This is a genomic window from Rhodoferax sp. GW822-FHT04A08, from assembly GCF_058801025.1.
The window spans coordinates 55,914-100,289 of sequence record NZ_JBXAMW010000016.1; the positions used below are offsets into that span (position 1 = coordinate 55,914).

Annotated in this window: 41 protein-coding genes, 1 tRNA gene and 2 riboswitches (1 of these 44 cut by a window edge); of the genes, 27 read left to right on the forward strand and 15 right to left on the reverse strand. The window is 61.1% G+C overall.

Translation table 11 applies throughout. The annotated features are described in order from the left end of the window. The 3 genes from ctaD to AC1RMF_RS22300 all read right to left on the reverse strand — a co-directional run. On the reverse strand, nucleotides 1-130 hold the 5' portion of the coding sequence (ctaD, locus tag AC1RMF_RS22290; RefSeq protein WP_342620868.1) for a cytochrome c oxidase subunit I. The gene continues 1,493 nt to the left of window position 1, outside the view; only the first 130 of its 1,623 coding nucleotides appear in the window; its start codon is at nucleotides 128-130; the stop codon falls past the left edge of the window. A gap of 54 nt (nucleotides 131-184) precedes the next feature. Next, nucleotides 185-1,375 carry a cytochrome c oxidase subunit II gene (gene coxB, locus AC1RMF_RS22295; protein ID WP_493144428.1) on the reverse strand — a complete coding sequence of 397 codons (1,191 nt, stop codon included), beginning with the start codon at nucleotides 1,373-1,375 and terminating at the stop codon, nucleotides 185-187. A gap of 177 nt (nucleotides 1,376-1,552) precedes the next feature. After that, entirely contained in the window at nucleotides 1,553-2,440 is an 888-nt protein-coding gene (locus AC1RMF_RS22300) for a methyltransferase domain-containing protein (protein ID WP_493144429.1), read from the reverse strand. Nucleotides 2,441-2,625: 185 nt separating this feature from the next. Between AC1RMF_RS22300 and AC1RMF_RS22305 the strand changes: the two genes are divergently transcribed. Both AC1RMF_RS22305 and trmL read left to right on the forward strand, forming a co-directional pair. Then, the gene (locus AC1RMF_RS22305; protein WP_493144431.1) at nucleotides 2,626-3,174 is read left to right on the forward strand and encodes a ComF family protein; all 549 of its coding nucleotides are present in this window, start codon (nucleotides 2,626-2,628) and stop codon (nucleotides 3,172-3,174) included. Between the two features lie 6 nt (nucleotides 3,175-3,180). After that, the gene (gene trmL, locus AC1RMF_RS22310; RefSeq protein ID WP_493144432.1) at nucleotides 3,181-3,642 is read left to right on the forward strand and encodes a tRNA (uridine(34)/cytosine(34)/5-carboxymethylaminomethyluridine(34)-2'-O)-methyltransferase TrmL; all 462 of its coding nucleotides are present in this window, start codon (nucleotides 3,181-3,183) and stop codon (nucleotides 3,640-3,642) included. Between the two features lie 15 nt (nucleotides 3,643-3,657). On the opposite strand, the gene AC1RMF_RS22315 is transcribed toward trmL, so the two are convergent. Further along, nucleotides 3,658-4,278, reverse strand: a complete 621-nt coding sequence (locus AC1RMF_RS22315; protein ID WP_342620863.1) for a ParA family protein — start codon at nucleotides 4,276-4,278, stop codon at nucleotides 3,658-3,660. Between the two features lie 105 nt (nucleotides 4,279-4,383). On the opposite strand from AC1RMF_RS22315, the gene AC1RMF_RS22320 reads away from it, so the two are divergent. Both AC1RMF_RS22320 and AC1RMF_RS22325 read left to right on the forward strand, forming a co-directional pair. Beyond that, nucleotides 4,384-4,818, forward strand: a complete 435-nt coding sequence (locus AC1RMF_RS22320; protein WP_493144434.1) for a DUF1841 family protein — start codon at nucleotides 4,384-4,386, stop codon at nucleotides 4,816-4,818. A 9-nt stretch (nucleotides 4,819-4,827) separates the two neighbouring features. Beyond that, a complete protein-coding gene (locus AC1RMF_RS22325) occupies nucleotides 4,828-5,955 on the forward strand; it encodes a GGDEF domain-containing protein (protein ID WP_493144436.1) in 1,128 nt (375 codons plus the stop codon). Nucleotides 5,956-5,987: 32 nt separating this feature from the next. On the opposite strand, the gene AC1RMF_RS22330 is transcribed toward AC1RMF_RS22325, so the two are convergent. After that, nucleotides 5,988-6,653, reverse strand: coding sequence for a c-type cytochrome (locus AC1RMF_RS22330; protein ID WP_342620860.1), 666 nt, complete (start codon nucleotides 6,651-6,653; stop codon nucleotides 5,988-5,990). A 117-nt stretch (nucleotides 6,654-6,770) separates the two neighbouring features. Here AC1RMF_RS22330 and AC1RMF_RS22335 point away from each other — a divergent pair, with 117 nt between their 5' ends. The 4 genes from AC1RMF_RS22335 to AC1RMF_RS22350 all read left to right on the forward strand — a co-directional run bounded on the left by AC1RMF_RS22335 (nucleotide 6,771) and on the right by AC1RMF_RS22350 (nucleotide 10,063). Then, a complete protein-coding gene (locus AC1RMF_RS22335) occupies nucleotides 6,771-7,625 on the forward strand; it encodes an AAA family ATPase (RefSeq protein WP_342620859.1) in 855 nt (284 codons plus the stop codon). Between the two features lie 31 nt (nucleotides 7,626-7,656). Further along, on the forward strand, nucleotides 7,657-8,253 hold the full coding sequence (locus AC1RMF_RS22340) for a GNAT family N-acetyltransferase (protein ID WP_342620858.1): 597 nt from the start codon (nucleotides 7,657-7,659) through the stop codon (nucleotides 8,251-8,253). Nucleotides 8,254-8,271: 18 nt separating this feature from the next. Further along, complete coding sequence (locus tag AC1RMF_RS22345) at nucleotides 8,272-9,486, forward strand: vWA domain-containing protein (protein ID WP_493144438.1); 1,215 nt, start codon at nucleotides 8,272-8,274, stop codon at nucleotides 9,484-9,486. 319 nt (nucleotides 9,487-9,805) lie between these two features. Then, nucleotides 9,806-10,063: a hypothetical protein gene (locus AC1RMF_RS22350; protein WP_342620856.1), complete on the forward strand. Its 258-nt coding sequence runs from the start codon at nucleotides 9,806-9,808 to the stop codon at nucleotides 10,061-10,063. Nucleotides 10,064-10,149: 86 nt separating this feature from the next. On the opposite strand, the gene AC1RMF_RS22355 is transcribed toward AC1RMF_RS22350, so the two are convergent. Both AC1RMF_RS22355 and AC1RMF_RS22360 read right to left on the reverse strand, forming a co-directional pair. Further along, nucleotides 10,150-10,224: transfer RNA gene (locus tag AC1RMF_RS22355), tRNA-Arg, on the reverse strand. 46 nt (nucleotides 10,225-10,270) lie between these two features. After that, nucleotides 10,271-12,382 carry a methyl-accepting chemotaxis protein gene (locus tag AC1RMF_RS22360; RefSeq protein WP_342620819.1) on the reverse strand — a complete coding sequence of 704 codons (2,112 nt, stop codon included), beginning with the start codon at nucleotides 12,380-12,382 and terminating at the stop codon, nucleotides 10,271-10,273. A gap of 163 nt (nucleotides 12,383-12,545) precedes the next feature. On the opposite strand from AC1RMF_RS22360, the gene AC1RMF_RS22365 reads away from it, so the two are divergent. Continuing rightward, complete coding sequence (locus AC1RMF_RS22365) at nucleotides 12,546-13,508, forward strand: chemotaxis protein (RefSeq protein ID WP_342620818.1); 963 nt, start codon at nucleotides 12,546-12,548, stop codon at nucleotides 13,506-13,508. A 30-nt stretch (nucleotides 13,509-13,538) separates the two neighbouring features. On the opposite strand, the gene AC1RMF_RS22370 is transcribed toward AC1RMF_RS22365, so the two are convergent. The 4 genes from AC1RMF_RS22370 to AC1RMF_RS22385 all read right to left on the reverse strand — a co-directional run bounded on the left by AC1RMF_RS22370 (nucleotide 13,539) and on the right by AC1RMF_RS22385 (nucleotide 21,360). Continuing rightward, the gene (locus tag AC1RMF_RS22370; protein WP_493144440.1) at nucleotides 13,539-15,749 is read right to left on the reverse strand and encodes a GGDEF/EAL domain-containing response regulator; all 2,211 of its coding nucleotides are present in this window, start codon (nucleotides 15,747-15,749) and stop codon (nucleotides 13,539-13,541) included. Next, nucleotides 15,742-18,786, reverse strand: coding sequence for a hybrid sensor histidine kinase/response regulator (locus tag AC1RMF_RS22375; protein ID WP_493144442.1), 3,045 nt, complete (start codon nucleotides 18,784-18,786; stop codon nucleotides 15,742-15,744). Before AC1RMF_RS22375 ends, AC1RMF_RS22370 begins: the two co-directional genes overlap by 8 nt. A gap of 29 nt (nucleotides 18,787-18,815) precedes the next feature. Further along, a complete protein-coding gene (locus tag AC1RMF_RS22380; protein ID WP_493144444.1) occupies nucleotides 18,816-19,619 on the reverse strand; it encodes a substrate-binding periplasmic protein in 804 nt (267 codons plus the stop codon). A 220-nt stretch (nucleotides 19,620-19,839) separates the two neighbouring features. Beyond that, on the reverse strand, nucleotides 19,840-21,360 hold the full coding sequence (locus AC1RMF_RS22385) for an aminotransferase-like domain-containing protein (protein ID WP_493144446.1): 1,521 nt from the start codon (nucleotides 21,358-21,360) through the stop codon (nucleotides 19,840-19,842). Nucleotides 21,361-21,545: 185 nt separating this feature from the next. Between AC1RMF_RS22385 and AC1RMF_RS22390 the strand changes: the two genes are divergently transcribed. Continuing rightward, nucleotides 21,546-21,881: a DUF2917 domain-containing protein gene (locus AC1RMF_RS22390; protein ID WP_342620813.1), complete on the forward strand. Its 336-nt coding sequence runs from the start codon at nucleotides 21,546-21,548 to the stop codon at nucleotides 21,879-21,881. On the opposite strand, the gene AC1RMF_RS22395 is transcribed toward AC1RMF_RS22390, so the two are convergent. After that, on the reverse strand, nucleotides 21,838-21,981 hold the full coding sequence (locus AC1RMF_RS22395; RefSeq protein WP_342620812.1) for a DUF3149 domain-containing protein: 144 nt from the start codon (nucleotides 21,979-21,981) through the stop codon (nucleotides 21,838-21,840). The genes AC1RMF_RS22390 and AC1RMF_RS22395 overlap by 44 nt on opposite strands. A gap of 168 nt (nucleotides 21,982-22,149) precedes the next feature. Beyond that, nucleotides 22,150-22,252: riboswitch (guanidine-I (ykkC/yxkD leader) on the forward strand. 53 nt (nucleotides 22,253-22,305) lie between these two features. On the opposite strand from AC1RMF_RS22395, the gene AC1RMF_RS22400 reads away from it, so the two are divergent. From AC1RMF_RS22400 to AC1RMF_RS22480, 17 genes are all read left to right on the forward strand, one after another. Further along, nucleotides 22,306-23,151 carry an ABC transporter permease gene (locus tag AC1RMF_RS22400; protein ID WP_493144447.1) on the forward strand — a complete coding sequence of 282 codons (846 nt, stop codon included), beginning with the start codon at nucleotides 22,306-22,308 and terminating at the stop codon, nucleotides 23,149-23,151. Between the two features lie 5 nt (nucleotides 23,152-23,156). After that, complete coding sequence (locus tag AC1RMF_RS22405) at nucleotides 23,157-23,996, forward strand: ABC transporter ATP-binding protein (RefSeq protein ID WP_493144448.1); 840 nt, start codon at nucleotides 23,157-23,159, stop codon at nucleotides 23,994-23,996. 28 nt (nucleotides 23,997-24,024) lie between these two features. Beyond that, nucleotides 24,025-24,807, forward strand: coding sequence for an urea amidolyase associated protein UAAP1 (locus tag AC1RMF_RS22410; protein WP_493144449.1), 783 nt, complete (start codon nucleotides 24,025-24,027; stop codon nucleotides 24,805-24,807). Nucleotides 24,808-24,848: 41 nt separating this feature from the next. Then, nucleotides 24,849-25,502, forward strand: coding sequence for an urea amidolyase associated protein UAAP2 (locus tag AC1RMF_RS22415; RefSeq protein WP_493144450.1), 654 nt, complete (start codon nucleotides 24,849-24,851; stop codon nucleotides 25,500-25,502). Then, on the forward strand, nucleotides 25,503-29,144 hold the full coding sequence (uca, locus tag AC1RMF_RS22420; protein ID WP_493144451.1) for an urea carboxylase: 3,642 nt from the start codon (nucleotides 25,503-25,505) through the stop codon (nucleotides 29,142-29,144). It begins immediately after the preceding gene. Between the two features lie 34 nt (nucleotides 29,145-29,178). After that, nucleotides 29,179-30,993: an allophanate hydrolase gene (atzF, locus tag AC1RMF_RS22425; RefSeq protein WP_493144452.1), complete on the forward strand. Its 1,815-nt coding sequence runs from the start codon at nucleotides 29,179-29,181 to the stop codon at nucleotides 30,991-30,993. Between the two features lie 148 nt (nucleotides 30,994-31,141). Beyond that, nucleotides 31,142-31,264: riboswitch (guanidine-I (ykkC/yxkD leader) on the forward strand. 54 nt (nucleotides 31,265-31,318) lie between these two features. Beyond that, entirely contained in the window at nucleotides 31,319-32,380 is a 1,062-nt protein-coding gene (locus tag AC1RMF_RS22430) for an ABC transporter substrate-binding protein (protein ID WP_493144453.1), read from the forward strand. Nucleotides 32,381-32,504: 124 nt separating this feature from the next. Further along, nucleotides 32,505-33,539, forward strand: a complete 1,035-nt coding sequence (locus tag AC1RMF_RS22435) for a fatty acid desaturase family protein (protein ID WP_493144455.1) — start codon at nucleotides 32,505-32,507, stop codon at nucleotides 33,537-33,539. 13 nt (nucleotides 33,540-33,552) lie between these two features. Continuing rightward, complete coding sequence (locus AC1RMF_RS22440) at nucleotides 33,553-34,341, forward strand: SDR family NAD(P)-dependent oxidoreductase (protein WP_493144456.1); 789 nt, start codon at nucleotides 33,553-33,555, stop codon at nucleotides 34,339-34,341. After that, the gene (locus AC1RMF_RS22445; RefSeq protein ID WP_493144458.1) at nucleotides 34,338-35,099 is read left to right on the forward strand and encodes an SDR family NAD(P)-dependent oxidoreductase; all 762 of its coding nucleotides are present in this window, start codon (nucleotides 34,338-34,340) and stop codon (nucleotides 35,097-35,099) included. Before AC1RMF_RS22440 ends, AC1RMF_RS22445 begins: the two co-directional genes overlap by 4 nt. Next, nucleotides 35,096-36,016: a DMT family transporter gene (locus tag AC1RMF_RS22450; protein ID WP_493144460.1), complete on the forward strand. Its 921-nt coding sequence runs from the start codon at nucleotides 35,096-35,098 to the stop codon at nucleotides 36,014-36,016. The genes AC1RMF_RS22445 and AC1RMF_RS22450 overlap by 4 nt, the downstream gene beginning before the upstream one ends. Next, on the forward strand, nucleotides 36,013-36,777 hold the full coding sequence (locus tag AC1RMF_RS22455; protein ID WP_493144461.1) for a creatininase: 765 nt from the start codon (nucleotides 36,013-36,015) through the stop codon (nucleotides 36,775-36,777). The genes AC1RMF_RS22450 and AC1RMF_RS22455 overlap by 4 nt, the downstream gene beginning before the upstream one ends. A 16-nt stretch (nucleotides 36,778-36,793) precedes the next feature. After that, on the forward strand, nucleotides 36,794-37,447 hold the full coding sequence (locus tag AC1RMF_RS22460) for a cysteine hydrolase family protein (protein WP_493144462.1): 654 nt from the start codon (nucleotides 36,794-36,796) through the stop codon (nucleotides 37,445-37,447). After that, entirely contained in the window at nucleotides 37,444-38,250 is an 807-nt protein-coding gene (locus tag AC1RMF_RS22465; RefSeq protein ID WP_493144463.1) for an N-acyl homoserine lactonase family protein, read from the forward strand. The genes AC1RMF_RS22460 and AC1RMF_RS22465 overlap by 4 nt, the downstream gene beginning before the upstream one ends. Continuing rightward, the gene (locus AC1RMF_RS22470) at nucleotides 38,243-38,956 is read left to right on the forward strand and encodes a hypothetical protein (protein WP_493144465.1); all 714 of its coding nucleotides are present in this window, start codon (nucleotides 38,243-38,245) and stop codon (nucleotides 38,954-38,956) included. The genes AC1RMF_RS22465 and AC1RMF_RS22470 overlap by 8 nt, the downstream gene beginning before the upstream one ends. A 525-nt stretch (nucleotides 38,957-39,481) precedes the next feature. Beyond that, on the forward strand, nucleotides 39,482-39,631 hold the full coding sequence (locus AC1RMF_RS22475; RefSeq protein WP_342620797.1) for a hypothetical protein: 150 nt from the start codon (nucleotides 39,482-39,484) through the stop codon (nucleotides 39,629-39,631). 29 nt (nucleotides 39,632-39,660) lie between these two features. Then, a complete protein-coding gene (locus tag AC1RMF_RS22480) occupies nucleotides 39,661-41,322 on the forward strand; it encodes an NRAMP family divalent metal transporter (RefSeq protein WP_342620796.1) in 1,662 nt (553 codons plus the stop codon). 53 nt (nucleotides 41,323-41,375) lie between these two features. On the opposite strand, the gene AC1RMF_RS22485 is transcribed toward AC1RMF_RS22480, so the two are convergent. The 3 genes from AC1RMF_RS22485 to AC1RMF_RS22495 all read right to left on the reverse strand — a co-directional run bounded on the left by AC1RMF_RS22485 (nucleotide 41,376) and on the right by AC1RMF_RS22495 (nucleotide 44,210). Continuing rightward, entirely contained in the window at nucleotides 41,376-42,029 is a 654-nt protein-coding gene (locus AC1RMF_RS22485; RefSeq protein ID WP_342620795.1) for a c-type cytochrome, read from the reverse strand. Between the two features lie 14 nt (nucleotides 42,030-42,043). Next, complete coding sequence (locus AC1RMF_RS22490; protein WP_342620794.1) at nucleotides 42,044-43,423, reverse strand: cytochrome C; 1,380 nt, start codon at nucleotides 43,421-43,423, stop codon at nucleotides 42,044-42,046. A 325-nt stretch (nucleotides 43,424-43,748) separates the two neighbouring features. Further along, on the reverse strand, nucleotides 43,749-44,210 hold the full coding sequence (locus AC1RMF_RS22495; protein ID WP_342620793.1) for a hypothetical protein: 462 nt from the start codon (nucleotides 44,208-44,210) through the stop codon (nucleotides 43,749-43,751). Between the last annotated feature and the right edge of the window lie 166 nt (nucleotides 44,211-44,376).

Here is a 44,376-nt window from a genome sequence, read left to right on the forward strand (position 1 = left end):
TGAAGATCATGTACAGCGTGCCGATGTCCTTGTGGTTGGTTGCAAACACCCAGCGACGCCAGCCCGTAGGGGCGTGGTGATCGTCATGGTGCTCATGGGCGTGATCGTGGTGGCCTAGAACTGCGCTCATTGTTTCTTCCTTCTCAATTCACTTCATGGGGCTTGCGTTGGTTGCCGAAGGCAACTACTTGCGCAAGGCCATCACGTCGGCAGGCTGCACCAGCTGACCGGTTTTGTTGGACCAATGGTTCTTGGTATAGGTGATCACGGCTGCGATCTCGGTGTCGTTCAGAGTCTTCCAAGACGGCATGGCACCATTGTTCTGGCCATTGAGCAGCACCTGGATCTGCTTGGACTTGTCTGCGTCCAGCACCACGGCCGCGCCATCCAGAGGCTTCACCGTGCCGCCGCCCTTGCCGCTGGCCTGGTGGCAGGACACGCAAGCACCCGGCGTGTAGTAAACCTTTTCACCACGTGCCATCAGATCTTCCAAGGTCCAGACCTTGGTCGGATCATCTGCCTTGGCTGCCATCTTCTTCTGTTCGGCCCCAACCCAGGCAGTGTAGTCTTGGGCGGACAGCACCTTCACGTGAATCGGCATGTAGGCGTGCTCCTTGCCGCACAACTCGGCGCATTGGCCATAGAAATCACCCGTCTTCTCGGCACGGAACCAGGTGTCACGTACAAATCCGGGGATGGCATCCTGCTTGATGCCAAAAGCTGGCACCATGAAGGCATGGATCACGTCGTTGGCGGTGGTGATGATGCGGATCTTCTTGCCCACGGGAACCACCAAGGGGTTGTCCACCTTGAGCAGGTAATCGTTGACGACCTCGCCCTTCTTGGGGCCGCCGTTGTTGGACATTTCGCGCTGCTCCACGTCCAGCGTGGAAATGAAACCGATGCCCTCGCCTTCGCCCTTAAGGTAGTCGTAACCCCACTTCCACTGCATGCCAGTGGCCTTGATGGTGAGGTCGGCATTGGTGGTGTCCTTCATGGCGACCACCGTCTTGGTAGCCATCAGACCCATGACCACCACAATGATGAAAGGTGCAGCCGTCCAGGCAATTTCAACCGCCACGCTTTCGTGGAACAGCGCAGCCTTGTGGCCCACAGACTTGCGGTGCTTCCAGATGGAATAGAACATCACGGCAAATACCGCAACGAAGATCACGACGCAAACGATCAACATGAACCAGTGCAACCACGCCTGATCTTCAGAAATTTTGGTCACACCCTGGGTCAGGTTCAACTGGTTAACCGACGGGCCTCCCGGCAAATCTTCGACCGCGCGTGCCAGCGTGAATGCTGCCGACCCGGCCCAAGCGGTGGCTGATATCAAAGCCGTCGCCAACCAATTGAAAACGCTCTTCATCGTTCGTACCTCTGTGTGCTGCTGCGTGCCGTCTCACTCACTGGCGTCCCTTAGCAGTTGTCGGGACTCAATCACTTGATTGCCAGAAATTCTTTCGGGCGATTGTAGCCCAGCAGACCGCCCCCTAAGGTCAACGTAAGGCGCTTATGTCAAGCACGAAAGTCAATGGGAGTGGAACTAAGGTTTGATCTTGCGCAATGATTGGCGCAATTCATCCAAAGAGACCCGTGTTTCAGGGCGAACCGGCATGCGCGCTGCGGGTTTGAAGGCATGTCCATAGATCACTTCGAAGGTCAGCGTGAGGCGACCATCCGGCCCCCTCAATTGCCGCTCCAGTGCCTCGCTTAAGGAGCGGCGCCAATTGCGCCCGCGCAAGGCCGCAAACCGGTCTATGTGCAAATTACGCCCCAATCCACGTAGCTCCGCAAGCAGGGTTTCCCCAGTGGAGTAACTGAGTGTGATGTGCTCCATATCCATGATCGGTTCGGCAAATCCGGCGTGCACCAGCATGTCGCCCCAGTCGTGCATATCGGTAAACGCATGACTGGGCGGCGCCCACCCCAGTGCCTCATAGACCGTGCGCAGCTCACGCAGCGTATCGGGCCCCAGGCAGGAGAACATCAGAAAGCCGTCCACCTCCAGTGCGCCATGCCAGCGCTGGATCAGGGCCTGCGGATCGGCATCCATGTGCAGCGCCATGTTGGCCCACAGCATTTGCACCGGCTGCACAGGCGCATCAAATTGGACCCCGGCCTGCAACCAGCGGGCTGGGCGCCACCAGGCCTGCTGCAAGTGCTGCTGCGCCAGCTTCACTTGCGCAGGCGTTTCCTCCCGCACGTAGCTGTGGGCCTTGGGGTAACGGCGAACCAGCTGCTCATGTACCTGCCGCCCACCTTGCAGCGGCCCCCAGTGCATCCAGCTTGCGGGGGTACGGACTATCCATTGCAGACGATCCTCCATGCGCCGCGCCACTTCCTCGTGCAGCCAGGGCGATTCGGTGGGCAGATGGCGCGCCCAGCGGCTGGCGGCCGTCGGGTCTATGGAAGGAGGGCGTTTGGTGTTCATCGTTCTCGCAAATGGCTGAGGATCAGTATATTGGCGCCATGTTTCGCCAGTTGCTTGCCGGGATATCCCGCCACATCCCCAGCCAGTGTGCGGTCTGTCACGCCTGGCCGACGCGGGCAATTTGCGAACCCTGCGTACAACGCTTCGGGCAACCGGTGCATCGCTGCCCCACCTGCGCATGCTCCTTGCCCGATACCCTGATGCAATGTGGCACTTGCGTGGCAGAGCCGCCGCCATTGGATGCCGTTCTGGCCGCCGTGACCTATGACTTCCCATGGGCGGGGTTGATCGTCCAATTCAAGTTTCACCAGGGCACAGGATGGGCTCCCGGTTTTGCCGCACTGATGCGCAGCATGCCCTGGGTCGAGCCCGCTCTGGATTGCGCAGACTGGGTGCTCCCCATGCCACTGTCACCGGCGCGACTGCAGCAGCGCGGCTTCAATCAGGCCCTGGAGCTGGCACGCGGTCTGGGCACCTCCAAACTGCAACACGACGTACTGCTTCGGATCAAGGAAGCCCCGCCACAAAGTACTTTGCCTCGCAAGGAGCGGTTGACCAACGTACGAGGCGCCTACGCCTTGGCGCCCGAATTCGCGCCTGCCGCCAAAGGCAAACGCATTGTCCTGGTGGATGACGTCATGACCACTGGCGCTTCCCTGCACGCTGCAGCACGGGCGTTACGCCGCGCGGGTGCGACACACATCACTGCCATCGTACTGGCCCGTGCGGAATAATCGGGCATGTTCAATATCGTTCTCGTAGAGCCGGAAATCCCCCCAAATACCGGCAACATCATCCGCCTGGCGGCCAACACCGGATGCCATCTGCACCTGGTGGAGCCGCTGGGCTTCTCCATGGATGACAAACACATGCGACGTGCAGGCCTGGACTACCACGAGTACGCCGACCTCAGCCGCCACGCCGACTGGTCAACCTTTCTGCAGTCGGCTCAACCCGATCCTGCACGGACATTCACCTTGACGACACGCGGAACGCGTAGCCCGTTTGACCTGGCCTTCCAGGCAGGTGACTGGCTGGTGTTCGGCTCCGAGACCAAAGGCTTGCCCGACAGCGTGCGTGCGTTCTTTGAACCGCAACAGTGCCTGCGCCTGCCCATGCGTGAGGGTCAGCGCAGCCTGAATTTATCCAACGCAGTTGCCGTCACCGTCTTTGAAGCCTGGCGCCAGAACGGTTTTGCCTGAAGTCGGCATAAGTCCTCAACGCTGGTCCAGCCACTGGCCGATCGGCTCCCATAGCTCCAGGTCACGTTCGACCTTGTGGGGAGCCACATCAAACAGCGTGAGCCCCTGGGCCGTCAGATGGATGAAGTTCTGGGTATCGCGAACGTAGCCCACCATGGGCAGCCCAATGGACTGCACAAACTCTGCGAGCTTGTCTGCGGCAATAGTCCGAGCATCTACCCGCATGCCGATGATGCCGACCCGGGCCTTGGCCGCGTGCGAATTGGCGGCCAGCTCGTCCAGAAAAGCACGGGTGGCATACATGTCAAAAATGCTGGGTTGCAGCGGCACCAGCACTTTGTCCGCCAGCTTCATGATGTCCTTGAACCGGCGGCCGTGTAGCCCGGCGGGAGTATCCAGCACCACGTGGGTAGTTCCTTTAGGGGGCTTGGCGACGTTCTCGCTGTCAAACTCCCACGTGCTGATGGTGCGGGCTGAAGGCGGGCGCAAACTCAGCCAAAGCCTGCTGGACTGCTGCCGGTCGGCATCCCCCAGCATGACCGCATGCCCCTTAGACGCGAAATAACCAGCGACCTGGGTCGAGAGGGTGGATTTCCCCACACCTCCCTTGGGATTGGCAACGACAACCACCGGCATAACCACCTCCGTAGCAATGAATGTAATGCCCTAATGGTACGAGTTTGATATAGGACAGTGGTTTGCCCACGCCCTTTAACCGAGGTCATGCTACGCTTGCCCCCCATGTTCAGCCCCTCCCAAGAAGACGTCCGTCGCTTTTTCTGCGAAACCTTCGCCAAGGCTCGCGAGGGCAAGCCGCTGGAGGCGATCGAAATCATCGCCGCCCGCTGGATGGACGAACACCCTGAATACCACGCCGACTTTGCGGATGTTGACGCTGCGCTGGCCTCCATGTCCACCGTGAATGCCGGACGCACCAACCCGTTCTTGCATCTGTCCATGCACCTGTCCATCAGCGAGCAGTGCAGCATTGATCAGCCGCGTGGAATCCGGCAGGCCGTGGAGCTATTGACGCACAAGCGCAACTCCTTGCACCTGGCCCACCACGAAGCCATGGAATGCCTGGGCAAAATGCTGTGGGAAAGTCAGCAGGCCGGTCGACCGCCTGACGGCGACAGCTATATCGCCTGCATACAACGCCACGCCACAAAAGACTGACAGAGGCCTATGGAATCCTTTCAATGGGATCAGTGCTTTGTCACCGGCCAGGCCATGGTGGACGAGCAGCACCACTACTTGGTTGACCTGATCAACCAGTTTGGCGACCTGCTGATGCAGCCGGAAGGCGCAAGCGCACAGGAAATCGAAGCCCTGTTCGGAGAGCTCACGCGCTACACCCAATACCACTTCAAGGAAGAAGAGGCATTGATGACCGGCGCGGGCCTCGATCCGATCCAGCTGAGTCACCATCTGAGAGAGCACACTCAATTCCTGAGCGATCTCGACCACATGCATGCGGAAGTCGCGGGCAACCAGTCCGAGGCTGCACACGCGTTGCTGCAATACCTGGCCAACTGGCTGGCGTATCACATTCTGGGCTCAGACCAGATGATGGCCGGAGCCATTCGCGCCATTGCCGAAGGTGTGCCGCCGCACGAAGCCTACCTCGCCTTTCATAAGAACAGGGACCCAGCCACTGCTTTGCTGCTGCAGGCCATGAACCGGTTGATCGAGCAGGTATCCGAGCGCAGCCGTGCCCTGTTCGAGCTCAATCAGACGCTGGAAGCCCGCGTCAGGGAGCGGACCCAGGCGCTCTCTGACATGAATGAGCAGTTGGAAAGCATGGCCATGACCGACGTGCTCACGGGTCTGCCCAACCGCAGGCACGCCATGCGCATTCTGGACACCGAGTGGAAGAAAGCACAGGCAACGGGGTCCGCCCTTTCCTGCATGATGATTGACGCGGATGGCTTCAAGAGAATCAACGACACCTGCGGTCACGATGCTGGCGATACGGTGCTTCGCACCCTGGCGCGCTGCATGACGGAGGCTGTGCGCAATGACGACGTGGTATGCCGCCTGGGTGGAGATGAGTTCCTGATTGTGTGCATGAACACCAACCTGCAAGGCGCCCTGACCTCGGCCGAGAAGGTGCGCGAAGAAGTCTCTGCTCTACGAGTGCACGCGGGTGGGGGTGAATGGCTTGGTAGCGTCAGCATTGGCGTGGCCCACGTCAACCCGGAACTGCAATCACAAGGCGTTGATGCGTGGCTGAAAGCTGCCGATGCAAGCGTTTACCTGGCTAAGCGTCGTGGCCGCAACTGTGTGGCCACGGTACAGGATCACTTCGCCTGAATGAACAGGGGCAGAAGCCCCCCAATGCATCCTTAGCGGAAGCGGCTTTCGGGAACCGTCTTGAGCTCGCTTGGCAGGCTACCAACGTAGGCTGCTAGTTCCTTGAGCTCCGCGTTGGAGAACTGCTTGGCTACGCCGCCCATGATGGCGTTGCCGCGACCCACTTGTGCATTGCCTTCGGCCTTGTAGGACTTGAGCGCGACAAACAGATAGTCGTCATGCTGACCGGCAATGCGCGGGTAGCTGGGATCGATCGGGGCGCTGAAGCTGGCGCCGTGGCAGGAGGTGCAATTGCCCTTGGCAACCAGCTCGGCCGCCTTGCCAGTTGCTGCGGGCGCTGCTGCCAGTGCGGCGGCGCCTTCCACCACACCATTGGTGGAATAGAAAGCCGCCAGATCAGCGATGTCCTGGTCCGTCAGGGAAGCCGCAATGCCGCGCATGGTCGGGTGCTTGCGATCACCTTTCTTGTAGGCATTGAGCGCGCTGGCAATGTACTTGGCACTTTGACCGGAGATCTTCGGCACCTTGTGCACTTCGGGGAAACTGGCCTGGTAGCCGATGATGCCGTGGCATCCAATGCACATGGCGTTTTTCTTGGCGCCCGCCTTGGCATCACCTTGGACTTCCTGCGCTTGCGCAGTCACGAGGGTCACACAGGAGACAAGCGTGGCAGCTACGATCAAGAGAAGTTTGTTCATTTTGCAGAGACAATCCAAGAGTGATTGGTATAAATTGACTGGGCGGATTATATCGACCCACCCCCGCCATTTGCACAACGTTTGATCCCGATCAACCCTAATGTTTCTAACTTTGCTATGAAATTTACCGGCTCCCCCAATTACGTCGCCACGCAGGATCTGATGCTGTCGGTGAATGCCGCCATCACCCTGCAGCGCCCGTTGCTGGTCAAGGGCGAGCCCGGCACCGGCAAAACCATGTTGGCCGAAGAGGTGGCGATGGCATTGAAGATGCCGCTGCTGCAGTGGCACATCAAGTCCACCACCAAAGCCCAGCAAGGCCTGTACGAGTATGACGCAGTCAGTCGCCTGCGCGATTCGCAGCTGTCGGACATCGATGGCGGAGAGCGTGTCAAAAACATCCACAATTACATTGTCAAGGGCGTGCTGTGGCAGGCCTTCACTTCCGAGCAACCGGTCGCCCTGCTGATCGACGAGATCGACAAGGCCGATATTGAATTCCCCAACGACCTGTTGCGCGAAATCGACCGCATGGAGTTCTACTGCTACGAGACGCGCGAGCTGATCAAGGCCAAGCACCGCCCCCTGGTGTTCATCACCTCCAACAACGAGAAGGAACTGCCCGACGCCTTCTTGCGCCGCTGTTTCTTCCACTACATCAAGTTCCCGGATGCCACCACCATGCAAAGCATCGTGGACGTGCACTTTCCTGGCCTCAAGCGCGAACTGCTGAATGCCGCCATGAAGACCTTCTTCGAGATCCGCGGCCTGCCAGGACTCAAGAAAAAGCCTTCCACCAGCGAACTGCTGGACTGGCTCAAGCTTCTCATGGCCGAAGACATCCCGCTCGAAGCCCTGCATGGCAAGGATGACAAGACGAGCATGCCGCCCCTGGTAGGCGCACTGCTCAAGAACGAACAGGACGCCACCCTGTTTGAGAAGCTGATGTTCATGCAACGCAACAACCGATAAGACACCCACCATCCCAACACAAGGAATCGCCATGGCATTTGTAGAGCCCGTCAACCTGTCCGCCCGCGGCGTGGAACTAGTCCCCCTGTCCCTGGAGCACGAAGCCGGTCTGCGCGCCGCCGCCGCAGACGGAGAGCTCTGGAACATCCGCGTCACTTCCGTGCCCGAACCCGAGCAGACCCGCAAATACATTGAAGACGCCTTGGCCATGCGTGAAGCAGGCAACCGTTTTCCCTTTGTTGTGATTGAGTCTTCCACCGGCAAGGTGCTGGGTAGCAGCAGCTACCACGACATCGTGCCCGCCGTAAAACGCGTGGAAATCGGCTGGACCTGGTACGCCAAGAGCGTGCAGCGCAGCCATGTGAACAGCACCTGCAAACTGCTGCTCATGACCCACGCCTTTGAAACCCTGGGCTGCCACGTGGTCGGATGGCGCACGGACAACTTCAACTTCGCCTCGCAGGCCGCCATTGAGCGCCTGGGCGCCAAGAAGGATGGCGTCTTGCGCGGCCACGCATTGCGCCGTGACGGCACCATCCGCGACACCGTGATGTACAGCCTGCGCAGCGGCGAGTGGCCCGAAGTCAAGGCGCAGCTGCTGCATTCGCTCAACAAGCCACGCGGCTGAGGACAGCCCTCACGCACCATGCTGCTCGACTTCTTCTACACCCTGCGTGCGGCCAAGCTGCCAGTCTCCGTCAAGGAGTACCTCACGCTGCTGGAGGCGTTGCAAAAAGGCGTGGTCGGCCCCCGGTCGGCAGCGCCTGGCAGCGACGAGGACGGCAACGGTTATCAGGTGGACGACTTCTACTACCTGAGCCGCACGGCGCTGGTGAAGGACGAGAAGCACTACGATAAGTTCGACCGTGCCTTTGCGGCCTACTTCAAGGGTGTGGAGCTGGTGACCGATTTCACCCAGGACATTCCACTGGAATGGCTTCGCAAGAACCTGGAACTCAACCTCAGCCCCGAGGAACTCGCCAAGATCGAGAAGATGGGCTGGGACGAGCTGATGGAAACGCTCAAGAAGCGGCTGGAAGAACAGAAGGAACGCCACGAAGGCGGCAACAAGTGGATAGGTACCGGCGGCACCTCGCCCTTTGGCGCCTACGGCCAGAACCCCCAGGGCATACGCATAGGCCAGGACAAGAACCGCAACAAGAGCGCGGTCAAGGTCTGGGACCAGCGCGCCTACAAGGACTATGACGACACCCAGGAGCTGGGCACGCGCAACATCAAAGTGGCGTTGCGTCGCTTGCGCAAATTCGCCCGCGAAGGCCATGAGGAAGAGTTGGACCTGGACGAAACCATCAGCAAGACAGCGGCCAACGCCGGCTATCTGGACATCAAGATGCGGCCCGAACGCCACAACAACGTCAAGGTGCTGCTGCTCATGGATGTGGGCGGCACCATGGACGAGCACATTGCGCGCGTGGAAGAGCTATTCAGTGCGACAAAGACCGAGTTCAAGCACCTGGAGTTCTACTACTTCCACAACTGCGTGTACGACTTCATGTGGAAGAACAACCGGCGCCGCTATGCCGAGAAGTTCGAGACCTGGGACATCATCCGCAAGTACAACAAGGACTACAAGCTCATCTTCGTGGGCGACGCCACCATGAGTCCCTATGAGATCCTGCAGCCCGGCGGCAGCGTGGAATACAACAACGAAGAGGCCGGAGCCGAGTGGCTACAGCGCCTGACCCACGCCTTCCCCAAGTTCGCCTGGATCAACCCCGAACCCCAGGGCGTATGGCAATACCGCCAGAGCATTGCGCTCATCCAGCAACTGGTCAGCCAGCACATGTTCCCGCTCACCCTCAAGGGCCTCGAAGATGCCATGCGGCACCTGAGCAAATAACGCGACGGCTTTACTTGCCCGGCATCACCCCGTCGAGGGCCCCGCCTGGGCACAACCGCGGGGAAAGCTGTGTACAAACCGCACAGACCTGTGGATAACAGCGCATTTCTCCACCTTCTTCTGGAATTTGTTCTAAATTGTTGTCGATCTCCGGATACGCATTGACAAGACAACCCGCTGGTGAAATATTCCCCCTTACGAAAGAGAATTGCCGAGGTCCTTCCGAGTGCCAGTGGGCGTCAAGGTTTGCAACTGAGTGCAAGCACCCGGCTCCCAGCTGTTTGAGGTCAACCAACCCACTTCTGAGAGGTGATGCGCCATGCTTGACAACAATTTCGCTTTTGCGGTGGTTCGCTCAAAGTACCCCCATGTCGGGAATTTGATCGAAGAGCACTGGGAAGAGCCGGACTTCGGCGCCGTGATGGATGAATTGTTAAATCCGGACCCCAGACGCCAGGGGTTCCCCAGTGCCGTGTTCAACGCCCTTCGCTCTTTGGCGCTCATGCACGAAATGGAAGTCATCCACGCCGCACGCCAAGGTGAACATCCGCAGCTGATCCTGAATCTGGAACATTGACCGGGTTGGGCAGGCGCTTTGCCCACCAGTCGTGAACGTACTTGGTTGGAGCTTGCGATGGGGTGCGACTGCGTGAGACGGTCCGGTGGTCCCAACAACAGGAATCGAACCTGTATCTGAGTCTTAGGAGGACCCCGTTCTATCCATTGAACTATGTCGGGAGACAGAGCTGGATTGTAGCCAGACTGCTCGTCGAAGCCTCACGCACTAGAAGGTTTCCCACTCACCATCCGCCGCTGCGGAAGCAACTCTGTCCATGACCTTGGGCGGTGGCGCCTTCAACGCCGGGCTGGCGGGCTTGGCAATTTCGCGTTTGAGCTGCACAACCAGTCGGGTGACCTCGTTGGACGCGTTGGAAAACGCTGTACCACTCTCCAGCATGGCGTCCACGTCGCCGCTACCTTGATTGACCGCGCGAGCGACCTTGCCAGCCTCCTGGTGGAAGGCCTTGTGCCCTGCCACCAGGCTCACAAAAGTGGGCTGGCTGGCAAATTTTGCACTTCCTTTGCCCATCAACCACTTGCCCATTTCGCAGCAATCGTCCCGGGCAATGGTTTCTGCATCCAGCTTCTCGTGCTTGGAGGCCGCAGCCCTTAGCTTGGTGCGCCAATCAGCATGGGCCTTGATGGCGTTGTCCAGATTGATGCCTAGACCATCTGAATCACCCCGGGAGCCGCCTGCGGGCAGGGGTTTGGGGGCAGACGGCGCAATCGCGCGCGGTGCGCTGGCAATGGCTGCGGCTGGTGCCATATCGGGTGCCGGCACAGGACGATAGACGCTCTCGTTCCCCGCCAGCTTGAAGACCGCCACGGTCTGCACCAGCTCCTGTGCCTGTGCTTTGAGACTGCCGGCGGCAGCCGCCATCTGCTCGACCAGTGCGGCGTTCTGCTGGGTGGTCTTGTCCATTTGGCCCACGGCCTCACCCACCTGAGCGACACCTTGATTCTGCTCGTTGCTGGCGGCACTGATCTCGCCCATGATGTCTGTCACCCGACGGATGGAGCTGACCACTTCGGTCATGGTTTCGCCCGCCTTATCCACCAGCACCGTGCCCTGCTCGACGCGCTCGACGCTGGCGTTGATGAGATTCTTGATTTCCTTGGCAGCCTCTGCGCTGCGCCCGGCCAGAGCGCGAACCTCGGATGCCACTACGGCAAAGCCGCGGCCCTGTTCACCCGCACGCGCCGCTTCCACGGCCGCATTGAGCGCCAGGATGTTGGTCTGGAATGCAATGCCGTCGATAACGCCGATGATGTCGGAGATTCGGCGCGAAGACTCATTGATGCCGCGCATGGTGTCCACCACCTGACCCACAACTTCGCCGCCCTGGATCGCAACTGTCGACGCGCTGCTGGCCAACTGGTTGGCCTGACGCGCCGATTCCGCATTCTGTTTAACGGTGGCGCCCAGCTCCTGCATGCTGGCCGCGGTCTGCTCCAGTGCACTGGCCTGTTGCTCGGTACGTGCAGACAAGTCGTTATTGCCTTGCGCAATCTCGGCACTGGCTGTTGCCACGGCCTGTGAACCCTGGCGCACACTGCCTACGATGCGCGCCAGACTGCCGCGCATCTCGGAGAGCGCCTGCAGCACTTGCGCGGTTTCGTCATTGCCTTCCACGCGGATGTCGCTGGCCAGATCACCGCTGGCCATGGCTTGCGCGGAAGCCACGGCACGCCGGATGGGCACCGTGATGGAGCGCGTGGACAAGATGGCCAGCGCCAGACCCAGCACCACCGCAACGGCAGCCCCCACACCCAGAATCCATTGCCCAGTGGCGCCTACGGAAATGGTCTCCTCCTGGCTGGAAGTCAGTGCCTTTTCAGTCTGTTGGGAGAATGCGGCCAGTGCCTTGAGGTAGGTCTCTGCAATGGGCCGCAGATCGTGATCTATCAGGGGTGCAACATCCTCCCCTGCCTTCTTTTTCTTCAGCAGTTCGGCCCGTGCATTGCGATAGGCCTCACGACTCTTGGCCACATCGGCCATCAGCGCCTTGCCGGCATCATCCTGCACCAGCGTTTCCAGCTTTTTCTGGATTTCGGAGATGGACTTGGTGGTGGCGTCCATCTCCTTCTGCAGGACATCCACATACCCGGCATCGGCAGACCGCATGGAAGCGACGGCGCGTACCCAGTTGATGTTGATGCTGGCCTCCCACTGGTGCGCCAGCGTGCTACGTTGCACCTGCACTTCCACCAGATCATGGCTGGCAGATTTCAGGGCTCCGAGACGGGCCATCCCAATGATGGCCAGGAACACGGTGATGACGAGAACCAGACAAAATGCCAAGCCCAGACGCGTGCCGACTTTGAATTTGTCCATAGTGCGTACCTGATAAAGATGTCCCTGATAACGGATTCATTCTAGATGTCAAAATGGCTGCTAAAACCGAGACAAACCCTGTACAAACAGAAATACGCAAGCCAGCCCCGAGTTGATGCATGATTGAAGCTATCGACCTATAGACATCAGAGAGACTCCCACCATGGCCACCTCATTTGCCTCCGAGAAGGAAAAACGCAACGCCAGCTCCAGCAACAACATGTTCGAGTTGCTGCTGTTTCGCCTGGGGCAACCCAGTGGCGCACTCAAGCACGAACTGTTCGGCATCAATGTATTCAAGGTGCGCGAGATCATGGTAATGCCGGAAATCACTTCCATGGTGAATGCCGGGCCCAACGTCATGGGCATTGCCAATGTGCGCGGGCAACTGATTCCGGTCGTCAACCTGCCCAAGATTGTGGGCTGCACGCCAGCCAAAGGCACAGGCATTCTGCTGGTGACCGAGTTCGCCCGCACCACGCAAGCCTTTGCCGTCGAAGAGGTGGTGGAAATCGTGCGTCTGGACTGGAAACAGGCACTCTCCGCTGAAGGCACCGGCGGTGGGCTGGTGACCAGCCTCGCACGTCTGGACGGCGACAAGGAAAACAGTCGCCTGGCCCAGGTGCTTGATGTGGAGCAAATCCTGCGCGACGTATTCCCCGACCAGCACCACACCTTCCGCGAAGACACAATCATGCCCAAGGGCTCCATTCCGGCAGGTTCCGTGATTCTGGCCGCTGACGATTCCGCAGTGGCACGCATGATGATTGAACAAGCCCTCAAGGCCATGAACCTGCCGGTCATCATGACCAAGAGCGGCAAGGAAGCCTGGGAAAAACTGGACAGTCTGTATGCACAGTCCAAAGCCCAGGGCATCCCCATTCGCGACCGTGTGGCACTGGTGCTGACCGATCTGGAAATGCCGGAGATGGATGGCTTCACCCTTACCCGCAACATCAAGGATGATCCGCGCTACAGCGGCATACCGGTGATGGTGCACTCCTCGCTCTCAGGAACCGCGTCGGAGAACCATGCCAGAAGCGCAGGCGCAGATGCCTATGTGGCGAAGTTCGTGGCCGAGGAACTGGGCAGCAATATCCTGAAAGTAGTTGCCGGTTCGCGCTAGGCGCCCAGACGGCACCCGCGCGTGCGGCCCTCAGCCGCCGTGCGAAAAGCTGGAAGGTTTGTAGCTCGCCAGGAACTCCGTCAAGGCTTCTGATGGCAAGCCGCGACTGATCAGGAACCCCTGCATCACGTCACAGCCCATGCCCGACAGGTACAAGGCTTGCTCTTTCGACTCCACGCCTTCGGCGATGATTTCCAGTCCCAGGCTGTGCCCCATGGCGACAATGGCCTTGACGATGGAGGCATTGCTGGCATTGGTCGTGATGTTCTTCACGAATGACATGTCCACCTTGAGCTTGTGCACCTTGATCTGCTGCAGATAGGAAAGCGATGAGTAACCGGTGCCGAAGTCGTCGATCGACAGGCGCACACCCAGCTGGCGCAATTGGGCCAGGGACTCGATGGACTTCTCGCGGTTGGACATCAGGAAGCTCTCCGTGATCTCCAGTTCCAGACGCTCAGGTGCAATGCCCGTGGTGCGCAACGCAGCTGTGACCGACTCCACCAGATTGCCGCGGCTGAGCTGAACGGCCGATACATTCACCGCCGTATGCAAAGGCGCAATACCCGCTGCGGACCAGGCCTGTATCTGACGGCAGGCCTCATTCAGAACCCAGTCCCCCAGGCGAACAATCAGGCCGCTTTCTTCGGCGAGTGGTATGAACTCGTTGGGCGGAACCAGACCACGTTCTGGATGCATCCAGCGCACCAGTGCCTCCACTCCCACGACCTGGCCGCTGGCCAACGCCACTTGCGGCTGGTAGTGCAGGCGCAATTCGTTCTGGTCCAGCGCCCGTCGCAGGTTGGCTTCCAGGTTCAAGCGCGCACGGGCCTGTCGCGACATGTCGGGCGAAAAGAAACGCAAGGTGCTGCGCCCCTCGGCCTTGGCGCGGTGCATGGCAGCGTCCGCATTGCTCAGCAGCTGCTCTGCAGTGGATGCGTCATCGGGAAACAGGGCGATGCCAATGCTGGCACCTACATAGATGCTGTGGTCATCCACGACGAACGGCAGGGTCAACGCGTCAATCATGCGCTGCGCCTGCAAGTCCACCCAGGGATCGGGCGAAGTGCTGTCCAGGATGATGTTGAATTCGTCACCCCCCACCCGCGCGATGGCATCGCTATCGGGAAGCAGTCCTTGCAGGCGCTGGCTGACTGCCAGCAACAGCTTGTCACCCACGCTATGCCCCAGGCTTTCATTGATGGTGGCGAAGTTGTCCAGGTCCAGGGTGAGCAGCGCAAACTGGCTCTGGTTGCGCTGTGACTGTGCAATGGCATGCGCCAACTGCTCCGCAAACAGCACGCGATTGGGCAAGCCGGTAAGCGTGTCCCGGTGCGCCAGGATCCGGTACTTCTCCTCACTGATCTTGAGCAGGGCCGTGCGCTGCGCTACCAGGTTTTCCAGAAAGCGGCGCAGACGCGCCAGCTCCAGATGGGTCTGGATGCGTGCCCGCACCTCATCCACATCAAACGGCTTGGTGATGTAGTCCGCCGCCCCCAGCGCAAAGCCCTTGACCTTTTCTTGCGGCGCATCGACCACGGTCACAAAGATCACGGGAATGCCATTGCCTGTAGGCATGGCCTTGATGCGCCGGCAGATCTCGTAGCCGTCCAGTCCGGGCATGCGGATGTCCAGCAGGATCAGGTCCGGCGGCTCCCCGTGCTGCACGATGTCCAGCGCCTTGAGGCCACTGTTGGCCACCATGATCCGGTATTCGCTGGAGAGCGCCCCCACCAGCTCGTGGATGTTTTCCGGCACGTCGTCCACCACCAGAATGGAAGCGGTCTGGTTGCTGTCGCGCTGTGCCGCAATGTCGAACAGCACCGGGTGGCTGCGGATGCGGCGCAACTCCAGCAGATTGCGGATGCGCACCTTGAGCAGGTCGGGATTGACCGGCTTGGTAATGTAGTCCGCCACACCGAGAGACAGCCCGCGCGTCTGGTCTGCCGCATCGCTCAGTCCCGTCAGGAACATGACCGGTATGTTGGCGGTAGTGGCATCTATTTTCAGTTCGGAAAGTACCGAATAGCCGTCCATGCCCGGCATCTTGATATCCAGCAAGATCAGGTCCGGCTGCGGTGCGCGCCTGGCCAGCTCCAGCGCTTTCTCGCCACTGACGGCCGCCGAAATGGCATAGTCATCGCGCAGCACGCTCATCAATGCGTGCAGGTTCTCCGGAACATCATCAACAATCAATAGCCGGGGCTTGCCATTGTTCAATGCTTGGGCGGTTTCATTCATGTTGTCTGTCCAGTTGCTTGGCTTGCAGTGCCTTCAGCAGGCCTTGCGCCGCATCGATATCAAATACGTCCACCAGTCTCGCAAGTTCTGCCACTTCGGCTTCCATGGCGGTATTTAGCGTACCGGCGCGCAGTTGTGCAATCAGTCCATCGGCGGCACCCAGATCGTAATCCAGCGCATGGCCCAACCGTTGCAGCAACGACTGCCATTCCGTGGTCGACAGTGTCTGGGGTTTCTCAGCGACTGCGGGCATGGTGCTCAGCAGCACTGCATCTATGTCGCGCAAGACATTCACCATCAGCGCATCTGCATCATCCATATCCTGGGCTGCAGGCGCTTGGCCTTGCTTGAGCGTGCTCTCCAGCATCTTCAATTTGTCATAGAGCAGATAGGCCCCCAGATTGCCAGCCACGCCCCGCAGTGCATGGCACAGATGCTCCGCGACCTGCACGCCCTGGTTCTCGCAGGCCGCACGCAAATCTTCGATGGCCTTGGGATAGTGGTCGCGAAAGCGTTGCAACTGCCTGCAATAGGCGTCCAGATTGCCACCGATGCGCCGCACCCCCTCCACCGCATCCAGACTGGAGGCAGCCAGCAGCTCGTCGGGTAGCTCCACGTTCTTGCGTGCCACCTGCGTCGGCGCAAATCCCATGCCCTGCCGGGGCAGGCGAACCCATTGGGACAAGGTTGCCATGAGCCGTTCCGGCGATATGGGTTTGGTGACGTGGTCGTTCATGCCGGCGGCACGGCTCTGGTCTGCGTCCTTGGCCATGGCCAAGGCGGTCATGGCAATGATGGGAATGTCGCGGAAATACGCCCCGTTGGGCTGTCCGGCCAATGCACGGATCCGTCGCGCAGCCTCCAGCCCATCCATCACCGGCATCTGGACGTCCATCAGCACGGCGTCGTAGCTAGAGGCCTGCACCTTCATCACCGCTTCCTGGCCGTTGACAGCCTCGTCCACTTCAATGCCCTCGCTGCGCAACAGCTCGGTTGCAAACTCGCGGTTGATATCGTTGTCTTCCACCAGCAGCAGGCGCGCCCCGGCCAGTTGGGTCTGGGACAGGCCCAGCGGTAGCTTGTGTTTGCCGCTTTCGCCGTCGCTGAGAATGCGCCGACGCCCCAGCACGGACAAGATGGTGTCCAGCATGGACGATGGCGTCACCGGCTTGACCAGAAAACCATCCACTCCGGCCTGTTCGCACAGACGCATCACGTCCTCGCGCCCATAGGCCGTCACCACCACGATTTTGGGCTTGTGCGCAATGGCGGCGCTGCCGTGCACACGTCTGGCCACTTCATCGCCATTCATTCCGGGCATGCGCCAATCCATCAGCAGCAGGTCACAGGGTGAGCCCGGTTTTTCCAGCGCCGCCAGCACGGCGGGGCCGTTGGATACGGCCACCACATCCATCTGGAAGAAGCGCAGCATCTCCGACAGGATCTCCAGCGAAACCTGGTTGTCGTCCACCAGCAGCACGCGCACGCCCTTGAGCAAAGGCCCGACCTGATCCACCAGCTGACGCTGGTGCAGCAGGGCACCCTGCGCAATCTGCAGCCGCACAGTAAAGCACACCGTAGTGCCGCGGCCCAACTCAGACTCCTCCAGCCAGATGCGCCCGCCCATCAGGCTGCACAGGTGCTTGCAAATGGCCAGGCCCAGACCCGTTCCGCCAAATCGGCGCGTGGTGGTCTGGTCGGCCTGCGTGAACTTCTCAAACAGTTTGGGTTGCACGTCGGGTGCAATGCCGATACCCGAATCCCGCACGGTGAATTGCAGCATGACGTCCGACTGCGTGCTGCTGATGCACTGCAAGGACAGCTCCACCTGCCCCCGCTCAGTGAACTTCACCGCATTGCCGCACAGATTGATCAGCACCTGCCCCAGGCGCAAGGGATCGCCGATGAGCCGGGGAGGAATGCCCGGGTTGTAGCGGATGAGGAATTCAATCCCCTTGTGCTCGGCCTGGAAGCTCAGCGTATCGGCAAGCTGCTCCAGCACCGCATCCAGACCGAACTCCACCTGCTCCATATCCAGCTTGCCGGCTTCGATCTTTGAAAAATCCAGAATGTCACTGATGATGCCCAGCAGCGAATTGGCCGCGCCCTGGGCCTTGGTGAGGCGGTTGCGCAGCCCCTGGGGCATGTCCTCCTTCAGTGCCAGGTACAGCATGCCCAGGATGGCGTTCATGGGTGTGCGGATTTCATGGCTCATATTGGCCAGGAAGTCCGATTTGGCCCGGGTCGCAGACTCGGCCTGCTCCTTGGCTTGCCGCAGCTCCAGGGTGCGCTCAGCCACGATCTTCTCGAGGTTCTGGTTCAGCGCATTGAGCTTTTGCATGGACTCGAACAGCCGGAAGCGGCTCACATCGAACGCCTTGACCAGTTCGCCCAACTCGTCCACAAAGGGGTAGTGCAAAGGCTCCAGCGGCACCGCCTGCGGCTGGTTGCGCCCATCCGCCACCGCCCTGGCCAGACGCGTCACGTGATCGGAGAGCTTGCGCCGCACGGCCCACCTGAACAGCAGCCACAAGGCCGTGGTCACCACCAGCGAATTGAGCAGGATGACGAGGACGCCGTACTTGGTGCGGTCCCAGATGACCTTGCGATCCGAGTACATCTTCAGGGTTCCGATCAAATTGTCACGACCCCGCATGGATTGGTGGTACAGGGGGAGCCGGATCAGCTTCTCGGCGTTGGGAAAAATGCCTGCCGCATCGAGGTCCGTCGAAGGCACATGGCCATCCTCGGCCAGCACTTCACCCGTGCTGCTCTCAATCTGAACGCCAGAAACAATCGCGTTTTGGCGAACCCCTTGAACAAGGGTTGCCAGTTGCGCCGAATCCAGCTGCCACACCGCACCAACGACGGTCGGCGAGATGGTGCGCCCCAACGTGGCCAGATCGCTTTCTATGTCCCGCCCCACATTGGCATATTGAATGACAAGCTGCACGCCCGTCATGCCGATAGCAACCAGCAAATACCAGGGAAGCAGGGTGTAGATGAGGCGCTGAGAAAGTGTTTGCGTAAACTGCATCGGTATTCTTTGCCGTGATGCCAGGCATCTTAGTGCCACCACCAGCTGGTATCCGTAGGCGGTGTTCCGGGCGGCAAGATCGGGTTGGTCATGCGCACTACCGTGCGCTTCTCTTTCGCCAAAGTGGCGATTTCGTTGGCGTGGTACGTCTCGAACAGCTGGCGAAACGACCCGTCTGCCAGCGCTGCCCGCAAGCCGCGCTCGATCTGCCCGGCCAAGGATTTGTTCTTCTTGTTGACCCAGAAATACACTGGATAGGGAAAGAACAAGGCCTTGCTTTGCTCCACGGCCAGCAGCGGATAGCGGACCTTGCGCTCCTCCAGCTCGCGCGCCGCCTCGTTCAATCCTCGGGGAAACGCATCAAAGCGCTTGGCCGATAGCATGACGAAGAGGTTCTCGTAGTTGGGTGAAGTCTCCACCGAGAACCCGTTGGCACGCATGACCGGCAGATCGGCCCATTGGCTGTTCAGGCCAAATACCAGTTGCTGCTGCAGTGCGGCAGCGTCCATGCGGGCAATGCGGTCCTGATCCGTCGCGCGGATCACAAAAATGCGAAACCCGACGATGCCGCGCAGGATGTCGATCTTGATCGGCAGCATCTGGCTTTCGCGTTCCACATTGGTTCCCAGCGCGATCACATCCAACTCGCCGGATTGCAGCAACTCCATGCCGCGGTTTTGTGTGATGTCTTCCTGGTAGGGCGTCAGCTGGTAGCTTGTGCCGGCGCCGCGCACATGGGACAACGCCAGCTCCAGCAACTTCCAGCGGTACTCGTAGATGGGCCCGGTCGGGAACACCGCAAGCCTTGTTTCTGCGGCCCAGGCGCCGTGCAAGGGTTGAAATCCCCCCCACGCAAGCAGCAAAAGTGACAACAAGCACCGCCACCGGCCGAAGCAAAGTACGCGAACCTTCATATTCCCGCTTTCAAGGTCTTTTCGGACGCCATTGAAACCATCGACCTGCGTCGATGTTCCCTCCCCCCACAACTATGGGCGTCTTCAAATACCTATGCAAGACCTTTTTGCATGCCCTGCGCGCGCAGGATGCCTCAGCTCACCACAAATCGTAGGCTGAAACGTCCGCCTTGCTGATGAAGTCCATGCGCGATGCATCCATCGCAGCACGGCTGGTTTCATCGTCAAGCCCCTCCACCAGCTGGCAGGCCAACCGCCCCACCTGCGTCAGTGCCGCCTGCTCCTGCGGCCCCCAGGCGCCGGCAAAACTCAGGCGCAAGCAATGCCGGTAACGGTGGCTGGTGCAAAACAGCTGGCCCGGCCCCACGGTAATGCCTTGCGCCTTGCACAACGCAAACAGCACCATGGTGTCCACCTCACCGGGCAGCTCCACCCACAGCGTGTATCCGGCAGGTGGATCATTGACGCGGGTACCCACCGGAAAGCTGGCCTGGATCAGCTTGCGGGCCTGGCCCAGACGCTGTTTCATGAGCGCACTCAAGCGGCGCAAATGCGCCTCGTAACTGCCCTGCGTCAACAGGTCGGCCAGTGCATATTCCAGCACCGCGTTGGTGGAGGTGCCCTGCACCCGCTTCAGCGTAGATAGCTCCTTGCTCCAGCGCCCGGCCTCAACCCAGCCCAGACGGATGCCGGGCGACACGGTCTTGGCAAACGAGCCGCAGGTCATGACCCAGCCTTCGCTGTCAAAGGCCTTGACCGCACGCCGCCGGAAGTCGGTGGCCAGCAGATCGTTGAACACCACGTCCTCGATCAGCGGCACCTGGTACTGGGCCACCAGCCGCGCCAGCGCGCGCTTGTGCGTCAGCGGCATGATGGATGCCAGCGGATTGGACAGCGTGGGCACCAGCAGCAAGGCCTTGATCGGCTGCGTGTCCAAGGCGAGCTGCAGCGCGGGCAGCGACACGCCGGTGCGCGGGTCTGTGGGCAAGGCAATGGCCTTGAGGTTGAGCGACTCCAGCAAATCCAGAAAGCCGAAGAACGTCGGACTTTCAATGGCCACCAGGTCACCGGGCTTGGTCACCGCCTGCAGGCACATGGCCACCGCGTTGATGCAGCCCGATGTGATGACGATGTTCTCGCCCTTGAGCGCACAGCCCAGATGCAAGGCGCGCAAAGCCACGGCATTGCGCAGGGCCAGCGTGCCGGACGAGCTGCTGTAATCGGTAAAGGTGTCGCGCTTGAGCCGCGCGGCGCGACTGACCGCCACGCGGATACGATCATTGTCGAAAAAGTCCTTGTCCTTGGGGCTGTATCCGGCAAAGCTGACCGCCGGCCTTTCCAGGACGTTCGCTGCGTTGTCCTGCTGGCCCTTGGGCAGTTCAGGCGCATGCTGGATGGCCCGCACCACGCCGGCTGCCTTGGCCCGGCTGGCAGTGGTCACGAAATAGCCCGACTTGTGGCGCGGCGTCACCACGCCGTGCTCTTCCAGATAGCGATAGGCCTGCACCACAGTGGCCACCGACACATGGTTCTGTGCTGCCGAATCGCGCACCGAAGGCAGGCGCTGCCCGGTTTGCAGGGCGCCAGACGCGATCAACTGCGCGCAACGCAGTGCAATCTGCAAATACAGGAGGGGCGCCTCGGTTGCCATGCGTTCCATGGTAACGCCAATGCCGCCGCGCAGTGCCGCAACAGCAGGCAAAAAAGCGGTACAGATGGACCCGAACCAGACCAGCACAGATGCGTCGGCGCTTCTGTGTGCACCGGTACAGGTTGTCCTTCTGTGTATATGGGCAAGAGCCGCACATCGGCAGACAGTTGAGCCATCACTACCGGAGAAAACCCATGTACCCGCAGCAGCCCGAGCCGTCCGTCCTATTACCCCGTCAGACCCGCCTGATCAATGCGGGTGAAGGCTTTCGTCTGGAAGTCCTGGGCGGCAGCCTGTGGCTGACCCGGCCCTGCGATGCGGTGGACCGTTTCCTGGCAGCCGGCTCCGTCATGGATCTGCATGAGGACCTGGTACTGATCCAGAGCGACTGGAGTCCGGCTAGCACACCGGCACAGCCTGCGCTTTACCGGCTGGTACCACTGACCCAGCAGATACAGCAGGGCACGCGACCGCGTGCCAGCCTGATCAAACGCTGTGGTTGGCTTCTGCTTCGTCCATTTTCCGCTTGAAGAAGCGGGCGTACCAGACGGCCATGCCCAGCACGATGACGATCACGGCCAGACTCATCAGGCCGTAGTCGGTTGAGAGAAGGTCTTGCATCAATTTCATGGCTTACTCCTTTGCAATCTGGTTTGCAGAATACGCACGGGGGCAAAGGGGGCTGTGATGTGCATCAAACAATGTGCACAGTCTGGTGCACGCGAATGTTGGCATTGATATTGCTCAGTAGTTTTCGAGAGGAAAACGCCAAGCCTTAATCATTTTTTAGTTTCAGTCATTCAAGACAGCTAGGGTTCCGGGTGCCATGTGCACTGTCTGGTCCAAGAGCGGTCGGCTGCACGCAAGTGCGGTTCCACGGAGGGATAAAAGCCCGGGAGATCACGGTTAACGCCGCCTGACCTCTCGCGTTTTTGTTTTTACCTGGAGCCTGATTTGCAAAATACACAGTCCCTCTATCTGCCGCCAGACGCTGCGCCACGGGTCAAGAAACCCAGCATCTGGTCGATTGCAGCCTCCATCTCCCGCACCCAGTACTGGCTCTTTGCCGGCTTGGGCCTGCTGCTGCCCCTGGTGGCCTGGGCCGTGCTCACGGAGTCGGGCTATGTGGACCCGGTGTTCCTTCCCGGGCCGGTACAGGTGGTCACGCGGCTATTCAGTTGGATGATGGACGACGACCTCTGGGGCGACACCATGATCAGCATGTACCGGGTGCTGGCGGGCTTCGTGCTCTCGGCCGTGTTCGCCCTGCCGCTGGGCCTGCTGATAGGCGCCTTCAAGCCGATTGAGGCGATTCTGGAGCCGCTCACCGACTTCATCCGCTACATGCCGGCCGTGGCCTTCATTCCGCTGGTGATGCTGTGGCTGGGCATTGGCGAAAGCGCCAAGATTTCCATCATCTTCATAGGCACCTTCTTCCAGATGGTGCTGATGGTGGCCGAGAACGTGCGGCTGGTGCCACGGGCGCAGATCGAGGCAGCGCAGACCATGGGTGCAGACCGCGGCGAGATCGTGCAGCTGGTGCTGCTGCAGTCGGCCAAGCCCGCCATCCTGGATACCCTGCGCCTGACCATGGGCTGGGCCTGGACCTACCTGGTGGTGGCCGAACTGGTGGCCGCCAACTCCGGCTTGGGCTACTCCATCCTCAAGGCGCAACGCTTCCTCAAGACCGACACCATCTTCGGCGGAATCATCCTGATCGGCCTCATCGGCCTGCTGATGGACCAGGCCTTCCGCTGGTTGCATCGCCGCTCCTTCCCCTGGCTGCACAGCAAAGGCTGATGACCATGTCCAAAGTACATATCCAGAACCTGGGCAAATATTTTGGTGCGCCCAGCACCAATGCAGTGCCCGCACTGCAGGGCGTGAACCTCTCCGTCGAAGAAGGCGAGTTCGTGACCCTGGTCGGCGCATCGGGCTGCGGCAAGTCCACGCTCTTGCGCATTCTTGCCGGGCTGGAGACGCACACCAGCGGCAGTGTGGAATGCAATGGCCTGCCCATCGAAGGTCCGGGCGCGGACCGCGCCATGGTGTTCCAGCACTACAGCCTGTACCCGTGGCTGACGGTGATGCAGAACATCAAGTTCAGCCGGCGCCTCAAGGTCAAGCGCGAGAACCTCACTTCTTCGGATGTGGAAGCCGCCTCGGGCCGTGCCGATGCATTGCTGGACCTGATCGGCCTGTCCAAGGTGGCCGATGCCTATCCCAATCAACTCTCGGGCGGCATGCAGCAGCGTGTGGCCATTGCCCGCGCGCTCATGGGCAAGCCCGCCATGTTGCTGATGGATGAGCCCTTCGGTGCACTGGATGCGCAGACGCGCGAGGTCATGCACGACCTGATCCTGCACATCCACCGCATCGAGAAGACCACCATCGTCTTTGTCACCCACGATGTGGACGAGGCCATTTACCTAGGTCAGCGCGTGGTGCTGATGCAGCCGCGCCCGGGACGCATCCACAGCATCTATCCGGTGCCCCTGCCCAAGGCACGCGACCAGGAGATGAAACACGGCAGCGAGTTCCGCGCCCTCAAGGCCGAGATCCTGGCGCGCATCCGCGAAAGCTCCGGCATGGCCACCGACCAGGAGCTACTCGACAAGCTCTGCCGCACCGAAGCCATCGGCTAAGCCCTATTCACTTCTTACGCAAAACCGTATGCAAACCTCTTTTGAAACCCTCTCGCCCCTGGCGCGCGCTGCCGTGCCGGACCACTCCACCGCGTTTGACCCCAGCCTGATCCTGTGGACCGAAACCGTGCCCGGCGGCACCGCCTGGTCTGCGCGCATGCGCCGTGGCAACACGCTGCGCATCACCGACGTGCGCGGCAGCGCCAACGTCTCCATGCTGCTCTACAACGCCGAGGAAAAGACCGAGCGCTACAACATGCCCGACACGCTCAAGGCCCAGCACACTGCCTACCTCACTGCGGGTCATGTGTGCTACTCCGACATGGGCCGCGTGCTGTGTTCCATCGCTGCCGACACCTGCGGCTGGCACGACACCGTGTGCGGTGCTTCCACCGAAGCGGGCGTGCGCGCCAAATATGGCGAAGCGCGCTACCAGGAACACCGCAACGCCATGCACCGCAACGGCACCGACAGCCTGGTCAACGAGCTGGAAAAGTGGGGCATGAGCAAGCGCGACATGGCTGCCAACCTCAACCTCTTCAGCAAGGTGCAAAGCGATGAAGTAGGCCGCCTGCAGTTCGTCACCGCGCACCGCGCGCCGGGCCAGTACGTGGACCTGCGCTTCGAGATGGACACCCTGGTGGTGCTCTCCACCGCGCAGCATCCGCTGGACCCCAACCCGGTCTATGCGCCACAGGACGTGGCACTTACCGTGTGGCGCTCCGGCACTGCCGGTGCCGACGACCCCTGCCGTCTGCACTGCCCCGAAAACGGGCGCGGCCTGATCAACACCGAGCGCTACTACCTCTAAGCGCGCAGCCCACATAGACCACCGAATCCAAAGGCAACACCATGCACACCGTAGAAAGCAGCTACAGCGCTGCCACCGCTGTCTTCAACACCATCCACCCCGCAGGCGAGCCCTGGGTGCACACCGTGCGCCGTGGCCAGATCTTTCGCATCGTCGACCTCGAAGGCAACCAGGCCGTGGACACCTTGTTCTACAACGCCGCCGACCCCAGCGAGCGCTACAGCCTGACCCACACCATCCAGGCACAAGGCGCGCTCTACCTCACCGTGGGCACCACGCTGATGTCCAGCGAAGGCCGGCCCATGCTGACCATCGTGGCCGACACCTGCGGCCGCCACGACACCCTGGGTGGCGCCTGCTCCTGCGAGAGCAACACCGTGCGCTACGCGCTGGAAAAACGCCACATGCACAGCTGCCGCGACAACTTCATGACGGCCATCGCCAAGTCCGGCATGGAAGGTCTGACGTTCGAGAAACGCGATGTGGTGAGCAACATCAACTTCTTCATGAACGTGCCGGTCACACCCGAGGGCCAGCTCACGTTTGAAGACGGCATCTCCGCCCCCGGCAAGTATGTGGAAATGCGTGCCGAGATGGACGTGGTGGTGCTGGTCTCCAACTGCCCGCAGCTCAACAACCCCTGCAACGCCTACAACCCGACACCGGTGCAGTTTCTTGTGTGGGACGGCGCCTGAATGTTCACCAAGGTTCTGATTGCCAACCGCGGCGCCATTGCGTGCCGCATCATCCGCACGCTCAACCGGCTGGGCATCCAGTCGGTGGCGGTGTACTCCGAGGCGGACGCGCACTCCATGCATGTGGCCATGGCCAGCGAGTCGGTCTGCATAGGCCCGGCGCCTGCGGCACAAAGCTATCTGGTCGGCCAGAAGCTGATTGACGCCGCGCTGCAGACCGGCGCACAGGCCATCCACCCGGGCTACGGTTTTCTCTCGGAAAACCCCAGCTTTGTGGAAGCCTGCGAAGCCGCAGGCCTGGTGTTCCTGGGGCCCACGCCGCAGCAGATGCGCGTGTTCGGCCTCAAGCACTCGGCCCGTGCCCTAGCCACCGAAGCCCAGGTGCGCCTGCTGCCCGGCACCGGCCTGCTGGCCAGCGCCGAAGAAGCCCTCGCCGCCGCGCAGACCATTGGCTATCCCGTCATGCTCAAGAGCAGTGCGGGGGGTGGCGGCATCGGCATGCAGATGTGCCGCGATGCCGCTGAACTGAGCGCTGCCTTCCAGACGGTGAGCCGCCTGGCGCAGGCCAACTTCTCGGACGCCGGCGTGTTTCTGGAGCGCTTCATCAGCGATGCGCGCCACATCGAGGTGCAGATCTTTGGTGACGGCAAAGGAGCCGTGCAGGTGCTGGGCGAGCGCGACTGTTCGCTGCAGCGGCGCAACCAGAAAGTGGTGGAAGAAACCCCCGCCCCCAACCTGCGCGAGGAAGTACGCCAGGCCCTGCACGACACGGCGCGGCGGCTGGTGCAGTCGGTGCAGTACCGCTCGGCCGGCACGGTGGAGTTTGTGGTGGATGCGCGCACCCAGGACTTCTACTTTCTGGAAGTCAACGCGCGGCTGCAGGTGGAGCATGGCGTGACCGAGGCCGTGACCGGCGTGGACATCGTGGAGTGGATGGTCAAGCTGCCTACGGGCGACCTGCCTGCGCTAGACACCCTGACGGTCACACCCAAGGGCCATGCCATCCAGGCCCGGCTGTATGCCGAAGACCCGTACAAGAACTTCCAGCCCTCCACTGGTGTGCTGACCGAAGTCCTGTTCCCCGGTGACCTGCGCGTGGACACCTGGGTGGAGCGTGGCACCGAAGTGGGTGCGTCATACGACCCCATGCTGGCCAAACTGGTGGCCCATGGTGCCGACCGTAGCGACGCCATTGCCAAGCTGTCTGCAGCTCTGCACACCAGCCGCATTGCCGGACTGGAATGCAATCTGCAATACCTGCGCGCGCTGATGACCTTCGCGCCCTTTGTGCAGGCCACGCACACCACGCGCAGCCTGGCCGACTTCAAGGTGGCCAGCCATGCGGTGGACGTGCAAAGCGGTGGCGTGCACACCATGGTGCAGGACTGGCCCGCACGCCTGGGCTACTGGGATGTGGGCGTGCCGCCCAGCGGCCCCATGGACGCACTGGCCCTGCGTGCGGCCAATGCCATCGTGGGCAATGCCCAGGGCGCGGCCGCACTGGAGATCACCGCTGCCGGCCCGACCTTGAGCTTTCGCTCGGCCATGCGCATTGCCGTGACCGGCGCGCCGCTGGACGTGCTGCTCGACGGCCAGCCGGTTGCCATGTGGTCCGCAGTGGATGTGGCCGCTGGCCAGGTGCTCAAGATCGGTCGGGTGCAGAGCGCCGGTGTGCGGGCCTATCTGGCGGTGCTGGGCGGCTGGGACGTGCCCGACTACCTGGGCAGCAAGTCCACCTTCACCCTGGGCCAGTTCGGCGGCCATGGCGGGCGCGTGCTGCGCGCGGGCGATGTGCTGCATGTGGCAGCGCCCGACACGGCAGCACCCGCTGCACTGAACGCCGCACAGATAGACGCAGTGCGCCCGGCATACGCCACGCACTGGGACATTGCCGTGTTGGTGGGGCCGCACGGCGCGCCCGACTTCTTCACGCCCGACGACATGCAGATGCTGTTTGCCACCGACTGGGAAGTGCACTACAACTCCAGCCGCACCGGCGTGCGCCTGATTGGCCCCAAGCCGCAATGGGCGCGGCGCGATGGTGGCGAGGCCGGGCTGCACCCCAGCAACATCCACGACAACGCCTACGCCATTGGCGCCATCGACTTCACCGGCGACATGCCAGTGATCCTGGGGCCGGACGGCCCCAGCCTGGGCGGCTTTGTCTGCCCGGCCACGGTGGTGCGTGCCGAGCTGTGGAAGCTGGGCCAGCTCTCGCCCGGCAACACCGTGCGCTTCCGCCCGGTGTCACTGGACATGGCCAATGCCCTGGCGCTGGCACAGGACGCGCTGCTGGCGGGTCGCGCCACGCCGCTCACGCCGACACAGCAAACGGGTGCGTTGGCATTGCCCGATGCCGCCGTGCTGCTGCGCCACAAGGCATCCGACGATGCAGAGGAAGTGGTGTTCCGCCGCTCGGGCGACTGCAATGTGCTGATCGAGTTTGGCGCGCTTACGCTGGACCTGACCTTGCGCTTCCATGTGCATGCGCTCATGACGCGGCTGCAGGACCTGTGCCGCAGCGGCGCACTGGCGGGCATCGTCGACATGACGCCGGGCATCCGCTCGCTGCAGGTGCACTACGACCCCAGCGTGATCGCCTTGCCCGCGCTCATGCAGGTGCTGCTGGATACGCTGCCCGCCGTGTTCAGCGCAGCCGAGGCCGACATCGAAGTGCGCAGCCGCACCGTGTGGCTGCCGCTGTCCTGGGATGACGAAGCCACGCGCCTGGCCATCGAGAAATACATGCAATCGGTGCGTGCCGATGCGCCCTGGTGCCCGAGCAACATCGAGTTCATACGCCGCATCAACGGTCTGCCCGACTGGCAGGCGGTGTACGACATCGTGTTTGAAGCCAGCTACCTGGTACTGGGCCTGGGCGATGTGTACCTGGGCGCGCCCGTGGCCACCCCCATAGACCCGCGCCACCGCCTGGTCACCACCAAGTACAACCCGGCCCGCACCTGGACGCCGGAGAACGCGGTGGGCATAGGCGGCGCCTACATGTGCGTCTACGGTATGGAAGGCCCCGGCGGCTACCAGTTCGTGGGCCGCACGGTGCAGATGTGGAACCGCTGGCGCGATGCGCGCAATGGCGCGCAGGACTTCGAGGCCGGCAAGCCCTGGCTGCTGCGCTTCTTTGACCAGATCCGCTTCTACCCGGTGAGCGCCGAAGAGCTGCTGCAGTGGCGCAAGGACTTTCCGGCAGGCAAGGCCAAGCTGCGCATCGAGGAAGGCAGCTTTCGCCTCTCGGAATACCAGGCCTTTCTGCAGGCCAACGCCGATTCCATTGCCGCCTTCAAGCAGGTGCAGCAAAGCGCCTTTGAAGCCGAGCGCGAGCGTTGGGCTGCAGCCGGTCTGCTGGAAACACCGCAGGCGGAAGCCGACGCTGTGGACAGCGGCCTGGCCGCACTGGCCGATGCCTTTGCCGGCGAGGTCATCACCTCGCAGGTATCGGGCGGCGTGTGGTCCATCCTGGCCAAGGAAGGTGCGCAGGTGAAAGCCGGTGACCTGCTGCTGGTGGTGGAGTCCATGAAGATGGAAATTTCCATGAGTGCACCCTGCGACGGCACAGTGCACAAAGTGTTGTGCACCGAAGGCCAGCCCGTGAGTGCGGGCCAGGCCCTGGTGCTTTTGAACTGAATGAACCCTAAACATAAAACAAGCTGGAGCCTGTATGCGTCTTGACTTATCCCTATCCCATTTGCGCAGCCGTTATCTGGATGGCAGCCTCACCCCGCTGGCCCTGGTCGAAGCACTGCATGCGCAGATGCTGGCCGAGGACGCGCTGGTGGACCGCCACATATGGATTCACCGCCTCTCGCTCGACGCACTGCAAGGCTATGCCCGTGCACTGCAGGGCCGCGACCCCAAGGACCTGCCCCTGTACGGCATCCCCTTTGCCATCAAGGACAACATTGACTTGGCCGGCGTGCCCACCACTGCCGCCTGCCCCGAATACGCCTACACGCCCGAGAAGAGCGCCACCGTAGTGCAGCGCCTGATCGAAGCCGGTGCCATCCCCGTGGGCAAGACCAACCTGGACCAGTTCGCTACCGGACTGGTGGGTGTGCGCTCGCCGCACGGCGCCTGCCGCAATGCCTTCAACCCCGACTATGTTTCGGGCGGCTCGTCGGCCGGCTCGGCCGTGTCAGTGGCGCTGGGCCTGGCCAGCTTTTCGCTGGGCACCGACACGGCGGGTTCGGGCCGCGTGCCCGCGGGCTTCAACAACCTGGTGGGCCTCAAGCCCAGCTGCGGACGCCTTCCCACCACCGGTGTGATTCCAGCTTGCCGCACGATTGACGTGGTGTCCATCTTCGCGCTCACTGCCTCAGACGCAGCCAGCGTGCTGGCGGTGGCAGAAGGAGAAGACGGCATCGATTCCTTTGCGCGCCGCATGCCCGAGCCGGGCTTCAACTTTGGCGCAGCACCGGCCTTCCGCTTTGGTGTGCCGCGCGCAGAAGACCTGGAGTTCCACGGCAACGCCGAAGGCCCGGCGCAGTTCAAGGCAGCTGTGGCCATGCTCGAAGCACTGGGCGGCACCGCGGTGGAGTTTGACCTGCGCCCGTTCCGCGCCGTGGCCACGCTGCTGTACGAAGGCCCCTGGGTAGCCGAACGTTACGCCGCCATCCGCCCCTTCATCGAGGCCAAGCCCGAAGCCCTGCACCCGGTCACCCGTGCCATCACCGAAAAGGGCATACAGATCAGCGCGCCCGACACCTTTGCTGCGCTCTACAAACTCAAGGACCTGGCGCTCAAAACCAAACCGCTGTGGGACAGCGTGGACTTCATGCTCACGCCCACCTCCAGCACGCCCTACACCATTGCCGATGTAGAGGCCGACCCGATACGCCTGAACTCCAATCTGGGCCACTACACCAACTTCGTCAACCTGCTGGACCTCTCGGCGCTGGCCGTGCCTACCGGCTTTTTCTCCAGCGGCCTGCCCTGCGGCGTGACCATGGTGGCACCGTGTGGCAAGGACTTCGCGCTGCTGACGCTGGCGGCCAGGCTGCATGCAGTCGCCGTGCCCACCGTGGGCGCTACCGAACATGCACCGCACAAGCTGGGCGTGGCACCCGATGCCACGCTGTTCCCCTCACAGCAGATCCAGGTGGCCGTGTGTGGCGCACACCTGAGTGGCCTGCCACTGAACCCGCAGCTCACCTCGCGTGGTGCACGTCTGCTGCGCTCGGTCAACAGCGCGCCCGACTACAAGCTCTATGCCCTGCCCGGCGGCCCACCTTACCGTCCGGGCATGGTGCGCGTGGCCAGCGGCGGCGCGCCGATTGCCATGGAAATCTGGGAGATGCCCGCAAGCCAGTTCGGCTCGTTTGTGGCCGGTATTCCGGCACCCTTGGGCATAGGCACGGTGAAGCTGGAAGACGGCAGCAGCGTGCAGGGTTTTGTGTGTGAAGCCATTGCCGCCGATGGTGCCGAAGACATTACGCACCATGGTGGATGGCGTGCATTCCTGGCGAGCAAAAAATGAGCGCTGTTGGTGCGTGCATGCCCCGACGCATCGCTTTTGCATGCCGCAACAACACCATAAATCTGGCACGCATGTTGCTCACTTTGTAGTCGCAGGTTGAGCGGTTCGGTATGTTGGAAAACATGCAAAACTTGCTTTACTCATGTTCAGTTAGGTGCACTAGGGTTCCGGTCCTGCAAGCATGCTGTTGCGGTGATGTCTGGTCCGAGAGTGCACCGGCTCTGGTGGCAGAAGCACCGGGGCTCCACGGAGGGATAAAAGCCCGGGAGAGCGACGTACATATCGTCTCTTCCTGCTTTTTTTCATTCACTTCTGGAGCTTCGTCATGGTCACCTTCTCTCCTCTCCTGGCATCCTCTGTTGCATCCAATGGCGCCCAGCCCCGTGCGCGCACATGGATGAATCGTCTGCTCAAACCCCTGGCCAGCCTGGCTCTTGTGGCCGCTGCCGGTAGCGCTCTTGCTGCCGGCCCCACACCGCTGAAAATCGGCACCGTGGTGTGGATCGGCTACGGCCCGTTCTATGTGGCCGAGGCACTGGACCTCTACAAGAAATACAACCTCAAGGTCTCGCTGCAGGTGTTCACCGATCCGGCGCTGATCCCCTCGGCCATTGCCAGCGGTGCCATCGACGGCGGCATGCTGACCTATGACCAGGTGGTTGGCCAGGTGGCTGCCGGACAGGCACAGAAGGTAGTGATGCCCATCGACTACTCCAATGGCGGCGACGCCATCGTGGCCGACAAGACCATCACCAAGGTGGCTGACTTCAAGGGCAAGAAAGTGGGCTTCAACCCGCTGTCGCCGTCGGACTTCCTGCTGTCCTACGCGCTCAAGACCGCGGGCCTGACCGACAAGGACATCACCCCCATCAGTATGACGCCAGAAGCCGTGCCCGCTGCCATGGCCTCCGGCCAGATGCCCATTGGCGTGACGTATGAGCCCAGCCTGTCGCAGATCGTCAGCCAGGGTGGTGGCAAGAAGTTCAAGGTGGTGTTCTCCAGCAAGAACGCACCCGGCCTGATTGCCGACGTGCTGGTGTTTGACGACAAGGTCATCAAGGCCAAACCCACCGAGATCTCCGGCATCATCAAGACCTATCTGGACGGCCTGGCCTACATGAAGGCCAAGCCCGATGAGTCCTACAAGATCATCGGCAAGTTCATGGGCGTCACACCCAAGGAAGTCAAGGAACAGCTCACCGGCGTGTACAACATTCCTGCAGCAGAAATGCCCAAGGCGTTTGTGAAGTCGGCTGACACCACCTCCTACTACGGCAGCGGTGACGTCATCGGCAAGCTGCTGCTGGCCAAGGGCCAGATCAAGGCGGTGCCTGCGACCGAAGCCACCATCGATGCGCAGTTTGTGACTGCGCTGACCAAGAAGTAATCCGCACCGGGGGCCCTCTGTGGCCCCCTGGTTTTTTTGCCGGCATGTCCGGCACCCCTGCGCGGCGGCTTGCCCACGCGTAGCGGGACCGGCTGTGTCCATTGATTGATGGGGAGACTTCAACGTGCAATCCATTTACCGTTATCCCGATGGCGTGTGGCCCAACACGCTGGCACTGGCGGCCACCGTGCTGCTGTATCCGTTGGGCCTGGGCCTGATGTTGGCCAACGCCTGGGGTTGGAACATCCTGGGCCTGGCCTGCATGATGCTGAGCCTGACCTGGTCGGCCTACTTCATCCACGAGTTCGCGCACCACGCCATCTTCCGCCGGCCCGAGACCAATGCGCGCTGGGGCACCTTCATGAGCTGGCTCAATGGCAGCTGCTACGCCCGCTATGAAGACATGCGGCGCAAGCACATGCGCCACCATGTGGAGCGTGCCGACGTGGTCACCTTCGATGCCAAGGGCTATCTGCTGAAGGCACCGGCCTGGCTGCGCAACACCGTGCTGGCACTGGAGTGGGCCTACTTTCCCGCAGTGGAATACCTGATGCGCGGCTTTGTGATCGCCATGCCGTTCCGCAAGGACCTCAAGGGCCACAACACCGGCGGCAAGCTGCGCATGGTGGCCATCATCGTGGTGCGCTTCTCGGCGCTTGCCCTGCTGGGCTGGGTGTCGCTCAAGGCGCTGCTGCTGTATTGCATGGCCGTGCTGATCTTCATCACCCTGCTGCGCTTTGCCGACTGCTTCCAGCACACCTACATTGCCTACCCCATCCTGGACGACACACCGTTGCCCAAGGAACTGGTGCGCGACCGCGTCTACGAGCAGGCCAACACCTATTCCGACGTGGTGGGCGTGGCCAGTGGCCTGGGCAACAACGTGCTCAACATGCTGTGGCTGAACTTCGGCTTTCACAACGCGCACCACGAGCGCCCTACCGTGCCCTGGTACCGTCTGCCGGCCTACCACCGCGAGCTGTACCCGGACGACTATGCGCAGGTGGTCACCGTGGGAGAGCTGCTGCGCAGCTTCCATGTGAACCGCCTCAAACGCATCCTGGCGGACGACTACGGCGCGGTGGCGCCCGTGGGTGTGCCAGGACGCGCCAACACCTTTGTGGGCGCGGTGGGCGTGTCGTTCCTGACGGCTGTCTGAGGCCTTCACGTCCATGACTTCCAACTACGGACTGCAGGGCCGTGTGGTCGTGCTCACGGGTGCGGCCAGCGGCATTGGCCGCGCACTGGCCCAGGCCTTTGCTGCACAACACGCCGAGCTGGTGCTGGTGGACCGCACCGCCGATGCGCTGCACGCCGTGGCCGCTGCGTTTGCGCCGCAATGCAAGGTCACTGCGCATGTGTGCGACCTGTCGGACGACGCGGCTGTGGCAGCCCTGGCCGCGCAGCTCGCAGCACAACACCCCCAGGTGCATGTGCTGGTCAACAACGCGGGTGCTGAATACCCCACGCCTCTGTCTGACACCGCGGTGGATGCCAATACGCGCTGGGCCCGTCTGCTGGACAACAACGTGACCAGCATGGCGCGGCTCACGCGGGCCCTGCTGCCCTTGCTGCACAGCGGCGCCAGCATCATCAACCAGTCGTCCATCTGGGGCCGCACCGGCGTGGCGGACTTCTCGGCCTATGTGGCCAGCAAGCATGCGGTGATAGGCCTCACGCGCGCACTGGCCTGGGAGCTGGGGCCGCGCGGCATACGCGTCAACGCGGTCTGCCCGGGCTGGATACGCACCGATGCCGCCATGGCGTCGCTGCGCAGCATGGCACAGACGCAGGGCCGCAGCGAAGCTGAAGTGGAGCGCGAGATCCTGGCGGGCCAAGCCCTACCCCGCATGCTGTCGCCCGCCGACATTGCCGGGGTCTATCTGTTCCTGGCCAGTGACGATGCGCACTGCATGACCGGGCAAAGCCTGGTCGCCAGCAATGGCGAGGTGATGGCATGAGCGCACCCCACACCATGAACCTGCAAGGCCGCACCGCGCTCATTACCGGTGCTGCCAGCGGGATAGGCCGCGCTACCGCCCTGCTGTTTGCGCAGGCTGGCGCAACCGTGGTGGTCAACCACCTGGGGCGTGCAGAAGCGGCACAGGAAGTCGTGAGACAGATCACCGCCCACGGCGGCAAGGCCTGGGCCGTGGAGGCTGATGTCACCCAGGCCAGCGCCGTCAGCGCCATGGTCGCGCAGGTGCAGTCGGCGAGGCCCATCGACATCCTGGTGAACAACGCCGGCATCATCCAGGAGAAGCCATTTCTGGAGACCACCGAAGACGATTGGGACCGCATGCTGGATGTGGACCTGAAGTCGGTGTTCCTGATGTGCCGCGCCGTGCTGCCCGGCATGGTGGCGCAGGGCCGTGGCGTGGTCATCAACACGGCATCGGACCTGGGCTACCTCGGGCGCGCACAGTTTGCGCCCTACTGCGCGGCCAAGGCCGGAGTGATTGGGCTCACACGCTCGCTGGCGCGCGAGTTTGCACCGGCCATACGCGTCAATGCGATTGCACCGGGGCCGGTGGATACGGCCATGGTGTCGCTGGAGTCAATGAGTGCGGAAACCATAGCGCTGGAGCTGGCGATTCCGCAGCACCGCTTTGCCCAGCCCGAAGAAATCGCCGCCACCGCGCTGTTCCTGGCCAGCGACTTGTCGCGCTTCTACTGCGGTCAGGTGCTGGGGCCCAACGGCGGATCGGTGATGCCGTGAGTGCCGTCTGGGTTCTGCTGTTTTCTTCCTCGCTGTGGGGCCTGACCTGGTGGCCGCTCAAAAGCTTTGCGGCAGCGGGCCTCTCCGGCCCCTTGCTGGCCATGCTGACCTATGGTTTTGCCGGGCTGGTGGGCCTGCCCTGGCTGCTGAAGCAGCGCCAAGCGTGGCGCACGCAGACCGGCCTGCTGGTGTGGATTGCACTGGTGGGCGGCTGGGGCAATACCGCGTTTGTCAGCGCCATGGTGCTGGGCGATGTGGTGCGGGTGATGCTGCTGTTCTACCTGGCGCCGGTGTGGTCGGTGCTGGGCGGGCGTTTGTTCCTGGGCGAGCGCGTGTCCAAGCGCCGCGCACTGGCGGTGGCGCTGTCGCTGTGCGGCGCGTTTCTGGTGGTGGGTGGCATGGCGGCCTTTGCCGCGCCGCCCAGTGCGGCGGACCTGCTGGCCGTCACCGCAGGTCTGGCCTTTTCGGGTAACAACATTCTGGCGCGCAAGGCGCAGGGCGTGCCCACCTCCAGCAAGACCATTGGCCTGCTGCTGGGCTGCGGCGTGACGTCCGCGCTGATGCTGGCTCTCATGGCAGCGCTGGGCGCGCAGTCGGGCAACTTGCCCAGCGCAGCGGTATTCAGCCCACGCATCGTCTTGTTGCTAGCCGCGTTCTCGCTGTTCTGGATGGCGCTGGTCACCTGTACCTGGCAGTGGAGCGTGACCCGGCTGGAGGCTGGGCGCTCGGGCGTGATTGCCATTGCCGAGCTGGTGGTGGCGCTGCTGTCGGCCACGCTCTCGGGCTTTGAGACCATGACGCTGCTGGAGTGCATGGGCGCCGCACTCATCGCCTCGGCCGCCGTGCTGGAGGCCACCGACAACCCCACACCACCTGCCCCACTTTCATCAACCTCTCTTGTCAAGGACACCGCATGAGCACCATCTGGATGAACCAACTCTCGTGGGTCGATTACGAAGCCCGCATCCGCAACGAACAGCCGCCCATCTTCCTGCCGGTGGGCGCGCTGGAGCAGCACGGTCCGCATCTGCCACTGGGCACCGACGGCCTGCTGTCGGCAGCCGTTGCCGCCGACACCGCCGCCCAAGTGGGCGGGCTGGTGGCGCCCACGCTGTCGTATGGCTACAAGTCGCAACCCAAGTGCGGCGGCGGCCAGCACTTTTGCGGCACCACCAGCGTGGACGCGGCTACGCTGATCGGCTCGGTGCGCGATGCGGTGCGCGAGTTCGCACGGCATGGCGCCACCAAGCTGGTGATCGTCAACGGCCACTACGAGAACCAGTGGTTCCTGATCGAGGGCATAGACCTGGGCCTGCGCGACCTGGGGCCTGGGGCCAAGCTGCAAGTGATGCGGCTAGAGTACTGGGACTTTCTGACCGAAGCCACGCTGGCCAGCGTGTTCCCCAATGGCTTCCCCGGCTTTGCGCTGGAGCATGCAGCGGTGATCGAGACTTCCATGATGCTGCACTACCACCCCTCGCTGGTGCGTACCGACCTGATCCCCGAAGAGCCACCAGCCGACTTCCCGCCCTACGACGTCTACCCCACCAAGAAGCACTGGGTGCCGCTCTCGGGCGTGCTGTCTTCCGCCAAGGGATCGACCGCAGAAAAAGGCCAGGTCATGGCGCACGAGCTGGCGCAGCGCATGGCCGTTGCGGTGGCCGAGGCGTTCCAGTAAGACGGGCCACGCAACCATGCTGAGCGCCACATCCACTGCGCTGCTGGTCATCGACATGCAGCGTGATTTTCTGGACCCGCGTGGCTATGCGGCGCAGGCCGGGCTGGACATTGCGCGCCTGCGCCAGACCATTGCCCCGGTGCAGGCCCTGCTGGCAGCGGCCCGTGCTGCGGGCATGCGCGTGCTCTTCACCCGCGAAGGCCACCGGCCCGACCTGAGCGACTGCCCACCCACCAAACTGGCACGCAGCCACGCAGCGGGCGCCGCCATTGGTTCACCGGGTCCGTTAGGGCGGCTGCTGGTGCGCGGCGAATATGGCCACGACATGGTGGACGAATGCGCGCCGCTGGCTGGTGAGCCGGTGATCGACAAGCCGGGCTACAGCGCCTTCCACCAGACCGACCTGGACCAGATCCTGCGCGCCCAGGGCATACAGACCCTGCTGGTGTGCGGCGTGACCACCGAGGTGTGCGTGAGCACCAGCGTGCGCGCCGCCACCGACCTGGGCTACCACTGCATCACCGTGGCCGACGCCTGTGCCGCGTCTGAGGCGCACCTGCAGCGGCCCGCGCTGGACATGCTGCAGGTGGAAGGTGGCATATTCGGCGACGTGCAGCCCTGCGCCGCAGTGCTGGCACGCATGCCCGCCGCTTTGGAGACACCTACATGACCCAGGTCCGCAAACTCTGGCCCCTGCTCACCGCCACGCACCGCTACGAGAAAACCATCTCCACCTACAACCGCGGCCATGGCGAGTTCATCGACGCGCCCATCCTGGCCTACCTGATAGAGACGGCCAACGGACGCATCCTCTACGACGTGGGCTGCGACCACCGCAAGATCAACGACCCCGCACTGCGCAAGCGCTTCTACGAAGACTCGGCCCTGGGCATGGCCGCGCCGCGCATGGACGAAGAGCAGCGCATTCCGCACCACCTGGCGCGCCTGGGCCTCACACCGGCGGACGTAGATGTGATCTTCATCGGCCACCTGCACTTTGACCATGCCGGTGGACTCAAGGAGCTGCGCCGCTGCGGCTGCGGCGCCGAAATCCATCTGCAGTTCGACGAGAAAGAGGCGGCCGACACCGGCGAAGACATCGCCGTGTGGGACGACGACCTTGCCGACGACGCAGGCACACCGCTGCAGTTCAAGCTGCAGCGCGGCGAATACAGCGTGGTGCCGGGCGTGCAAGCCATCAGCACACCGGGCCACACCGCCGGACATATGTCGATGTGGATCGAGCTGCCCAAGGGGCCACCGGTGCTGCTGGCAGGCGACGCAGCCGACCTGGAAGAGAACATCGCCGACGAGATCGCCCCCGGCGGCCTGTGGCGTGGCAACGAGGCGCAGGCCATTGACAGCATCCGCAAGCTCAAAGCCCTGGCGCAGGAGACCGACGCCCACATCTGGCCCAACCACGACATGACTTTCTACAACCGCCTGCACACCTTCCCCCAAGCCTATGAATGACCTGAACCCCTCCACCCCCGGCTGGCCCGTACCCGCACCCAGCACCGGCGATGTACCCGAGCGCTACTTTGGCGTATGGTCGCGCACGCTGCTGGAAACCCCGGACACCAAGGACACCACCACCCTGGTGCGCTGGATGCAGCTCGGCCAATGGCATGTGGACCTGCGCGTGCCACAGTCACCCGACCGCCCCTTGCAGGGCTTTAGCGGCACCACCCGCATCACGCAAGTGGGCGACAAGGAAATGTGCACCTGGCAACGCCTGGTGGACTACCAGCCACCGCGCGCCACGGTGGACGAAGGCTGGATGGAATTCGAAACACCCGAGCGCGTGCTGGAACGCGGCATCCACAGCACCTACTTCGAAATCTGGGACCGCCTGCCCGGCTCTGTGGGCAGGCGCATTGCGCTGTCAGAGCCGACACGCGACGATGGCCGCGTCAGTGCGCGCATTTTTGTGTCCGGCAACTACCTGATGCGCATGCGGCCGTGTGAGCCGATTGGGCCGGCGTTTGAGATTACGTTTGGTACTTGGGATGGTGGGGTATTCCGCATTGAGGCTTCGACGGTAGGGGCGCTGCAGGGGACGGTGGAGGCACTGGAGCTGCGGCAGGCGGATGGGGGAAGGGCGGTGGTTACTGCTGCTGGGCACGCTGGGGAGTGGGGAGTGCTGGAGTGGTGGGCTGGGGCGTTGGACCGAATTTAGGGCGATAGCGTTCAAAAGGGAGTCAGACACTGAGGATTACGGCGGCCACAGTTGTGACGGTCAAGCCTTCGGGGTAGCGTTGCAAAAGATAGGGTGGGATTGGCCGGTTGGGAAGACCGCAAGCTTGGAAGGAGAGTACTTCGCAGAGCATCTTTACAAATCTAAACCAAATTTCGCCCAACAAGCGTGCCGTGTCGATTGACTCAGATTTCGGTCAATACGACAATACGCGCCTCTCAACAACGGAGTAATCCATGGAATCTGGCCCTAGTACCGGTTCGCCCAAGGCGAGCCCTCCAGCGCGTACGTAGGCGGCCTTTTTCCGCATCGTCTCGCTGGTTTCAGCAGGACGATGTGTTGCAGCTTTCTCTTTCGGTGTCAGTTCTTGGCACTGCAGTGCATCTCCTCGGTTTTTTGCATTTGCGCAATGCGTTTGTGCTGAAGCGTTCGCCTGAGCGTTTTCGGTAGCAAAGACGTGTGCGCTTTGACGTCGATCCTGTGGATCGCCTTCACAAAGGAGTTGCCATGAAATTCAATATTCACTTTGTCATCAAGGCTCTGGCTTTGGTTTGGACATGCGTATCTACAACCCGACCCAAGGCTGACCAGCACCACGACCCTGTCGCGGCCGCTCCGTATGGAGCCTTGTTTTCCATCTTGACCAGCGCTCGCTGATCGCGCATGCCTACAGAGGAGAAATCAATATGACCCCAATCAACGCAATGAACGATTCCGTCAAAGTGGGCTCCAGCGCAGTGCTCGACAGTGCACATGTGGGAGATATTCGTGGAGCGTTTGGAACCATCAAACTAGGGGATACCGGTGTGCGCGCAACATGGAAACAGCGCTGGCACACCTTACTGGCAATACTTGGTCCCGGTCTGATAGTGATGGTAGGAGACAACGATGCGGGTGCATTCGGCACCTATACGCAGGCCGGACAAAACTACGGCACATCCTTGCTATGGACCCTCTTGTTGCTTGTACCTGTCCTTTATGTCAACCAGGAGATGGTTCTTCGCCTGGGAGCCGTCACGGGAGTTGGGCATGCTCGGTTGATTTTTGAGCGCTTTGGAAAGTTCTGGGGGGCTTTCAGCGTAGTCGATCTGTTCTTGCTCAATGCCTTGACCATCGTTACCGAATTCATCGGTATCAGCCTCGGATTGGATTATCTGGGCGTCTCGCGCATATGGGGTGTCGCAATCGCAGCGCTAATCATCATCGGAGCAGCCAGCACCGGGGACTTTCGTCGCTTTGAGCGATTCTCCTTGTTTCTTGTTTTTGCGAGTCTGCTACTGATTCCCATCGTGATCATGGTCCATCCAGCCCCGACCCAGATCGCTCATGACTTCTTTGTGCCCCAAATGCCCAAGGATAGCAAGCTGAGCGAAGTCATGCTGCTGATCATTGGCATTGTCGGGACCACCGTCGCCCCTTGGCAATTGTTCTTTCAGCAAAGCTATGTCATCGACAAGCGAATCACCCCGCGCTTCATCCGATACCAGCGCATGGACCTTTGGCTGGGCATCTTCCTGGTGGTCGTAGGCGCCGTTGCCATGATTGCCTTTGCGGCGCAGACCTTTGGCGGGCAGCCGGAATTCGGCAATTTCACCGATGCACTGGGTGTCGCCAATGGGTTGGAGAAATACTATGGTCGTGTGCCAGGCGTATTTTTCGCCATTGCACTCATCGACGCTTCCATCATTGGTGCATTGGCGGTATCGCTTTCAACGGCTTACGCCATTGGTGATGTATTTGCAGTGCGTCACTCCCTGCACCGCAAGCCCGGCGATGCCAAGGCCTTCTATGCGGTCTACATAGGGCTGATCATCGTTGCTGCCGCCTTGGTACTGACTCCTGGCACGCCCTTGGGACTTCTCACCAACCTCGTGCAGACCTTGGCAGGCGTGTTGCTTCCTAGCGCTACCGTCTTCTTGCTCCTGCTGTGCAACGACAAGGCGGTACTGGGCCCTTGGGCCAATTCCAAAGGGCTCAACTGGTTCACCGCAGCCATCATTGCTGTACTGGTGATGCTTTCGGTCATTCTGACTGCGGCCGTGCTCTTCCCAGACATCAGCGATGCACACATTCTTGGTGTCCTGGTTGGTGGAACGGTACTCGGCGCAATCTTGGCATTAGCCGTCAAGGTCTATGAGCGCTATCAAGGCGTTCAAGTTTCCGAAGACACGCTCCTTCCAATGACGCAAGTAGAGCGAGACAACTGGAGAATGCCCGCCATGGACATGTTGACGCCGGCACGCCTCAGCTTGTCCAGCCGCATGTGGATGCTGGTGCTGCGCGCCTACCTGGTTATCGCGGCGGGATTACTAATCGTAAAACTCGTTTTGCTAGCCATGCCTGCCTGATTGAAGCGTGCGCCCAAATGCTGTATGTAGGCGCAAGCGAATGATCGAGGTTGCTATCTTGGCGATCCGATCGACGCCAAATATTGCGCTACAGCTTCCATATCCTGATCTGATAGCGCGTGCGTGATTTGCTTCATAGCGGCACCACGGGGACGTTGGTCCGTGTGCTTGAACACTTTGAGCTGCTCCACGACATAGCTTGCATGTTGGCCGGCCAAGCGTGGGAATCCACCATTGCCCTCGGCCTTCGGTCCATGACACGCCATGCAGGCTACGACTTCGTTCTCGGGAATTCCGTTGTTGAAAATTTGCTCTCCTCGGACCAATAGCGCGCTCTGACCAATATGTGCCCGCATAGCAGGCTGACTGGAGAAGTAATCTGCAAGCTCGTCAACCTGACCTGCAGTCAGGTGGGTAAAGCCCCACATGTATTGGGTGCCACGGGAGTCACTTCTGTCGTGGCCCTTGAAATCGGCCAATTGGGCTGCAAGGTACTCCTTTTGTTGACCTGCCAGTTTGGGAAATGCCGGTGATGTGGACTCACCTGTCACTCCGTGACAGTTGGAGCACACCTGAACGGCTACAACCTTCCCGGGCACACCCGGGTTTGCAACATCACGGCTACTGCCAAGGCTGGTGCAGGCGGACATCGTCAGCACCGCGGCCACGACGGTGAAGGATTTCAATAAAAGCTGTTTGGTCTTCATCATCGTCTCCCCAATTAGAAAGCGGCCCACAGATACACATATGTGGAATTGTTGTCACTGGCATTTCGACCAGCACCGTCGTAATTTGATGTACTTCCCAGGTATTTGGTGAAGATATTGAACTGAACGCCCACGCGCACGTTCTGATTGATCAGGTAGAAGAACTCTGGTGTCCACACCTCAGAATCCGGAACACTCGTCGCGTTGTAGGTGTAAACCGCTGCGTCTGCGCTACCTGTTACGTTTCGGTAGGTCAAACTTGCGCCGTATGTCTGCCGATAGACATAACTCGCCTTTGCAAAGAGGGTATTTAATGTCGCAGATCCGCTGTAAGTTGGCGTAACTTGGTTGTCATCAATGTTTTCCTGTATTGCACGTATTTGTGCAGTAAACGTATGTGGAGCTAACAAGTACTGATACTGAGCGTCTATGCCCACATCCCGGTAGTGCAAGCTTCCAAGAGACGCGTCAGGAATTGCATCCGCATTGTCCACCAGCGTTTTAGCATCGAATCCAAAAGCACCTACCATGATGTTGTGAGCATCCCATTCACGCGTGTATGCAAGGCGCCAGTACAGGTTGTTGCCGTCAACATAGGTACCGGCAAATGGATGACTGGTGTCTCCGCTTTGCGTTGGATAGCTCAGGAAGGAAAGCCCACCCTTGGCAGCCTGGTATGAAGTCAGTTCGGCGTAGTAAGTCTTATCGAGGTAGATATAACCACCAATACCTGCTACCTTTTGAGAGAGCCCGCCCTCGAGCAAGGTCGTGTACGGCAGCCCCCCAAACGCTCCCTGTGTCGTGCTCATATAGGGAGAAGACCATGCTGGCGCGCTGTTCCAAACGTCTTGAACCGACGGATTGTTGTTGAGTGTGAGCCCCCAAACCAGATCTCTATTGACATCAACCGTTCGATCGGCATACCGCAGATCAAAGTTGTCGGCTGCAAAACTTCCCCCATCTGGAAAAGACTGGGTGTACTGCGCAAATCCGCCGATGTTGTCAGTAACCTTGCCGGCCAAAAAGACACTGGCACTCTCAATAATGGTTTGACCATCCCGGCTTGAGGCCATGGCTCCATACCCGTCTGCCGCTGGATTTTGCGTTGTGGTGTTGGTTGCCACCACCATTGCCGACAGCGGATTGCCACCTTCACCCAAGGTGTATCCGGTCAGCTTGAACATCCGCCCATAGGGAGTCAATTCGGGGTACTGACCTCCCGCATGACACGCCACGCAACTTTGTCCCGTTTGTCGTGCGAACGTTGGTACAGCCAATGCTGACTGACACGCAATCAGCGATACCAGTCCGACAAGTCCAGCAATGGCCGACTTTCTCCATGTCCCCAACCACAAAGATCGAGCAACGCCACAAACGCATTCAACCAATTTCATTTTCGTCTCCTGCCAATTTGCCGAAACAACTTCGACATGGGTCAATGCTGATCCGATGCAGGCAGAAAATATTGACGTAGCGCAAGGTGATTAGGCAAAAAACCAGCTTTACATTAATTTGCAAAGACGCACATTTCAAGAGTATCGAACTGTCGACAATGTGCACTGTGGGGGATTGGCGCCCTCGCTCTACATGTTATTGGCGAAAGCTTTTCAGAACCCTCCATCCGTCATGTGATGGAGGTTTTTTTTTCGCAAGCTGCTAACTTGGTACTCCCATCAATGGATGCAGAGTAGCGGCAACTCATTCACCATGGGTACGGCGCTATTTTGTTGGCGCAAGGCACTCATAAATGTCTTCGCCCTTTGGCTGGTAGAACGGGCACTTGCGCAATTTCGCAATAGTCATCGGCTCATCGCCTCCCGCAAAATTGACTTCGAAGTCGCCGTGCGGCGCATTTACGATGACAAATTCAGATACCAACGCGCAGTTCTTTGAATCGCCCCCGGGTCCAGGCGTCAGGTCATAGCCAACCGTTAAGTGATTGTCCGTAAACTTGAACTTTGCGGCCTGTGGCTGTTGCCCGCAAACCACCGGGTCAAAGACTGTCACTACAAGCTTGTCATACAGGCGATACGGTGTCACCACCTCCTGTTGTTTGTCCTTCGTGTTCTCAATCTGGATGGCCTTGAAGATCAACGATGGAGTTCCTGTGGATACGGGCAACTCTGCAAATGCAGACATAGATAACAACGCTACACCAACCAATATTGCTGTCTTTTTCATAAGAAACTCCGAAGTTATTCAATACCTTTACAAGCGCCACGCGCACCTTAGGGTATGACTCTGTTCGGAAATCCTTTCGTTGCGATAGGTCAAGGTCTTGTCAGATGACAACACTTCCCATCGGCACACCATTCTTGGCGGATCAGTTCAATTTACCCCTTTGCCC

Excerpts from the sequence above, each read along its gene's own strand:
- coxB (WP_493144428.1), bottom strand. The coding sequence starts at position 1,375 with ATGAAGAGCGTTTTCAATTGGTTGGCGACGGCTTTGATATCAGCCACC.
- AC1RMF_RS22300 (WP_493144429.1), bottom strand. The coding sequence starts at position 2,440 with ATGAACACCAAACGCCCTCCTTCCATAGACCCGACGGCCGCCAGCCGC.
- trmL (WP_493144432.1), top strand. The coding sequence starts at position 3,181 with ATGTTCAATATCGTTCTCGTAGAGCCGGAAATCCCCCCAAATACCGGC.
- AC1RMF_RS22315 (WP_342620863.1), bottom strand. The coding sequence starts at position 4,278 with ATGCCGGTGGTTGTCGTTGCCAATCCCAAGGGAGGTGTGGGGAAATCC.
- AC1RMF_RS22320 (WP_493144434.1), top strand. The coding sequence starts at position 4,384 with ATGTTCAGCCCCTCCCAAGAAGACGTCCGTCGCTTTTTCTGCGAAACC.
- AC1RMF_RS22325 (WP_493144436.1), top strand. The coding sequence starts at position 4,828 with ATGGAATCCTTTCAATGGGATCAGTGCTTTGTCACCGGCCAGGCCATG.
- AC1RMF_RS22330 (WP_342620860.1), bottom strand. The coding sequence starts at position 6,653 with ATGAACAAACTTCTCTTGATCGTAGCTGCCACGCTTGTCTCCTGTGTG.
- AC1RMF_RS22335 (WP_342620859.1), top strand. The coding sequence starts at position 6,771 with ATGAAATTTACCGGCTCCCCCAATTACGTCGCCACGCAGGATCTGATG.
- AC1RMF_RS22340 (WP_342620858.1), top strand. The coding sequence starts at position 7,657 with ATGGCATTTGTAGAGCCCGTCAACCTGTCCGCCCGCGGCGTGGAACTA.
- AC1RMF_RS22345 (WP_493144438.1), top strand. The coding sequence starts at position 8,272 with ATGCTGCTCGACTTCTTCTACACCCTGCGTGCGGCCAAGCTGCCAGTC.
- AC1RMF_RS22350 (WP_342620856.1), top strand. The coding sequence starts at position 9,806 with ATGCTTGACAACAATTTCGCTTTTGCGGTGGTTCGCTCAAAGTACCCC.
- AC1RMF_RS22360 (WP_342620819.1), bottom strand. The coding sequence starts at position 12,382 with ATGGACAAATTCAAAGTCGGCACGCGTCTGGGCTTGGCATTTTGTCTG.
- AC1RMF_RS22365 (WP_342620818.1), top strand. The coding sequence starts at position 12,546 with ATGGCCACCTCATTTGCCTCCGAGAAGGAAAAACGCAACGCCAGCTCC.
- AC1RMF_RS22370 (WP_493144440.1), bottom strand. The coding sequence starts at position 15,749 with ATGAATGAAACCGCCCAAGCATTGAACAATGGCAAGCCCCGGCTATTG.
- AC1RMF_RS22375 (WP_493144442.1), bottom strand. The coding sequence starts at position 18,786 with ATGCAGTTTACGCAAACACTTTCTCAGCGCCTCATCTACACCCTGCTT.
- AC1RMF_RS22385 (WP_493144446.1), bottom strand. The coding sequence starts at position 21,360 with ATGGAACGCATGGCAACCGAGGCGCCCCTCCTGTATTTGCAGATTGCA.
- AC1RMF_RS22390 (WP_342620813.1), top strand. The coding sequence starts at position 21,546 with ATGTACCCGCAGCAGCCCGAGCCGTCCGTCCTATTACCCCGTCAGACC.
- AC1RMF_RS22395 (WP_342620812.1), bottom strand. The coding sequence starts at position 21,981 with ATGAAATTGATGCAAGACCTTCTCTCAACCGACTACGGCCTGATGAGT.
- AC1RMF_RS22405 (WP_493144448.1), top strand. The coding sequence starts at position 23,157 with ATGTCCAAAGTACATATCCAGAACCTGGGCAAATATTTTGGTGCGCCC.
- AC1RMF_RS22410 (WP_493144449.1), top strand. The coding sequence starts at position 24,025 with ATGCAAACCTCTTTTGAAACCCTCTCGCCCCTGGCGCGCGCTGCCGTG.
- AC1RMF_RS22415 (WP_493144450.1), top strand. The coding sequence starts at position 24,849 with ATGCACACCGTAGAAAGCAGCTACAGCGCTGCCACCGCTGTCTTCAAC.
- uca (WP_493144451.1), top strand. The coding sequence starts at position 25,503 with ATGTTCACCAAGGTTCTGATTGCCAACCGCGGCGCCATTGCGTGCCGC.
- atzF (WP_493144452.1), top strand. The coding sequence starts at position 29,179 with ATGCGTCTTGACTTATCCCTATCCCATTTGCGCAGCCGTTATCTGGAT.
- AC1RMF_RS22430 (WP_493144453.1), top strand. The coding sequence starts at position 31,319 with ATGGTCACCTTCTCTCCTCTCCTGGCATCCTCTGTTGCATCCAATGGC.
- AC1RMF_RS22440 (WP_493144456.1), top strand. The coding sequence starts at position 33,553 with ATGACTTCCAACTACGGACTGCAGGGCCGTGTGGTCGTGCTCACGGGT.
- AC1RMF_RS22445 (WP_493144458.1), top strand. The coding sequence starts at position 34,338 with ATGAGCGCACCCCACACCATGAACCTGCAAGGCCGCACCGCGCTCATT.
- AC1RMF_RS22455 (WP_493144461.1), top strand. The coding sequence starts at position 36,013 with ATGAGCACCATCTGGATGAACCAACTCTCGTGGGTCGATTACGAAGCC.
- AC1RMF_RS22460 (WP_493144462.1), top strand. The coding sequence starts at position 36,794 with ATGCTGAGCGCCACATCCACTGCGCTGCTGGTCATCGACATGCAGCGT.
- AC1RMF_RS22465 (WP_493144463.1), top strand. The coding sequence starts at position 37,444 with ATGACCCAGGTCCGCAAACTCTGGCCCCTGCTCACCGCCACGCACCGC.
- AC1RMF_RS22470 (WP_493144465.1), top strand. The coding sequence starts at position 38,243 with ATGAATGACCTGAACCCCTCCACCCCCGGCTGGCCCGTACCCGCACCC.
- AC1RMF_RS22475 (WP_342620797.1), top strand. The coding sequence starts at position 39,482 with ATGAAATTCAATATTCACTTTGTCATCAAGGCTCTGGCTTTGGTTTGG.
- AC1RMF_RS22480 (WP_342620796.1), top strand. The coding sequence starts at position 39,661 with ATGACCCCAATCAACGCAATGAACGATTCCGTCAAAGTGGGCTCCAGC.
- AC1RMF_RS22485 (WP_342620795.1), bottom strand. The coding sequence starts at position 42,029 with ATGAAGACCAAACAGCTTTTATTGAAATCCTTCACCGTCGTGGCCGCG.
- AC1RMF_RS22490 (WP_342620794.1), bottom strand. The coding sequence starts at position 43,423 with ATGAAATTGGTTGAATGCGTTTGTGGCGTTGCTCGATCTTTGTGGTTG.
- AC1RMF_RS22495 (WP_342620793.1), bottom strand. The coding sequence starts at position 44,210 with ATGAAAAAGACAGCAATATTGGTTGGTGTAGCGTTGTTATCTATGTCT.